At 40.8% G+C, this 52,219-nt stretch carries 47 protein-coding genes, 1 tRNA gene and 1 pseudogene; 32 read left to right on the top strand and 17 right to left on the bottom strand.

Annotated features, from left to right (window positions below):
* Positions 1 to 132: 132 nt before the first annotated feature.
* Positions 133 to 2,769, top strand: a complete 2,637-nt coding sequence (locus QZ488_RS06175) for a LuxR C-terminal-related transcriptional regulator (RefSeq protein ID WP_293746949.1) — start codon at positions 133 to 135, stop codon at positions 2,767 to 2,769.
* Between the two features lie 279 nt (positions 2,770 to 3,048).
* Here the strand turns inward: QZ488_RS06175 and QZ488_RS06170 are convergent, their stop codons facing one another.
* From QZ488_RS06170 to QZ488_RS06160, 3 genes are all read right to left on the bottom strand, one after another.
* Positions 3,049 to 3,645, bottom strand: a complete 597-nt coding sequence (locus QZ488_RS06170; protein WP_293746948.1) for an AraC family transcriptional regulator — start codon at positions 3,643 to 3,645, stop codon at positions 3,049 to 3,051.
* 545 nt (positions 3,646 to 4,190) lie between these two features.
* Positions 4,191 to 4,267: transfer RNA gene (locus QZ488_RS06165), tRNA-Pro, on the bottom strand.
* Positions 4,268 to 4,427: 160 nt separating this feature from the next.
* Positions 4,428 to 4,895 carry a YHS domain-containing (seleno)protein gene (locus QZ488_RS06160; RefSeq protein ID WP_293746946.1) on the bottom strand — a complete coding sequence of 156 codons (468 nt, stop codon included), beginning with the start codon at positions 4,893 to 4,895 and terminating at the stop codon, positions 4,428 to 4,430.
* 109 nt (positions 4,896 to 5,004) lie between these two features.
* On the opposite strand from QZ488_RS06160, the gene QZ488_RS06155 reads away from it, so the two are divergent.
* On the top strand, positions 5,005 to 5,904 hold the full coding sequence (locus QZ488_RS06155) for an AraC family transcriptional regulator (RefSeq protein ID WP_293746945.1): 900 nt from the start codon (positions 5,005 to 5,007) through the stop codon (positions 5,902 to 5,904).
* Between the two features lie 34 nt (positions 5,905 to 5,938).
* Here QZ488_RS06155 and QZ488_RS06150 read toward each other — a convergent pair whose 3' ends face one another.
* Positions 5,939 to 6,565 carry a flavin reductase family protein gene (locus QZ488_RS06150; RefSeq protein WP_293746944.1) on the bottom strand — a complete coding sequence of 209 codons (627 nt, stop codon included), beginning with the start codon at positions 6,563 to 6,565 and terminating at the stop codon, positions 5,939 to 5,941.
* A 26-nt stretch (positions 6,566 to 6,591) separates the two neighbouring features.
* Complete coding sequence (gene dcd, locus QZ488_RS06145; protein ID WP_293746943.1) at positions 6,592 to 7,182, bottom strand: dCTP deaminase; 591 nt, start codon at positions 7,180 to 7,182, stop codon at positions 6,592 to 6,594.
* 346 nt (positions 7,183 to 7,528) lie between these two features.
* On the opposite strand from dcd, the gene metG (QZ488_RS06140) reads away from it, so the two are divergent.
* Positions 7,529 to 9,559, top strand: coding sequence for a methionine--tRNA ligase (metG, locus tag QZ488_RS06140; RefSeq protein WP_293746941.1), 2,031 nt, complete (start codon positions 7,529 to 7,531; stop codon positions 9,557 to 9,559).
* A gap of 268 nt (positions 9,560 to 9,827) precedes the next feature.
* Here the strand turns inward: metG (QZ488_RS06140) and QZ488_RS06135 are convergent, their stop codons facing one another.
* Positions 9,828 to 12,350: a TonB-dependent receptor gene (locus QZ488_RS06135; protein WP_293746940.1), complete on the bottom strand. Its 2,523-nt coding sequence runs from the start codon at positions 12,348 to 12,350 to the stop codon at positions 9,828 to 9,830.
* A gap of 103 nt (positions 12,351 to 12,453) precedes the next feature.
* On the opposite strand from QZ488_RS06135, the gene QZ488_RS06130 reads away from it, so the two are divergent.
* The 6 genes from QZ488_RS06130 to QZ488_RS06105 all read left to right on the top strand — a co-directional run bounded on the left by QZ488_RS06130 (position 12,454) and on the right by QZ488_RS06105 (position 17,726).
* Positions 12,454 to 12,849, top strand: a complete 396-nt coding sequence (locus QZ488_RS06130; protein WP_293746938.1) for a MerC domain-containing protein — start codon at positions 12,454 to 12,456, stop codon at positions 12,847 to 12,849.
* A gap of 73 nt (positions 12,850 to 12,922) precedes the next feature.
* Positions 12,923 to 13,519 (top strand): DUF2796 domain-containing protein, encoded by a 597-nt coding sequence (locus QZ488_RS06125; protein ID WP_293746936.1) that lies wholly within the window; start codon positions 12,923 to 12,925, stop codon positions 13,517 to 13,519.
* Positions 13,520 to 13,527: 8 nt separating this feature from the next.
* Entirely contained in the window at positions 13,528 to 14,019 is a 492-nt protein-coding gene (locus QZ488_RS06120) for a Fur family transcriptional regulator (protein WP_293746935.1), read from the top strand.
* Between the two features lie 94 nt (positions 14,020 to 14,113).
* Positions 14,114 to 14,539, top strand: coding sequence for a MerC domain-containing protein (locus QZ488_RS06115; RefSeq protein ID WP_293746934.1), 426 nt, complete (start codon positions 14,114 to 14,116; stop codon positions 14,537 to 14,539).
* A 140-nt stretch (positions 14,540 to 14,679) separates the two neighbouring features.
* Entirely contained in the window at positions 14,680 to 16,311 is a 1,632-nt protein-coding gene (locus QZ488_RS06110) for an HAD family acid phosphatase (RefSeq protein ID WP_293746933.1), read from the top strand.
* Positions 16,312 to 16,349: 38 nt separating this feature from the next.
* Positions 16,350 to 17,726 (top strand): alkaline phosphatase PhoX, encoded by a 1,377-nt coding sequence (locus tag QZ488_RS06105; protein WP_293746931.1) that lies wholly within the window; start codon positions 16,350 to 16,352, stop codon positions 17,724 to 17,726.
* A gap of 12 nt (positions 17,727 to 17,738) precedes the next feature.
* Here the strand turns inward: QZ488_RS06105 and QZ488_RS06100 are convergent, their stop codons facing one another.
* A complete protein-coding gene (locus QZ488_RS06100; protein ID WP_293746930.1) occupies positions 17,739 to 18,389 on the bottom strand; it encodes a DUF3299 domain-containing protein in 651 nt (216 codons plus the stop codon).
* 76 nt (positions 18,390 to 18,465) lie between these two features.
* Here QZ488_RS06100 and QZ488_RS06095 point away from each other — a divergent pair, with 76 nt between their 5' ends.
* Positions 18,466 to 19,476, top strand: coding sequence for a GTP-binding protein (locus QZ488_RS06095; RefSeq protein ID WP_293746929.1), 1,011 nt, complete (start codon positions 18,466 to 18,468; stop codon positions 19,474 to 19,476).
* Positions 19,477 to 19,537: 61 nt separating this feature from the next.
* On the opposite strand, the gene QZ488_RS06090 is transcribed toward QZ488_RS06095, so the two are convergent.
* Together QZ488_RS06090 and QZ488_RS06085 are read right to left on the bottom strand one after the other, a co-directional pair.
* Entirely contained in the window at positions 19,538 to 20,008 is a 471-nt protein-coding gene (locus QZ488_RS06090; RefSeq protein WP_293746928.1) for a hypothetical protein, read from the bottom strand.
* 13 nt (positions 20,009 to 20,021) lie between these two features.
* Positions 20,022 to 20,606, bottom strand: a complete 585-nt coding sequence (locus QZ488_RS06085) for a DUF3299 domain-containing protein (RefSeq protein ID WP_293746927.1) — start codon at positions 20,604 to 20,606, stop codon at positions 20,022 to 20,024.
* An 81-nt stretch (positions 20,607 to 20,687) separates the two neighbouring features.
* On the opposite strand from QZ488_RS06085, the gene QZ488_RS06080 reads away from it, so the two are divergent.
* The 3 genes from QZ488_RS06080 to metG (QZ488_RS06070) are packed head-to-tail and all read left to right on the top strand — an operon-like array spanning position 20,688 to position 23,017.
* On the top strand, positions 20,688 to 21,416 hold the full coding sequence (locus QZ488_RS06080; protein WP_293746926.1) for an ABC transporter ATP-binding protein: 729 nt from the start codon (positions 20,688 to 20,690) through the stop codon (positions 21,414 to 21,416).
* Positions 21,410 to 22,648, top strand: a complete 1,239-nt coding sequence (locus QZ488_RS06075) for an ABC transporter permease (protein WP_293746925.1) — start codon at positions 21,410 to 21,412, stop codon at positions 22,646 to 22,648. The genes QZ488_RS06080 and QZ488_RS06075 overlap by 7 nt, the downstream gene beginning before the upstream one ends.
* 45 nt (positions 22,649 to 22,693) lie before the next feature.
* Positions 22,694 to 23,017, top strand: coding sequence for a methionine--tRNA ligase subunit beta (gene metG / locus QZ488_RS06070; RefSeq protein WP_293746924.1), 324 nt, complete (start codon positions 22,694 to 22,696; stop codon positions 23,015 to 23,017).
* A gap of 95 nt (positions 23,018 to 23,112) precedes the next feature.
* On the opposite strand, the gene QZ488_RS06065 is transcribed toward metG (QZ488_RS06070), so the two are convergent.
* On the bottom strand, positions 23,113 to 23,883 hold the full coding sequence (locus tag QZ488_RS06065) for a methyltransferase domain-containing protein (protein WP_293746923.1): 771 nt from the start codon (positions 23,881 to 23,883) through the stop codon (positions 23,113 to 23,115).
* A 64-nt stretch (positions 23,884 to 23,947) separates the two neighbouring features.
* Between QZ488_RS06065 and gloB the strand changes: the two genes are divergently transcribed.
* The 4 genes from gloB (at position 23,948) to QZ488_RS06045 (ending at position 28,004) form a co-directional block, all read left to right on the top strand.
* Positions 23,948 to 24,718, top strand: a complete 771-nt coding sequence (gene gloB, locus QZ488_RS06060; RefSeq protein WP_293746921.1) for a hydroxyacylglutathione hydrolase — start codon at positions 23,948 to 23,950, stop codon at positions 24,716 to 24,718.
* Between the two features lie 132 nt (positions 24,719 to 24,850).
* Positions 24,851 to 26,512, top strand: coding sequence for a LysM peptidoglycan-binding domain-containing protein (locus tag QZ488_RS06055; protein WP_293746919.1), 1,662 nt, complete (start codon positions 24,851 to 24,853; stop codon positions 26,510 to 26,512).
* A 24-nt stretch (positions 26,513 to 26,536) separates the two neighbouring features.
* On the top strand, positions 26,537 to 27,559 hold the full coding sequence (locus tag QZ488_RS06050; RefSeq protein WP_366508986.1) for an ion transporter: 1,023 nt from the start codon (positions 26,537 to 26,539) through the stop codon (positions 27,557 to 27,559).
* Positions 27,546 to 28,004 carry an isoprenylcysteine carboxylmethyltransferase family protein gene (locus QZ488_RS06045; RefSeq protein ID WP_293746917.1) on the top strand — a complete coding sequence of 153 codons (459 nt, stop codon included), beginning with the start codon at positions 27,546 to 27,548 and terminating at the stop codon, positions 28,002 to 28,004. Before QZ488_RS06050 ends, QZ488_RS06045 begins: the two co-directional genes overlap by 14 nt.
* A 93-nt stretch (positions 28,005 to 28,097) precedes the next feature.
* On the opposite strand, the gene cysS is transcribed toward QZ488_RS06045, so the two are convergent.
* Positions 28,098 to 29,477 carry a cysteine--tRNA ligase gene (gene cysS, locus QZ488_RS06040; RefSeq protein WP_293746916.1) on the bottom strand — a complete coding sequence of 460 codons (1,380 nt, stop codon included), beginning with the start codon at positions 29,475 to 29,477 and terminating at the stop codon, positions 28,098 to 28,100.
* A gap of 159 nt (positions 29,478 to 29,636) precedes the next feature.
* Here cysS and QZ488_RS06035 point away from each other — a divergent pair, with 159 nt between their 5' ends.
* Both QZ488_RS06035 and lpxH read left to right on the top strand, forming a co-directional pair.
* Complete coding sequence (locus QZ488_RS06035) at positions 29,637 to 30,131, top strand: peptidylprolyl isomerase (RefSeq protein WP_293746915.1); 495 nt, start codon at positions 29,637 to 29,639, stop codon at positions 30,129 to 30,131.
* Between the two features lie 89 nt (positions 30,132 to 30,220).
* The gene (gene lpxH, locus QZ488_RS06030; protein ID WP_293746951.1) at positions 30,221 to 30,946 is read left to right on the top strand and encodes a UDP-2,3-diacylglucosamine diphosphatase; all 726 of its coding nucleotides are present in this window, start codon (positions 30,221 to 30,223) and stop codon (positions 30,944 to 30,946) included.
* A 167-nt stretch (positions 30,947 to 31,113) separates the two neighbouring features.
* Here lpxH and QZ488_RS06025 read toward each other — a convergent pair whose 3' ends face one another.
* Positions 31,114 to 31,320: a cold shock domain-containing protein gene (locus QZ488_RS06025; RefSeq protein ID WP_007618104.1), complete on the bottom strand. Its 207-nt coding sequence runs from the start codon at positions 31,318 to 31,320 to the stop codon at positions 31,114 to 31,116.
* A 286-nt stretch (positions 31,321 to 31,606) separates the two neighbouring features.
* Here QZ488_RS06025 and QZ488_RS06020 point away from each other — a divergent pair, with 286 nt between their 5' ends.
* The 6 genes and pseudogenes from QZ488_RS06020 (at position 31,607) to QZ488_RS05995 (ending at position 40,035) form a co-directional block, all read left to right on the top strand.
* Positions 31,607 to 31,984, top strand: a complete 378-nt coding sequence (locus QZ488_RS06020) for a BlaI/MecI/CopY family transcriptional regulator (protein ID WP_293746914.1) — start codon at positions 31,607 to 31,609, stop codon at positions 31,982 to 31,984.
* Positions 31,977 to 33,212, top strand: coding sequence for a M56 family metallopeptidase (locus QZ488_RS06015; protein WP_293746913.1), 1,236 nt, complete (start codon positions 31,977 to 31,979; stop codon positions 33,210 to 33,212). Before QZ488_RS06020 ends, QZ488_RS06015 begins: the two co-directional genes overlap by 8 nt.
* A gap of 22 nt (positions 33,213 to 33,234) precedes the next feature.
* Positions 33,235 to 33,918: a hypothetical protein gene (locus QZ488_RS06010; RefSeq protein WP_293746912.1), complete on the top strand. Its 684-nt coding sequence runs from the start codon at positions 33,235 to 33,237 to the stop codon at positions 33,916 to 33,918.
* 221 nt (positions 33,919 to 34,139) lie between these two features.
* The gene (locus tag QZ488_RS06005; protein ID WP_293746911.1) at positions 34,140 to 35,546 is read left to right on the top strand and encodes an efflux transporter outer membrane subunit; all 1,407 of its coding nucleotides are present in this window, start codon (positions 34,140 to 34,142) and stop codon (positions 35,544 to 35,546) included.
* Positions 35,539 to 36,852 (top strand): efflux RND transporter periplasmic adaptor subunit, encoded by a 1,314-nt coding sequence (locus tag QZ488_RS06000; RefSeq protein ID WP_293746910.1) that lies wholly within the window; start codon positions 35,539 to 35,541, stop codon positions 36,850 to 36,852. Before QZ488_RS06005 ends, QZ488_RS06000 begins: the two co-directional genes overlap by 8 nt.
* Before the next feature lie 49 nt (positions 36,853 to 36,901).
* A pseudogene (locus QZ488_RS05995) lies at positions 36,902 to 40,035 on the top strand (efflux RND transporter permease subunit).
* Between the two features lie 103 nt (positions 40,036 to 40,138).
* Here the strand turns inward: QZ488_RS05995 and QZ488_RS05990 are convergent.
* The gene (locus QZ488_RS05990; RefSeq protein ID WP_293746909.1) at positions 40,139 to 42,166 is read right to left on the bottom strand and encodes an NADPH-dependent 2,4-dienoyl-CoA reductase; all 2,028 of its coding nucleotides are present in this window, start codon (positions 42,164 to 42,166) and stop codon (positions 40,139 to 40,141) included.
* A gap of 159 nt (positions 42,167 to 42,325) precedes the next feature.
* Here QZ488_RS05990 and sppA point away from each other — a divergent pair, with 159 nt between their 5' ends.
* Both sppA and QZ488_RS05980 read left to right on the top strand, forming a co-directional pair.
* Complete coding sequence (sppA, locus tag QZ488_RS05985) at positions 42,326 to 44,185, top strand: signal peptide peptidase SppA (RefSeq protein WP_293746908.1); 1,860 nt, start codon at positions 42,326 to 42,328, stop codon at positions 44,183 to 44,185.
* Positions 44,186 to 44,324: 139 nt separating this feature from the next.
* Positions 44,325 to 44,732, top strand: coding sequence for a hypothetical protein (locus QZ488_RS05980; protein ID WP_293746907.1), 408 nt, complete (start codon positions 44,325 to 44,327; stop codon positions 44,730 to 44,732).
* A gap of 24 nt (positions 44,733 to 44,756) precedes the next feature.
* On the opposite strand, the gene QZ488_RS05975 is transcribed toward QZ488_RS05980, so the two are convergent.
* Positions 44,757 to 45,248, bottom strand: coding sequence for an acyl-CoA thioesterase (locus QZ488_RS05975; protein ID WP_293746906.1), 492 nt, complete (start codon positions 45,246 to 45,248; stop codon positions 44,757 to 44,759).
* Positions 45,249 to 45,333: 85 nt separating this feature from the next.
* Between QZ488_RS05975 and QZ488_RS05970 the strand changes: the two genes are divergently transcribed.
* Positions 45,334 to 45,825: a SprT family zinc-dependent metalloprotease gene (locus QZ488_RS05970; RefSeq protein ID WP_293746904.1), complete on the top strand. Its 492-nt coding sequence runs from the start codon at positions 45,334 to 45,336 to the stop codon at positions 45,823 to 45,825.
* Between the two features lie 7 nt (positions 45,826 to 45,832).
* Here QZ488_RS05970 and QZ488_RS05965 read toward each other — a convergent pair whose 3' ends face one another.
* The gene (locus QZ488_RS05965) at positions 45,833 to 46,186 is read right to left on the bottom strand and encodes a PQQ-binding-like beta-propeller repeat protein (RefSeq protein WP_293746902.1); all 354 of its coding nucleotides are present in this window, start codon (positions 46,184 to 46,186) and stop codon (positions 45,833 to 45,835) included.
* Between the two features lie 31 nt (positions 46,187 to 46,217).
* Positions 46,218 to 46,664 carry a terminus macrodomain insulation protein YfbV gene (gene yfbV / locus QZ488_RS05960; protein WP_293746901.1) on the bottom strand — a complete coding sequence of 149 codons (447 nt, stop codon included), beginning with the start codon at positions 46,662 to 46,664 and terminating at the stop codon, positions 46,218 to 46,220.
* Positions 46,665 to 47,062: 398 nt separating this feature from the next.
* On the opposite strand from yfbV, the gene trxB reads away from it, so the two are divergent.
* The 4 genes from trxB (at position 47,063) to infA (ending at position 49,821) form a co-directional block, all read left to right on the top strand.
* Positions 47,063 to 48,016, top strand: a complete 954-nt coding sequence (gene trxB, locus QZ488_RS05955) for a thioredoxin-disulfide reductase (RefSeq protein ID WP_293746900.1) — start codon at positions 47,063 to 47,065, stop codon at positions 48,014 to 48,016.
* An 80-nt stretch (positions 48,017 to 48,096) separates the two neighbouring features.
* On the top strand, positions 48,097 to 48,810 hold the full coding sequence (gene aat / locus QZ488_RS05950; RefSeq protein ID WP_293746898.1) for a leucyl/phenylalanyl-tRNA--protein transferase: 714 nt from the start codon (positions 48,097 to 48,099) through the stop codon (positions 48,808 to 48,810).
* Positions 48,811 to 48,819: 9 nt separating this feature from the next.
* Positions 48,820 to 49,518, top strand: a complete 699-nt coding sequence (locus QZ488_RS05945) for an arginyltransferase (RefSeq protein WP_293746950.1) — start codon at positions 48,820 to 48,822, stop codon at positions 49,516 to 49,518.
* An 84-nt stretch (positions 49,519 to 49,602) separates the two neighbouring features.
* A complete protein-coding gene (infA, locus tag QZ488_RS05940) occupies positions 49,603 to 49,821 on the top strand; it encodes a translation initiation factor IF-1 (protein WP_007618153.1) in 219 nt (72 codons plus the stop codon).
* 121 nt (positions 49,822 to 49,942) lie between these two features.
* Here the strand turns inward: infA and clpA are convergent, their stop codons facing one another.
* Positions 49,943 to 52,219, bottom strand: a complete 2,277-nt coding sequence (gene clpA, locus QZ488_RS05935) for an ATP-dependent Clp protease ATP-binding subunit ClpA (RefSeq protein WP_293746897.1) — start codon at positions 52,217 to 52,219, stop codon at positions 49,943 to 49,945.

Below are 52,219 nucleotides of genomic sequence, written 5' to 3'. Positions count from 1 at the left end.
AACAGTATGTTTAGTGTTCAACAACAGTTAATACAAACATAGCCATTAAAAATAATAATTAAAAATATGAACTTAAACGACAATTATATGTTGGAAACCAAGATAAGCCCGCCCGTTCCCTGGGGGACGAATTTGCTTGAGCGTCAGCGATTAATAGAGCTATACCAGCAAAATCATGACAAGAAACTTGTACTTCTGACCGCTTCGGCAGGATATGGAAAATCAACGTTAATGTCTCAATGGCATCAATATCTGCAACAACAAAATATCAACTCTGCCTGGCTCACTCTTGATGATGATGATAACGACTCTGGACGACTTTTTTATTATTTACATCACCTATTGAACAAAAACAGCAACGAGTACCATCCCCTAAAAGATTTGCGTAAAGTGACTAACTGGCACGCTGGGATTCTATCAAACCTACTATCAAATAAAGGAGCACCCAGTGTATTATTTATTGATGAATTTGAGGTTATAACAAACCCTGAATCGATGCGTTTATTGTCTATGTTACAACAACGAATACCACAGGGAAAACAACTAGTCATCGCAAGCCGCACTAAGCCAGATTGGGGCTTAACAAAATTAAAGCTGAACAACGATATATTTGAACTTAGTGATCTTGAATTAAAATTCAGCACCACTGAGGCAACTCAGCTTGGTGAATTAAAATTATCCGGGTCGTTCAATGAATCAATTGCTATAAAACTTATTGAAAAAACTGAAGGATGGATTGCCGGAATTCGTTTGGCGATGCTTTGTTTTCCTCGCATTGAAGATGCCCATGATTGGGTTGAAAATATTACAGGCGAAGTCGATGAAATTACCAATTTCCTAGCCGAGGAAGTATTTCGTCATTTAGGAACGGAGCAGCAGTTGTTTTTGTTAAAAATAGCCATATTAGATCGCTGTAATAACTCGTTATGTGAAGCGTTAACCGGTGAGCCAGGCGCACAAACTCAACTAGAAAGTTTTTGTGAAAAAGGCTTATTTATGCAACCTCTTGATATGCAACGTCATTGGTTTAGACTCCATAAGTTGTTTCGTCAATTTTTACTTAAAAAACTTAAACAGTTAATTCCACAAAAAGTGGCTAAATTACACCATCAAGCTGCGGTTTGGTTCAATGAAAAAAATTATCAACTCGAGGCGATTCATCATGCTGTTGCGGCAAGTAATCCAGTTTTGGCTGCAAATATATTAGAGCAATCAAGTCAAGATTTGGTTAACCAAGGACAGCTTAAAACATTAACGGCTTTAGCCGCTCAAATATCTAAATTGCACACCATTGAAACGCCAATGTTATTGACCAGTTTGTGCTGGTCACATATTTTTCTCCACGAAATGGATGCTGCTCAAGAACGGTTACAACAGCTTCGTGAGATTGTAAATACAAAAAACTGTAGTAAACAATTTATTTCGACCTTAACGACATTCGAGTGCTTGTTCTTAGTGATCAAAGATAAAATTCCACGAGCCGCCGAGTTGGCAGAGCAACAGCTGCCAAATTTATGTGAAAAGAGCCACTTCGAACGAGGCGTGCTAGCCAACATTATCAGCTACGCAAAAATGTGCTTCAATCAAATTGAAGTCGCTCATCAATATCAATTAAAGGCTCGCGCCGCCCACTTAAAATCAGGTAGTTGCTTCGGTCTGGCATACGCCGACATGATGGGAGCAATGCAAGCAAAACATCAAGGAAAACTGCTCCAAGCAAAAGAACGTTTTTACGATATTGGTTTGGGAGAAGACTATAGGCGTTATGATGATCCTCAGGCCGCTTGCGAGGTTGCTAAATCTGTTACCAATGGCTTTGAAGTAGAGCTGTTGTATGAGCTAAATTTACTTGATCAAGCTCAGGTATTGCTCGATAAATATTTTTCCAATGCGGCGAACAATACTGCACCCGATATGGTGATAGCCGCTTATATAACGCAAGCAAGAATCGCCTTTGTTACAGGACACTTTCACCAGGCTTATGGTTTCTTGGAAGATGGCGAAGTCGCCGCTTTAAGTTGGCCTATGCCAAGAATGCTCAGAGATGTTCGCTGGGAAAGGGTACGGTTTGCACTATGCAAAGGTGAAATTGATTCTGCTAAGGTATTTGCTGAGAAAACCAATATTGACGGAACATTTGTGTCTCCTGATGGCTATTTAAACGCTGCTGAACACAACAATGCACCCAATATAAACGCATTGCGAATAGCTATTTATACTGACGATATAAGTAACGCCATCTCACAATTGACCATATTGATAGATCTGGCGAAAAATAGGCCATGTCGCCTGCTTATCCTATTAAACCTTAATGCATTAGCTCACTATAAAACAGGCCAGCATGATCAGGGGCTCGCAATATTGGCCGATGCCATTGATCTTGCCGCTGAAATGGGAGCCGTTCGCAGCATAATTGACGAAGGTAGTGAGCTTATTAAAATGCTATCAACATTATATCAACAATGGCTAGATAACCCAAAGGTTGCTAATAAAAAGCGTAAAGATTATTGCTATTTATTACTTGAGGCATCTGGAGTAAATGTTCGCACAGATCCGAAAATTCAAGTTATTAATGACGAGCTATCAGAGCGTGAACTAGAGATTATTACCCTGGTAGGTGAAGGGCTTAAAAATGATCAGATTGCCGAAAAAATATTTCTATCAGTTAATACGGTAAAATGGCATCTACGCCGGGCCTATGAAAAACTTGGTGTGCGCTCAAGAACAGAAGCACTGGCAGAAGGACGTCGTTTAGGTTTAATAGAATAGTTTTTAAAACTTAAAATTTTAGCTACTTGTTTTATTCGCTTATAAAGGCATGACTGAGCGACGTATTCACCGGTGAATAAAATGTATGGCAAACCCACCACGACTTTATAATCGCCTCAATTTGCTAGACGTTCCGTTTGTGGGTTTGCTAGGCATTAAAATTACAGCCTTGATAGATTGCAGCAAAGTTAAATAACTTGGCACCGATTGAGTTTGAAAGTGCAAGGAGAAAGCGAGTGGCCTGACTTGTTCAGAGCAAGGCAATTAAATGCATAACAGTCAGACAAAAAATTGACGATAATTTCTTGGCGAACTTCCGGTCCATTGCTTAAAAACTATTGAAAATGCCGAAGCTTCTGTATATCCCAATATATTTGCGATATTTTCTATCGATGTATTTGTTTCGGTAATCAAATGAATGGCTTTATCTCGTAAATGTTGAGCTTTTAATTTCATAAAACTACTTTGTTCAGCAGACAAATCTCGCCTTAATGTTCTCACACTTCTATTCATTTGTTTGGCTATCGATACCATGCAAATATCAGACGATAGCTCTATCAGTCTTAAACAGTCATTTGAAACTGAGCGATTTCCCCATTCAAATTCAGCGCGTTTAAACCAATATTCAGGTAGTTGTTCTATGTACCCCTTCAATTCTATTGACGAACGCTGACATGGTAAGTCTAGGTATTGAAGTGGAAAGACTATTTTAGCCGTTTTGGCATTAAAATTTATATTATTCGTTGAAAACATCAATGGGTATTCTTCCCTATGAGCCGCTTTATCATAGGGTAGACAAACGTGGTCAAGAGGTATTTCTTTACCGGCCAGCCAACTCGGAAATCGATGCCAAACTAACATAACTAATTCAGTCAATAAACGTTGGTCTCTTTATTTAACGGCTGAACCTAAAAATGTATGCATACTTGATTTTGTTCAATGGTTAATTTCAATGACAGTTGTGTTGTCATTGCTTTTAACGCCAGCTCAGTATTTTTATAAACGTCAAGTAGGTTACTGCTTCAGTGAGCCGCATTACTCGCTAACAGCGAGAAGCTTCCCAAAGGCAGAGGTTTCTCTGACCCCCCTAAAAACTCATCTTTATTTTTTTTGAAATAGCTTTTATTAACTGACTAAATTGTAATAGCGTTATTCGGTTACGTGGATTTTCGAATAAAGAGGCATTCATGCCCGCCGATAATAATAGCGTTTCAATTTCATCGTTATCATTGCTAAAAATTACTCATCACCCATAGTAATCCAAGCTGACATTTACAGTCATTTGACAATATTTACATGGGCTTTGTTAACAGATATTTTTTCATCTTATAATTTCACATAATTAAGGAATGTAATCAAAATGATGTTTGGAAATAGAAGAGTATTGTTTAATGAGACAAATGGGAGTTTAAAGAATTAATTGGTCGGTGTGATAGGATTCGAACCTACGACCCCTTCACCCCCAGCGAAGTGCGCTACCAAGCTGCGCTACACACCGACCGAAGCTGGGCAGTTTACGGAATTATTTTTTGTTTGCAACGGATAATAGTGCGTAAATGGGCGTTTGCTTAAATGTTAAACAAATTTTTGTCTCGAATACCCGTTATTTAAAACATCTATAAAAAAGCCTCGTTATCACGAGGCTAACTAAACCTAGTCTATAAGGTGCTGCCGTCTTTAAACTCAATTACTGGCCATTCGTCATTAGCTTGGCTAATGTGCTTAGGAATACTCTTGCTCCAAGCCTCTTTAACCGATAGGTTTTTATTTACATATAACACCCCATCAACCACTTCAAACGCCTTGCCATCGATTTCGAATTTTTTACCAAAGGTAGTGCCATACGCACAAAATCCGCCGTAGGCAGGCGCATACTTAGAAGGAGCAGCAGCAAAGGTATCTCTGTTTTGTGCAGAGCTAAAACGGTATATAGCGTCGTTATAAATGGTTGTGTATTGAGCACTTCCTACTACCGCTTTATTCTGAGTAAAATAGGCAACCGCATCATGACCTGCCAAGATAACGCTATTGTTGTCTGTTTCTGTATCAAAACCAGCGAAGGTAAATGAAGACACACTCATCGCTGCTACTGCAAATAATGTTTTGAGATTTACTAACTTTTTCATAATTTATTCCTGTGTTAAAAAATGTAGGCTTACTAAGGTGCAGCAAATATTAGGGACTATCTGGTAAGCTGCATATATCTCAAGCAATAAGGTTTATGTCTAATCGTATATGGATGTCTTAAATCAGCTATTTTCTACCTTTAAGGTTTCTTCAGAAGTTTTTCATAACGGTCAATACTGTGGAAATTGGGCTGTAGATACGTCTGGTTTGCAATATATGAATTTTCATATTGTTAGCCATGGTGAGTGTTATTTAACGGTAGGCGATAATCCCACGGTATATAACCTTGAAGAAGGTGACATGGTGTTGTTCCCAAAAGACATCAAACACTGCATGACTAACGACAACACGTTCAGCCAAACCAATAATGCCAATACACCTATCGATTTTAGTAATGGCAAACTGGCCGATGCTACAGGACTAATTTGTGGATACTTTGCCCACAGTCATCCAATGTTTAGTAACATAACCCAGTTTTTACCTAACGTTATACTACTCAAAAAAATCACAAAAACTGAGACTCCCAGTAGTTTGTCTTATCTTATCGCTGCGCTATTGCAAGAGTCACTTTCGGCAAAACCGGGGGCTAAATTAGTCATGAATAAAATGGCTGAGGCATTATTGGCCATTATATTTAGGCAACATTTACCTGCTGATAAAGGCATAGTTGCCGCCTTGCTACATCCCAAATTAGGCCCAGCTATTCAAGCAATTCATGCCAGTCCTGCGAAAACTTGGACGGTGGATGCAATGGCAGAAATTGCCTTTTTGTCGCGAGCGGGTTTTAGCAACTTATTTAAATCAGTGTTAAACCAAACACCCATAGACTACGTTACCCAATGGCGAATGTGTGTTGCTTATAGAATGTTGGCAGATGAAAAAAGCACAACCCTAGAAACAGCAATAGCCGTTGGCTACGACAACGAATCATCATTTTCTAAGGCGTTTAAACGTATTTTGGGGGTCAATCCTGGTAGTGTTAGAACCGACTCAAAAGCTTTGATTTAACTAAACTGAACATCGACAAGATGTGTAACTGGTGTCAATCCTGTCTTGGTCGAAACAACTCAAATTTTTGCAGTTCACCAACAGAAAAATAATCCGCTGGCCCACCACCGCGCATAACCGGCTCCATGGCAGCTGTATCGTAAATGCCTTGATTGATTGCTGACTTGTCGATGTGTACACCGACTACTTCGCCTAAAACCATCCAAGTTTGGCATTTATCACCACTGGCAGATTGAAGTTGGATCACTTGTGAGGTTTTACATTCCATCACCACAGGGCTTTGTGCCACATGGGGTACGTCGATTATCTTTGAGCGCCCTTTGACAAGATTAGCCAGCTCGAACTCGTCAACATCTGCATCTACCGCTGCGCTGGTTTGATTCATTGAATCTGCCAGAGAACGTGTAACAAGGTTCCAGCAAAACTGTCCGGTTTCAGCTGCATTTTTCACACTGTCTTTGTAACCAATACTGGAAAAACCAATGATAGGTGGGTGATAGTTAAAGGCATTAAAAAAACTATAAGGGGCTAGATTAACCTGCCCAGTTGCACTTTTGGTTGATATCCAGCCTATAGGACGCGGAGCAATAATGGCATTAAAGGGGTCGTGAGGTAATTGATGACCGTCCTTTGGTTGGTAAAAATGAGCATTATTTGGCACAAAATCTCCTACTTAAATATTAATAACTAAGATTTATCATCAGCACTGATACGACTAGCGTCAGCGCCATCCTGACCTTTGTATTTTGCGTCACTACGTGAATTGTAAGGTTTTTCGGCATGACCCGACATCACTTCAAAACTGACCGCGCCGATTTTCATCATGGGTTTTAAGGCTAGAGGTAATTTACCACCGTTAAAAAACTCTAATACTATATTACCTTCCCAACCCGGGTCGATTCTATGGGCTGTCACATGTACCATTAAGCCAAGACGGGCTAGTGATGAACGACCATCCAACCAACCCACTACATTAGCCGGTAAGGTAATTGATTCATGGGTGACCGCTAGTGCTAGTTCACCTGGATGCAAGAAAAAAGACTTGCCTTCTTCAAGCACGATTTCATCACTCATCACAGAATTGAGCGCCGCTTGCATGGACTCTTTTGAACCACTTAAATCAATGTATGGCGCCTGATGATCTTCAAATACACGGAATTTATTGCCTAAACGGATATCCACTGTGACACCGCTGATTTCTTCATAACTTGGCTCGGGAGATATCTTAATTTTTCCGTCTTGGATGTATTGATAGATATCTTTGTCACATAAACGCATAGGAATTAGCTCGTTAATTATTGAGTTTTATACTAGTCCGAAGACCATTATTTTTCAGTGCTGAAAGCTTACGCTATTTGCACGCTTTGTAAGTAACAATATTTTGCCGTTTATAAGGCAAATTGTCGATAGGTCATATTTATTGAATAGCCTTACCTATATTCAAGATAAAAGGCGAACTCACGGATTTTAAATTGGTTACTTAAACATTTTTCCTGTTCTTAATGCCAAATAACATGTGAAGGCTTAACTTTGTTTAACTGAAACCGAATTTCGTAATGCAATGAGGGCGTATTTTCGCTACTATTTGCGGCCTTTTTTAGAAATCGATTAAACATAAGTCACCATGCCCGAACAAACTCGCAAAATTCTCGTTACCAGTGCCCTTCCCTATGCCAATGGTTCTATTCATTTAGGCCACCTTTTAGAGCATATTCAAACCGATATCTGGACTAGATTTCAGCGAATGCGCGGTCATAGCTGTTACAGCGTATGTGCCGACGATGCTCACGGCACGCCAGTTATGCTCAAAGCTCAACAGCTTGGTATTACACCTGAACAAATGGTGGCACAAACCCGTGATGAACATCATCAGGATCTTATCGACTTTGGGGTAAATTATGACAACTATCATGTCACTCATTCAGACGAAAACAAAGAATTATGCGAGTTGGTGTATAACCGATTAAACGATGCAGGCTTTATTAGCAAACGTGTTATCAGTCAGTTGTACGACCCTGAAAAAGAAATGTTTCTACCTGACCGTTTTGTTCAAGGTACCTGCCCAAAGTGTGACGCAGAAGATCAAAATGGCGACAGTTGTGATGTGTGTAGTGCAACTTACGATCCCACTGAATTAAAAAACCCTCGTTCTGTGGTATCAGGCGCAGAGCCCGTATTACGCGATTCTGAGCATTACTTTTTTGATTTACCGCAGTTTCAAGACATGTTGCAAGATTGGTTGCAAAGTGGCGCAATTCAGCCAGAAATTGCCAACAAATTAAAAGAATGGTTTGAAGAAGGCATGCAGCAATGGGATATCAGCCGTGATGCGCCTTATTTTGGTTTTGAAATTCCTAATGCACCAGGCAAGTTCTTTTATGTATGGGTAGATGCCCCAGTCGGTTATATGGCCAGCTTTAAAAACCTGTGTGATAAAACAGACGGCTTAAACTTTGACGAGTATTGGAATAAAGATTCGGATGCCGAGCTTTACCATTTTATTGGTAAAGACATTACTTATTTCCACTGTTTATTCTGGCCAGCCATGCTTGAAGGCGCTGGGTTTAGAAAACCAACGGGTGTTAACGTACATGGTTTTGTTACGGTTAACGGTGCAAAAATGTCTAAATCAAAAGGGACCTTTATTAAAGGGCGTACTTATTTAGATCACCTTAATCCTGAATATTTGCGTTATTACTTTGCTTCAAAACTAAGTGATGCGGTGTCGGATATTGACCTTAACTTTGAAGACTTCGCACAAAAAGTCAATTCAGACTTAGTTGGCAAAGTGGTGAATATAGCTAGCCGCTGTGCGAGCTTTATTACTAAACGTTTTGACGGAAAGTTATCGAATAATGTGCTGGAACCAGAACTGGTTGCAGAATTTCATCAAGCACAAGCTAGTATCGCTGAGGCTTTTGAAAAACGTCAGTATCACAAGGCGGTGCGTGAAATCATGGCATTGGCCGACAAAGCCAACCAATTTATTGATACAAACGCCCCTTGGGTAACCATTAAAGACGAAAGCAAACAGCAATTTACCCATGACGTATGTTCGTTAGGTATTAACCTTTTCCGTATCTTAGTGGTCTATTTAAAACCTGTTGTACCGATCTTGGCCAGCCAATCTGAAACCTTCCTTAACGACGAACTCAATTGGGAAAGCTCACAAAGTGTCTTAACCGATCACCCAATCAATAAATTTAAAGCCCTGATGCAAAGGGTAGATATGGATAAAGTAAACGCCATGATTGAAGATTCAAAAGAAAACTTAGAGCCAACCGTACAACTTGATCCAAATAGCCCACTAGCAAAAGACCCTATTGCTGAAACGATCAGCTTTGAAGACTTTGCAAAAATTGATTTGCGTATTGCGCGTATTGCTAAAGCAGAACACGTAGAAAAAGCCGACAAACTGTTACGCTTAGAATTGGATTTAGGCGGCGAAACACGTCAAGTGTTTGCCGGTATTAAATCGGCCTATAAGCCTGAAGACATTGAAGGTAAATTAACGGTAATGGTTGCCAACTTAGCGCCGCGAAAAATGCGTTTTGGGATGTCTGAAGGAATGGTACTAGCAGCTGGACCTGGTGGTGAAGAACTTTGGATATTGCAACCTCATGAAGGTGCACAGCCGGGAATGAAGGTTAAGTAATAGAAAGCAAGTGAGACTCATAGTAGGAATAGGCAAGAGCTTACTATGATGCGAACTTGCTCCATTACTTATATATCTTAATAAAGTCTTCCACGTCAATGTGGCTAATAAAAAGTGTAGTGTGACCACTTGGGTAATATCGAAATTACCACCAAATTGTCTTCTTGGGAGCTTTTCAGCGTCACAAAAGCTTAGATAATAAAAAGCGTCTACATCTATTAAGGATGCAGACGCTTGCGCTGTATAAACACACTTTAGTTTAAGAAAGCTAGAAGTACCCTTTCACCCCAAGGCTAACATTTCTGCCAGGCCTTGGCGCTAAGTTTTTCAGATAGGAAGTATGCACACGTGCCTCTGTATCGGTTAGATTATTTCCTTTAAAGTAGACTGCCATATTATAGGCCGGTATGTCGTAAGACACATTTAAATCAAGCATGGTGTAACCGTTGGTTGAAGACTCATATTCCGCAGTATGCTCTTGCGATTGATAACGAGTGATGTTCAAGTGCCCGCTCAACTGCGTGTTTTTATAACTCAGCTTAGTGCCAAAACGCATTGGCGACGTTTGTGGAAGATTACCACCATCTTTGAGTCTGGCTCGGACAAAATCAGCAAATACTTCAGTTTTAAACGTGCTGTTCACTTGCCATGCAATTTGTGCTTCAAAGCCATTTAACACTACATCTTGTTGATTGAACACGAACAAGGGTAATTCATTTTCTTCGTCATCTGAGTGTTCGTCATCTGAGTGTTCTTCATCCGAATGTTCCTCTTCATCAGATTCTCCATGATCATGGGCTTCAACATGCACCACTAAACCACTGTCCTGCTGATACAAGTAGTTATCGATACTGTTATAGAAAACATTAAATATGAAGCCAACATCACCTTCTGTTTTACGGAAAGTCAGATCAATATTATTCGAGGTTTCAAGTTCGATTGTCATATTCGACAATTCAATGTGGGTTTCGTCGTCCTCTTCATGCAGTTCAAACAAAGCGCCTACTTCGTAAGTACCAGTACCTATGTGCGGACCAAACGAAAACAACTCTGCCGCTGAGGGTGCGCGCTCAGAACGGGAGACAGAAATACCAACATTGTACTCGGGAGCAAAACTCCAGACTGCACCAGCGGATAATGATATAGGCGTATAACTTTCATTAAACGCAAACGATGCGCCGCCATGTTCATCATCATGATCGTCATCGTGTTCATCATGCTCGCCTTCATGTTCGTCATCGTGCTCGTCTTCATGCTCTCCTTCAGCGTGCAACTCAATACTGGATAGCAGAACTTCATCGGCTTCCAAGGTTACCCGCTCAATACGTCCACCTAATTGCAATAAAACGTCACCGAAATGGCGCTCTTCCATTAAAGCTAACGCCAGCATGCTAGTGTCTGATGGAGGAGTGAAAGCTTCTTCGCCTACGGCTGAAGATTCACTGTGTTTGTAATGCAAGCTTAATCCGCCTCGCCACTCTTGAAAAGGTCGGTGCAGAGCGTCTATTCGAAATTCCTGCGTTTGGTTTTCAAATACAGTACCCGCTTGTCCTTCTTCAATTTCGGCGTGTTCGTAGTCTGTTAAACCGGCTCGTAATTTAATTTGATTGATAAAACTATTTTGCAGATCAAATTCACTTAAAAGCTGTACCCGCGTTTGTTTAAGATCGGCAAAAACATTCTCCTGTGAATGCTCTTCATCGTGCTCTTCCTCATGGTCTTCATCTTCGTGGTCTTCATCTGCGTGTCCTTCTTCGCCATGTGAATGGCCGGGAATACCGTATTGCCGATCAAGTTTTTCAACCGATAAACCCACAAAGCCATTCTCAAATAAGTAACTACCGCCAAAAGTGAAGCCGTATGACTCTTCGGAACTGTTTTCAACGGTATACTTACCACCGTGTTCTTCGTGCTCGTCGTGATCATCTTCATGAGATTCGGCTTCGACAGGTATTTCATAGTCGTCTGAGTCGCGTACAAAACCATCTGCATAAAATGCAAAGTTATCGGTGCCAGTAGTCAGATTAAATGATGCAAGTTTTTGGTCATCGACTGTGCTGGTTTGAACTAACCATTCGCCTCGTGTTTCGCTGTCAGTTGGTACACGGTTATCCACCACATTGACTACACCGCCAATGGCACCACTGCCATAAAATAAGGTGGCTGGACCGCGTAAAACCTCTATCCGTGTAGCAGTGGATGCTTCACTAGCGACGGCATGATCCGGGCCAATGCGTGATGCGTCGCTCACATCAAGACCATTTTGTGTAATCAATACTCTAGGCCCACTTAGCCCTCGAATTATTGGCGTACTGGATACTTTGGCATGAAAGCTAGAATGCACACCTACCAAACTATTCAAGGTTTCACCGATAGTCGCACTTTGCTCTCGACGCAATGCTTCTCCAGACAACACACTTACCGGCAAAGCAGATTCCATTGAGGATAAATGCAGTGGCGTCGATACAACATCTACCACTTCAATGGGAGAATTTTTTAACATGAATGAGATATTTTTCGTGCCAGCACTAGGTACATCAATATCTTGATGCAGGTGGGCAAAACCCGCTGCTGTAATATGCAGTTCGTTAACACCCGGACTCAATCCTTCAAACACAAAACGGCCACTTGTATCAACAATGGCCTCTATGCTGGAGCCTTCTAGCTTTACTTTTGCGCCTGCAATCGGCTCTCCAAAACTATTTTTTACTACTCCCTCTATGGATTGCGCAAACGCACTAGCCGGCAGCAGTGCAGCAACAATGACCGCTAATGATGAAACTTTAAACATTTTCCTACTCCACATTTGTTATGTTATAACATTTTACTTTAATCAATGTTATGTTATATTATAACAATAAGCTAATCAACCGCAGGGTTTGAAAGATTTGAAAATGACAAAGCTGCAAATGCTAAGTGATAAATTGGCGATAGGTTTTTCTATGGTATGTGTGGTGCATTGCTTGGTATTACCAATACTGCTTATATTACTGCCACCTTTTTCTGGATTATTTGCTTTAGATGACGAAATGTTTCACCAGTGGATGTTATACGCAGTTCTGCCTATCAGCATTGCGGCATTAATGATGGGCTACTTACATCACCGCAGTTATAAGGTTTTTCTAGTGGGCTCTATAGGACTCACGTTGATTATTATATCGACCACCTTAGGCCATGGTGTATTAGGCGAGGCAGGCGAAGTTGTTTTATCAATACTGGGCTCTATGATTATCGCTTATGGGCACTTTCGGAACTACCAATTAAGCCGCGTTAAACATGAAACTCAGTAAAATGTGCAGAAATGAAAGCTTAATCAATGCTGTCCTAAACACACTAATTATAACGTTGAAAAGGAGTAGTAACGTGACAACAATACGAACGAGTGTCGGTGTTTTTTCAAGCATCTTTGTGGTTTCTTGTCTATCTCTGGCCCGTGCTCAACATGCAAATTTAAGTGCACATGTGCATGGTGCGTCTGAACTTAATATCGTCATTGGAGGAAACAAACTCGAAATACAATTACGATCGCCGGCAATCAATATCCTTGGCTTTGAACATAAAGCGAGCACAGAGCAGCAAATTAGAAAAGTGAAACAATCAGAAGTAAAGTTGAATGACCACAACGCACTTTTTTCATTTTCTTCAGGAGGCTGCAGACTTACTCAAGCTAAGATAGACCTATCAGATTTAATCGAACACAAAACAACAGAAAAAGACGCTCACGATCACCACAAAAACGACCTTGACCATAGTCAGGAGCAGGAGGATGAGCATGGCGACCACAGTGAAATCGTCGCGCATTATTATTACGACTGTGAAGACATGGATGAGTTGTCGTCAATTTCCCTTGGTTTTTTTGATGTATTTCCTGCTATGCAGCAGATCAAGAGCATGTTGATAACAACATCTGGGCAAGGTGCGGCATCCCTTACCCGCAGCAATAAAACGATTACATTTTAGGTATCTTTATGAATAAGCTGGATGCAACCATTAACCAAGCAGAGCGACAATGTAAAGTTCATGGCACACGTTTGACCAATAAGCGAAAGCAGGTTTTGGCTGGTCTTTTAAAGTCTGCCAAAGCACTTTCTGCCTATGAACTGGTTGATTTTTGCAAAAAGGAATTTGGCGAAACAATACCTGCCATGACGGTCTATCGAATATTAGAATTTCTTGAGGAAGAAAATCTGGCGCACAAGTTAAAGATAGTGAACAAGTATGTTGCCTGTTCACACATTTCTTGTGGTCATAACCATCAACCGCAATTTTTAATTTGTACCCAATGTCAAAAAGTAGAAGAGATCAACGTTGACTATTCCATTATTCAAGCACTCGAAAACTATGTAATTAAAGCTGGGTTTCAGGTGGTTAACTCGAAATTTGAAATGGATTGTGTGTGTGATAAATGCAAAGAAGGTGCAATCAAACCAGCTGATATAAGGCGCAAGCTAGAAGTATAAATTAGCTTAGAAGAACAATCTTACTATGACAAACAACCATAACACTTAAACAAATGACCAGAGGAATAAAGATGTTAACCAGAGATACCCATTTATGAGTTCAAAGAAATTTTTTGCCGATAAACTTGCCATAGGTTTGTCGTTAACCTGTGCTATTCACTGCGTAACTTTGCCATTTTTATTGATTGTATTACCCAACTTTGCTGCGTTAAATTTGGATAATGAGGCGTTTCATGTATGGATGGTTGTTGCCGTTATCCCTACTAGTATCTATGCACTTTTTATGGGATGCAAGCAGCATAAAAGATACGAATTACTAAAATATGGATTCATTGGGTTAACCTTATTGGTTTTAGCAGTAGCGATGGGAGAAGAGGTAATCGGTGAGCTATGGGAGAAGCTACTCACTGTGGCTGGGGCCATGTTTGTTGCATACGGACATTATCGTAATTTTCAGTTGTGCCAAAATCAACAAAACTGTCAATGTGATGACCCAGAACATGATAATTCTCGTGTCTAACGCCTAACATTAACGGTGTATAAACACTTATTTAAGCTAATGCAAAGTGCTTGCAAACCCAGACGATCGTATTTGCATATCTTTGACTAAAATTTGTATTTATCACAGAAAATAACCAAGCTTGCACGGGAACAAAGATCATGAAAAACCTTTTAAGTATGGCGCTAGTCGTTTTGACTTGCACTGCTTGTTCGGCAACAAACAATAGCTATCTCACCGCAAAATCAGTCCCGTCGGTTAAGCCGATTACTGTTGATGAAATGACCTTAGCCACCTGGAATATTGAGCACCTTAGCTTTGCTGCCAAACTGGGTTGCAACCCCCGTAGTCAAGACGAAATTAATGCAATGAAAGCCTACGTAGACAGATTAGATGTTGATATTTTCGCTCTACAAGAGGTCGCTTCAAAACAAGCAATACAGCAAATTTTTGCCGCTGATGAATGGCAAATTATTGTATCTGATAGAGCGCCGAGTCGGACGTACACTTGCCGAGGCAGTGATAACCTGTCTACTCAACAAAAAGTGGCTTTTGCGGTTCGCAAACATATACCTATCTCAGCTAGCAAAAACTACGCTGATTTGGCGATAGACAGAGAAGGGTTACGTTATGGCTTGTCTGTGACTGTACCCACACCTAAGGGCGAGACAGAAATTCTTAATCTGCATCTTAAGAGCGGCTGCTTTGTGGATAACTATAGCCGAGCTGATTCAGAGGCCTGTCAGGTATTTGCCAAACAGGCACCGATTTTAGATGCATGGGTAGAAGCAAAAGAACGCGACCAACAGCCCTACATAATGCTTGGTGACTTCAACCATCGCTTAAGTGCACCTTATAATCAGCTTACCCAAGAGCTATTTGTTAATACCAATGGCAGCGCCTCTACGTTGTTTAACACCACAGCCAATTTGATAGGTTGCCATCCTTACTATCCGGCTCCTATCGACCATATTTTGGCGGGTGGTTTCCAGTCACCTTATGTCACGCTTCACTCGCAAACGCACAAGTTTGACAATATGAAAGTTGATGACATGTTGAGTGATCATTGTGCGGTCACTCTGTCGATTAGCTCACAACCTTTACCGCTTTCGCCAGCAGTAAGATGGTTAACCACCAGCAAAGAATACCAATTTCTCACTCAGGATATTTATCAACAAGCTAGCAGCACACTAGTACAACTATCCCCACAAAAAGATAGCTGGGTGGTGGTAATGGATGTAGACGAAACCATTCTAGATAATAGCCCTTATCAGGTATCGCTGGATAAAACGGGGGCTAGCTATATCCCTAAGACGTGGGAAAATTGGGTAAAACAAGCCTCAGCTGGTTTAGTTCCGGGCACTGCTGCCTTTATCCAAACAGTATTAGATAAGGGTGGCAAGTTGGCCCTTATCACCAACCGAGAAAAAGAGGTTGAGTCATACACATGGCAGAATTTACGCGTCTTGGGTTTACCACTTACCCCGAGCAATACCTGCTTGTTAGGTAGAGCCGAAGCAGATAAGCGTGCTATTGACGGCAAAGCTATGATAAATGACAAAGACTTACGCCGCCAACAAGTCGAGATGGGCAATGCACCTTGTTACCGCCCCAAAACATCATCTACAGGCACACAAGAATGGTCGCAATCGCAGCAAATATTGATGCACGTGGGCGATAATATTAAGGACTTTCCAAGCATTACTCAAGAAGATGCCGATATCGCTGATTTGTTGTTGCAGCAACCACGTACATTTATTTTATTGCCTAACCCCATGTATGGGTCGTGGTAACTAATTCTCTGGATTAAGATCTGGATTAGGAGAAGGTGATGCTTAATAGACGACAATTTAATCAAGGTTTAGTGGCCATGGCGTTTGGAGGCTTAGCATCACACCTGCATGCCTCACAATCTAGCTTGCAAACAACTGCTATGGCTCAAAATTCCGCATATGGGAAACTGATACCTGATCCTAATGCGTTATTAGACTTACCCTGTGGTTTTAATTATCAGGTTATCTCGCGTCTAGGAGACAAAATGCAGGATGACTTGGATGTGCCTGATCGTGCTGATGGTATGGGTTGTTTTTATCTTGATGATAAACGAGTGGTGTTAATCAGAAATCACGAAATCGCAGCCAATAAACTGATTAAAAAACATCATGGTGACAAGCAAGCTATAATGCTTGAGTTAGCCTATGACAACCTTGAGAATACTTATCCGTTGCCCGGCGGTACCAGCTCCATTGTTTACAATCTGCAGTCGAGACGTGTTGAACAGCAGTTTATGTCGCTAATCGGCACGATCCGCAACTGTTCTGGTGGTGTTACGCCTTGGGAAACATGGCTGACGTGCGAAGAGTCAGTGGATAAAGCAGACAAGATGATCAGTAAAGACCATGGATATGTGTTTGAAGTTCCCGCCAATGCCACCAAGATGGTGAATGCCATCCCTATTAAATCGATGGGCAGATTTAACCATGAAGCCGCTTGTGTTGACCCACGAACAGGCATTGTTTATATGACCGAAGATAGAAACGATAGCCTGATTTATCGTTATATCCCCAATCAAAAAGCTAATTTACAGGCAGGTGGTCGTTTGCAAGCATTGGTGATAACACAACAACCTAAATTCGATACACGTAACTGGCATTCAGAATCTATGCTATTAAACCAAGAAATGGCCGTTGAATGGATTGAGTTGGATCATCCTGAAAGTCCAGATGATGACCTGCGGTTACGAGGTTTTAACGCAGGAGCAGCGCTGTTTGCAAGAGGCGAAGGCATACATTGGGGTGATAACGAACTATATTTTTGTTGCACTAATGGCGGTGCAAAAAAATTGGGACAAATTATGCGTTACGTACCTTCTTTAGTCGAAGGTAGTCCAAGTGAAAACAAGCGTCCGGGCAAACTGAGTTTATTTGTTGAAAGTGCATATCCACAAGCTATGAATTTTGCAGATAATGTTACCGTAGCGCCTAATGGCCACTTAATTGTGTGTGAAGACCAATATACTGATCACAAAGAAAATCATATCAAAGGTGTAACACCAGATGGAAAAACCTATGATTTAGCCCGCGTAAAATTGCAAACCGAACCTGCCGGTGCTTGTTTTTCGCCAGATGGGCGTACCTTGTTTGTTAACTTATATTCCCCGACTACTACTGTTGCCATAACCGGCCCTTGGGATAAATTTATAAGTTAACTTCAAGAAAAACTAATGCATACGGAAGTTATCTGGCTGGTCATAAAACCTTTCTACCGTCAATAAATCCAAGCTGTATGCTGAGGTGCCTAATGGGTCTTCATACAAGCCTTTTTTGAGAATGCCCGAAATTGTGTATGGCATTTGAAAATCGGATGCTGGCATGCCATTAGGAATGGTCACATAAATCAGTTGATTAGGTGGTGGCGGAGGGTAATGGAGACAGGCTCCAAAATAAGGAACTAAAAAAAAGCTAGTCATATTTATATTCTCTTGCACATCGATAGGCACTATAAACCCTGATATCGATATCGCTTTGTCGAGAAAGTTTTCAACGATATTAGTTGACTGCAACGTCGCTTGATAGGTTCGATCTGTAGTCGCTTGCAGAGACAACAGCACTTGATCCGTTAAGTCAGTTGGCAAGTTTTGCTGGTAACGACTTAATATTTGCTTTTCCTCTGCGGGTAACAGTTCACTCCATCCAATGGACATGGGCGGTACAGCAGAAAAACCTTGGGTATTGGTAGCGTTATTTGCTTCATAAAGTGGAGGTTCATCAATAACAATACGTTCTATACAGCGCAAAATCGTTTTTGAGTGCTGCCCTGCCCACACACCACATAGCAGAAATATAATTAGAATAATAAGGGACTTAATCATGGGTCTCAGAACAGTAATGATATAACATAACAATACTAAAGAATCCTGACAGCATACATCAATTAATTGGAAACCCATGGAAAAATTGACCTCACAAACACTGCCAATACCCACTAACATAATTACGGGCTTTTTGGGTGCAGGAAAAACCACGCTTATCCAACATTTATTAACACTCAAACCTGCCAACGAAAGATGGGCTATTTTAGTCAATGAGTTTGGTGAAATTGGCATTGATGGTGCATTTTTTAAAGGCCGTCCAGAAAACAATATTTATGTACGAGAAGTGCCCGGCGGTTGTATGTGTTGTACATCAGGTTTGCCCATGCAAATCGCGCTAAATCAATTAGTATCTTATGCCAAGCCCCATCGGCTGATCATTGAGCCGACTGGCTTAGGTCATCCAAAAGAAGTGTTGGCCAGTTTACAGCAAGCTCATTATCAAGATACATTCTCTATCAACAGCACACTCACGCTGGTTGATGCTCGCTTGGTCACAAAGGAACGTTATAGCCAACATCAAACTTTTAGGGAGCAGTTGGAAATTGCTGATCATATTGTGGCAACTAAAGCGGACCTTTATGAGGAGAATGATCAGGCCAATCTAACCGAGTATCTTAATCAATTAGATTTAGCCGCAACACCACTGACCGTTTTGGATAACAACAAAATTCCATTATCCATGCTGTCTTCTAAAACGAAGTTTAAGCTGCCTGAGACTAGCCATCATGAGCACGGCGCCAGTGCTGAATTAATGGATATAGAAGAAGAGTTATCAAACCATAGCACAGTAAAAGTGAGTAATGCTAAAGATGACTTCTATTCTTGTGGCTGGGCATTTCGCCCCGACAAAGTGTTCGATTTCAGGCAAGTAATGAATGAACTAACGACCTTGGATGTATATCGATTAAAAGCCGTGATGATAACCGACAAAGGCATTTTTACCTTTAATAAGCTCGATGAAGTGCTAAGTTGTAACGAACTAGATGAAAGTATGGACTCACGACTTGAGGTCATCACCACAGGACAAATAGCACTTAACCAAATCGTCGATATCTTGGAAAATACACTTTTTGCAGAGAAGTAAGTGTTCAAAACCCATAGCATTTTTTTCAAAACACACTTTGGGGTATCAATCTGCGAGTCGATTAGATTGAGCGCACTGTAATATGGCGTTCTTCATCGACTGAACTTGCATCACTTAATCCGGTAATGTGCACTTTAATATGCTGATCGCCAATTTCCTTAGGAGTGAAGTGTAACTTATAAACCCCACTGGATTTCGTCAATATAACCTCTGAATCTTTAAACAAATCGATATCTTTATCGCTACTAAACTGAAGTTTGACGTTTATAAATGAGCTGGGTACTTGATATGAGATTGCCAATACTGAGGGCGAACCATTAGGTACAGATAAAAAACGGTCGTGAGTAATATTTAATTTTGCAGTGCTATGTTGATTTCTATCCATTTCATTGCGATCAAGCATTGAAAAACGTGGGCCAAATGGGCTAAATCCATAGCCACCTGAGCCATGTAAATCACAAGCGAATGCTGGCGATAACATGGCCTGAATGCACACCATAGCTATGATAAAAAAGCGTCGTTTAATCGTCATTTAAATTCTCCAATTACGGTTCTTGATATGGAATAACTTGATGTAGTGTCATTGAATAGGCCGATAAGCCGGTTTCTGTTTCGATGATTTTAAGTGCCAAACGGCCTTCGAACCAAAACGGGTCGTATAAATTTTCTAGCTCAATTCCTTCATTCACAACAACATGAATAATTTGGTTAGGTGGTGGAGGTGGCATATGTAAACATGCACCAAAATACGGGACAATAAAAAATTCCGTCACCATTCTTTCATTTGCGCTCTCAAGAGGTACTATAAAGCCAGGTATACGAATGGACTTTCCATCATATTCGCTGACCACTGTGGTAGACACAAGCGCTTCTTGGAATCGTTTACCTTGGGCATCTAATTTCGTGTTTTTTTGCAATAAATTCACCGAATCTTGATCCGAGCCATCTGCGATATCGTTAAGAAAATCAGGTGGATTAAGCAGCGCGTCCAGATCATCTTTTGGGATTAAGGCTACCCAGTCAATTGTTTGGAAGTTCTGATCTTTTTCTGGCAAGTTGGCGTTGGCCAAAGAGATAAGCAAGGGAAGCAATAAAAAACCCAGCCCTGCTTTGCCGATGTACGATTGCATAATCAAAATAAATTACTCAATATTTAAGTTGTGTAATGTTATAACATATCTATCATGGGTTAGCGAAGAAATGAACAGCATATGCAGTTAAACGAAAATTCCACGAGTGTGACGGGTAGAGTAACGTCTCAGCCACTGTCGATCGAAGTTGAAAATCTACAACATGGTTATACTAGAGGCAGTATCGATTTGAAAATTGAGAACTGGCAAATACAGCATGGGGATAATGTGTTTTTGCATGGTGAATCGGGGTCGGGTAAAACCACTTTGTTGAATTTGATTGCAGGTATTTTGACTCCCCAGACAGGCGAAGTGAGACTATTGGGCCAAACTTTTTCTGGCCTTTCTGCCCGTAAACGAGATCAATTTAGAGCCCGGCATATAGGCGTGGTTTTCCAGCAGTTTAATTTGATCCCCTACTTAACCGTGCTGCAAAATATTATGGTCGCCGGGTATTTTGCTAAAAAGTCTGACGATATTGAACGCCGTGCTACGCAATTACTAACAGAGTTAAAGCTACCCACGAGTATTTTACAGCAGCAAGCCAGTCAACTCAGTGTTGGGCAACAACAAAGAGTTGCGATAGCCCGGGCTTTGATTAATCAACCTGAATTATTAATTGTAGATGAACCAACTTCTGCACTTGACGCAGCAGCAAGAGATACCTTCATGCGTATCCTATTAGGCATTTGCCAGTCTAAGCTCACTACCCTACTTTTTGTTAGTCACGATATGAGCTTAAAGCGCTATTTTTCGTCCAGTATTGATATTCATTCACTGAAGCAGTCACAGGGGTCAACTGTATGTTGATGTCTTTGGCGGTAAGTAGCCTTAAAAATAGACGTAAATCGATTTTACTGACTTTTCTCAGTCTTCTGATCAGCATCAGTGTGTTGCTTGGTGTGGAGCACATAAGACAACAAGCAAAAGAGAGTTTTAGTCGCACTGTATCCGGTGTTGATTTAATAGTAGGGGCGCCTAGTGGGCAGCTTAATTTGTTGCTTTACTCCGTGTTTAGAATGGGCAGTCCCACTAACAATATCAATTATGAAAGCTTTCAAGTTCTGCAAAATAATCAACAGGTTGAGTGGGCTATCCCAATCTCATTAGGTGATTCACATCATGGTTTTAGAGTGATTGGCACTACCCAAGACTACTTTACTCACTTTAGATATGGCAAAAAACAATCGCTAGAATTTGTGCAGGGACAGGCTTTTTCTAGTCTTTTTGAGGTAGTGATAGGCATTGACGTGGCGAAAGAACACAACTACCAAGTGGGTGACGAAATAGTGGTCGCCCATGGTGTGGGTTCAGTCAGCTTTATGCATCATGACGACACACCTTTTGTAGTCAGTGGCATACTTAAACCAACAGGCACACCCGTTGACAAATCATTACATGTGACGTTAGAAGCGATTGAAGCCATTCATTTATCTCCGGCTAAGCTCAGGCAACTCATAAACGATGTCGATGCCATCGACTTGAGCCCAAACAATGTAACCGCGGTGATGTTAGGTTTAAAATCTAAGTTCGCTACTTTTACCTTGCAACGAAATATTAACAGTTATGCAGACGATCGGTTGATGGCTATCTTACCTGGCATTGCCATGTCAGAACTGTGGAGCATGATGGAAAATTTTGAAAACTTACTGCGGGTAATTAGTATCTTGGTGCTATTTGCCTCATTGTTTGGCTTGTCTACTATGCTGCTAGCATCGATGGATCAGAGAAAATCAGAAATTGCGGTGTTACGGGTACTGGGTGCAGGACCGGGCGTGATTTTTTCTTTGGTACTGATTGAAGCATTAATTTTAGTGAGTTTTGCTATCGTTGCATCGGTGATGACCATTAGCCTAGCCTTAGCCCTTTTGGGAGACTGGCTGGCATCAGAATATGGCCTTTTTCTCAGTGCTAACTTGTTGTCTATGGAAGCATTGACGGCAATTGGGATCGTCTTTATCGCGTCTATTATTACCTCGACTATTCCAGCTTTTGAAGCTTATAAAAATGCTCTGCATTCCACTTTATCCGCTAAAAATTAAAATGACGCTCAGCGTAGTTAAAGTTATAAAAGGCAAAACAGTTATGTGGTAATTAATAGAGAACTTGCAAAAATTGATTTGCGTATTGCGCGTATTGCTAAAGCAGAGCACGTAGAAAAAGCCGACAAACTGTTACGCTTAGAATTGGATTTAGGCGGCGAAACACGACAAGTGTTTGCCGATATTAAATCGGCCTATAAGCCTGAAGATATTGAAGGCAAATTAACGGTAATGGTTGCCAAGCTAGCACCGCGAAAAATGCGTTTTGGGATGTCTGAAGGAATGGTACTAGCAGCTGGACCTAGTGGTGAAGAACTTTGGATATTAAACCCAGATGAAGGCGCGCAACCGGGAATGAAAGTTAAGTAAATAAAGCTACCTTTTGTTTGAGGTTAACAATTCGTTGTTAGCCTCACAAAAAATTAAAACCTGTAAACCACTGTATTCACAGTGGTAATCACGCGCTATTTGTTTACTGGTTTCCAAGGTGCTTCAACTTGCATCGCACCGCTTCTAACACTTGCTCCTAAGGTGGAAAACTTAGGGTTGGCTTTCCACTTAGGTTTGATCATCGATAATGGAATAACTCTTTTTCTGGCGACGATAATATACATGCTGGTTAATAACGACAAATATTGGTGACACCAGCTATTCCATTTAGAGTCCCCCATCAGTTTTCGCTTTAGAAATAACTCATTAAACAATAAGTGTTTTACATCAACTATTTCAAATCCTAATAACTGCAGCCAATCTTTTACCCTAGCGCAGCTAAAAAAGCGGGCATCGTGTAAAATGTTGCCTTTGTTCATGGGTAGATATTTAAATAAGCCACATAGGCTAAACGGATTAAAACCAGTAATGACCAAATAACCATTGGGCATAATAGTTCTATCCACTTCTCTCAGTATTTGATGAGGATCTTTAGCAAAATCTAACTCGTGAGCCAACAAAAATGCATCAACACTGTTCTCACTTAATGGTAAATCTGTAGGCGTGCCAATTAGGTGGGTGTAAGTTTGCATATTGGAAGTGATATTCACTTGATGTGTTATCGGGCAAGTCGAACATTCAATTTGACTACTTAAATCGCCTAAACGCACTAAGTGATAACCAAAAAACTTGCTGCAAATTTCGGCTATTTCTTTTTCAATCAGAGACTTAAGCTCATCACCTAAAGGTAAATCTTGCCATAACTCTGGTTTGGTTGGATGGTTTTTGATTAACGCTGATTTCATAAAATTTATGGTACTCTAAAAGTATGAAACTGTTAATCCCCATGTTTATGACTGGAGACACAATATGTCTATAAACGTATTCCCCATCAAAGCATTTAATGATAATTATATTTGGTGTCTGCGTAACCAAACTCACTGCGTTGTGGTAGATCCCGGCGACGCAGCACCGGTTTTAGCTTATTGCCAAGACAACCAACTTATTCTTTCAGCGATTTTAATTACTCATCATCATTGGGACCATACAGGTGGCATTGATGCTTTGTTAGCAGCCTTCCCTGATATTCCAGTGTATGGCCCGCAAAACAAAAATATCCAACAAATTACCCATCGCTTATCCGATGGTGATGACATTGAGCTGGCGTTACTTGGCGTTAAATTCTCAGTTCTAGAAGTACCTGGGCATACCTTAGACCACATAGCCTACTATGGTGATACAGGTCTGTTTTGTGGGGATACATTATTTTCTGCTGGTTGTGGTCGCTTATTTGAAGGCACACCCGATCAAATGTTTCATTCGTTAGCTAAGTTAACGGCACTTCCAGCTGATACTGCTGTCTATTGTACCCACGAATACACTATGGCGAATATTGCATTTGCTGAGGCTGTAGAACCGAATAACCAAAAATTAACTGATTACAAAAATTGGGCAAACCAACAACGAGAGAGAAACAATCCAACTTTGCCATCTAATATTGAGAAGGAGATGGCGATAAATCCGTTTTTACGTTGTCATAGCACTGAGTTGGTGACAAATGTAAGCCATAATTTGGGAGCCACCTTGACATCTGAACAGGCCACCTTTGCTGCATTAAGAAGCTGGAAAGATAATTTTTAACGGGTAATGCTAATCCATATAGATATCTATATAGATTGGTATAAAATAAGCATTTAAGGCAACGTATACATGCCAAACCTGCTCATAAGATAAAAAAAAATCACAGCAGACAATAATAAAAAAGGAAATACATTGCGTTTACATACACTCCTATCACTCGCCTTAATTGGTACTTTGTCAGCCTGTAATGCGACAACACACAGTGATGGCCAAGCCAGTCAGCTTGAACAAGAACATCAAATCGCCGAGCAAATTTTAGTATCGTGTGAAGAATCTAAAGAGCAAGCAGAAGACCACTTTGATTGTGAGTCAGCCCAATCAGGCACCATACCTATTACTCACCCAGTTGAACCAATCGAAGTAGCCGTTGAAGTGCCAGAAAAAGTAGCCGAGGCGGCTGCTGAAGAGGAAATTAAAGATCTATGGCAAAGAGTTCGTAGCCAGCTTAGATTTACGTTTGACGATAACAAACGCATTGCTGCACAACGTAATTGGTACCTTAAACACCCTAGCTATATGAAACGCGTGGCAGTTAGGGCCAAACCTTTTTTGCACTTAATAGTCGAAAAAATTGAACAGCAAAATATGCCTATGGATCTAGTATTATTGCCCATAGTAGAAAGTGCTTTCGACCCATTTGCCTATTCTCATGGTCGTGCAGCTGGCATGTGGCAGTTTATCCCTTCTACTGGTAAACGTTTTGGCATGAAACAAACATGGTGGTACGACGGCCGCCGTGACGTAATGGCATCAACCCAAGGTGCCATCGATTACTTAAATTATTTAGTGAAAATGTTTGATGGTAATTGGTTACACGCATTAGCCGCCTACAACAGCGGAGAAGGACGTGTACAAAGAGCTATCAGAAAGAACAAGAAAAACGGTAAACAAACTGATTTTTGGCATTTGGATTTACCCAAAGAAACCCGCGCATACGTGCCGAAACTTCTGGCTCTTGCCGACATACTCGCTAACGGTGACAAGTATAATTTTGACTGGCCAGAAATTGATAATATCCCTTTGACTCAAGAAGTAGCAGTAGGCTCGCAAATCGATTTAGCCTTAGCCGCTGACATGGCCGGACTCACAGTCAAAGAGTTGCATGCTCTTAACCCTGGATACAATCGCTGGGCAACTGATCCAAATGGCCCCTATAATTTATTATTACCAATAGATAGAGTTGAAAACTTCACTGATGAACTTGCCAAAACAGACAGTTCACAGCGATTAAACTGGGTCAGACATCAAGTAAAAAGTGGTGATAGTTTATTAAAACTTGCCAAGAAGTATCACACTACTACCGATATCATAAGCCAAGTAAATGAACTAAAAAGCAACGTGATTATTGTCGGTAATCACCTGATCATTCCGGTGGCGCTAAAATCCTTAGATTCTTATTCTTTGTCGCAAGATCAACGCTTAGCCAAAACCCAGTCGAAAAAAAGTGGTGCATACAAACTTAATCATATTGTAAAAAGTGGTGATACGTTTTGGGATCTTAGTCGTGAGTACAAAGTCAATTTACGTCAATTGGCAAAGTGGAATGGCATGGCACCAACAGATACTCTACGCCCAGGCAAAAAGTTAGTTGTGTGGGTCAATAACGTACAACGCAAAGATGCAGTGATGCGCTCGCTAACTTACACAGTCCGTAACGGTGATTCACTTGCCCGTATTGCCGGGAAATTTAAGGTCAAAGTGACAGATTTACAGAAATGGAATCAAAGTAAACTGAAAAAATATTTACAGCCTGGACAAAAATTGAAAATTTTTGTTGATGTAACCCGTACTTAATAGATAAAAACGGCTGCTTTATTAATGCTTAATTTCAGTTATTCCAAACTTAAATCCAGCCATGAAGGCCCATGGATAATGGTCGACCTGATAATGCTAGGTTTACTATTCATCAATTTGGTCTGGCTGTTATTTGATGGTTTATTTGCTACTCAAGCATTTAAAGCCGTCTTATCTAGTCTAAGTCCAAATATAGTGCAGGGTTATGCTCCGATTCATGAAAACTTTGTATTGTATGACCTAGCCTTTGTTGTTGTTTTTCTAACTGAGTTTTGTGTTCGTTGGGTGGCAGCACTAGTCCGCAAGACATATATGCGCTGGTATTTTTTTCCCTTTATTCATTGGTACGATTTAATCGGTTGTATTCCTTTGGGCGGAGCAAGAATATTCCGGTTTTTACGGATTATTTCAATTTTTTATCGATTGCAAAAATATGAAATTATCGATTTACGCAATACGGCTATTTATCGGTTTATCCTATTTTATTACGACGTATTTGTTGAAGAGCTCAGTGATAGAATTGTGGTTAAAGTGTTATCTGATGCGCAAAAAGATATCGCTGCCGGCTCTCCATTAATAGAAGATATTAGTCAACAGGTCTTGGCTACTCGTTTGCCAATTTTGACTCAGTGGTTATCGTCGATAATGGTGCATATTGGTGAGTCAATCGAACACAACGCTCATGGTGAATCAGTACGCAGTCATGTCCAGAAAAGTGTAGGTAAAGCAGTACGCAGTAACTCTCAGGTTTCCACTTTAAAATTGGTACCCGTGTTAGGTAGCACAATTGAAAAAACACTCGAGCAATCGGTCACTGATATTGTGACACAATCGATTATTAACCTACTAAAAGACATCACACCAGAAAAAATAGATGATTTTGTCGAGCATGGCTTGGGCCGTTTTTCCAGTGAAGACCACATGTTAGATCAAGAAGTGTTATTGATAGTTAACGAGTGTTTAGAGCTAGTTAAACAACATGTGTCACAGCAACGCTGGAAAGATTCATTTAACGCACAAGATATACCCGCAGATGAAATCCCTTGAGCTGAAAGTCCATCCCCCCATAGTGTTAGCCCTTTGCCTTGGTTTGGTATACGGACTAAGCCACTATTTGCCAATATTAGCCATACCAACCCTATTGTCTGACCTGTATTTGTATATTGGGCTAACTGGGGTATTAGTCGCGTTGGCGGGTATCTGGGAGTTTCGAAAAGCCAAAACAACTATCAATCCTACTAAGCCAGAAAAAACCAGTCACTTGGTGTTGAGTGGTATCTATCGGGTGACGAGAAACCCTATGTATTTGGGTATGCTGTGTATCATTATTGCGGCGATTTTTAAATTTGCTAACTTCTACGGTGTTATCGCCCTTCCCTGTTTTATGCTTTACATCACACAATTTCAAATAAAACCTGAAGAACGCATTATCGAAGGTATTTTTGGTGAGCAGTACGTGTTGTACAAAAAGAAGGTTAGGCGCTGGCTATAACTGGATAGCTTTCAAGTCAGCAACCAATAAACCAGAATAAGGCAATGAGAGAGCCTCATTGCCAATACTGTATAGACTACACCTCTAACTATTCTAACTTCTGCGCCAAGTAGTGCCGTTTTCTCCATCTTCTAATACCACTTTTAAGGCATTCAACGCATCTCGAGCTGCATCAGCAGCAGCCCAGTCTTTATTAGCTCGCGCATCGTTACGGGCTTTGATCAAGGCTTCTATTTCGGCCACATCATCTTGCTCGCCACTTGCAGAGCCTTGCAAAAACTCATTCGGTGATTGTTGTAAAATGCCCAAAATGTCTGCCAGTTTTATCATTACACCGGCTAAATCAGACGCCTGTTGTCCTGCAGATTTATTGATTTCTTTGGCTAAATCAAATAACACTGCAAAGGCTTCGGGTGTATTAAAATCATCATCCATTGCTTGGTTGAAACGAGTTTGATAATCCCCCATTGTAATATCTACGTCCATATTGGGCGTAATGTCGCGTAAGGCGGTATATAAACGCTCCAAAGAAGCACGGGCTTGTTGGATAAAACTATCTGAATAACTTAACTGGCTACGGTACTGAGCGGACATCAAGAAATAACGCACAGTTTCGGCATCGTACACATCTAATACATCGCGCAAGGTAAAGAAATTGCCTAAAGACTTAGACATTTTTTCTTGATTCACCTGCACCATACCTGTGTGCATCCAATAATTCACATAAGGCGTGTCGAAAGCACAGCAGGACTGAGCCACTTCGTTTTCATGGTGAGGAAAGATCAAATCAGAACCGCCACCATGGATATCGAAATGTTCACCCAAATGTTTGTGGTTCATCGCTGAACATTCAATATGCCAACCAGGACGACCATTACCCCAAGGAGATGACCAAAATGGTTCACCCGGTTTAACTGATTTCCACAACACAAAATCTAATGGGTCACGTTTTTCATCGACTACTTCAACTCGGGCGCCAGAGTTAAGCTGATCTAGGTCTTGTCGTCCCAACTTTCCGTAATCGGCATAGGTACTCACTTCAAACAACACGTCACCACTTGGCGCTTGATAAGCATACCCTTTATCAATAAGGCGCTGAATCACGTTAATAATTTCAGGGATGTGGGTGGTAACGCGAGGCTCTACATCAGGCTCAATCAAACCTATAGCAGCAAAATCTTGGTGCATACGGTTTATGGTTTTTTCAGTAAATTGTTCTGCTGTTAAACCTTGCTCATTCGCTCTTGAGATGATTTTATCGTCTACATCTGTAATGTTGCGAACATACTTCACTTCAAGTCCACGAGAGCGCATATAGCGAACCATTAAATCAAAACTCAAGTAAGTACGGGCATGTCCAACATGGCATACGTCATAGACTGTAATACCGCATACATACAACCCCACCTTACCTGCTTGCAATGGTTTAAATTGCTCTTTCTGTCGGGTTAGAGTGTTGTATATATGTAACATTGAATCAAAATCCTCTGATGAGTGAATACAAAAAAAGGGATTCTATCACCCAGAAACCTGTGCTGCATCTGCCAATCGCCCTTAAAGCCTTAAAAAACCTTCAGTTTTAAGCTAGAATGCGCGTGTTATTTTTTATTTTGCTAATTGAGGATCTATTTCATGGTTAAAATCCATACCAATTATGGCGTTATCACTCTGACTTTGTTTGCCGACAAAGCACCTCTTACTGTTGCCAACTTTTTGGACTACGTGAAAGAAGGTTTTTACGACAACACCATTTTTCACCGGGTGATTGACGGTTTTATGATCCAAGGCGGCGGATTTGAACCGGGCATGGAACAAAAAGAATGCAAAGATACTATCCCAAACGAAGCAAATAATGGATTAGCCAACAACCTTGGCACAGTAGCTATGGCTCGCACCAATGAACCACATTCAGCTACCGCTCAGTTTTTTATTAATGTAGGCGACAACAGTTTCTTAAACTTCCGCAGCGAAAGCGGTGATGGTTGGGGTTACTGCGTATTTGCTGAAGTGTCTGATGGCATGGATGTCGTTGAAAAAATTAGAAGTGTTGCTACTGGAAATTCTGGCTATCATCAAGACGTGCCTGAAGAAGATGTTGTTATTCAAAAAGCTGAAATAGTCGAATAACAAGCAAAAGGCTAGAGAGTCGAATTTATCAAACAACTCAACTCTCTTGCCACTTCTTATCAACATCCAACATTCTGTCTCATTAAATGATCCCTTTTACTTACTTTATTTCCGACCTACATTTATCCGCACAAAGAGATGATATTAATCAATGTCTGTTTACGTTTTTGCGTGATCAAGCACCTCAAGCTGATGCTTTATACGTATTGGGCGATTTGTTTGAAATATGGATTGGTGATGATGATGAAAATTGTTTTACCTTAAGCATAGCGAAGGCATTTAAAACCTTAAGGGAATCTGGCGTGCCGGTATATTTTATACATGGCAATCGAGACTTTTTAATCCGACAGCGCTTTGCTAAAAAAGCCGGCTTCACACTATTACCAGAACAAGTGGTCATTGATTTATACGGTGTACCCACCCTTATAATGCATGGCGATGAACTTTGCACCAAGGACACTGACTATCAAGCTTTTCGTAAAAAGGCACGCAGTTGGTGGTGGCCAAAAATCATATTGAGTATGCCTTTATCGACTCGTCGAAAGCTCGCTCAAAAAGGTCGAGCCACGAGCAAACAAAAACAGTCCATGCTGAGTGATGAGATTATGGATGTCACGCCTCAAGAAGTGACCAATCAGATGCAACAGTTTTCGGTTAAAAGGCTCATTCACGGGCACACCCATAGGCCAGCCATTCATGATCTAATACTAAATGATCAACCAGCTCAGCGTATCGTTCTAGGTGATTGGTATGAGCAAGGAAGTATTCTCAAAGTGTCTGAAGATGGTATCGATTTAACATCAATGAATTTGTAGTTTTTAAATTTTAATATCGATAACTCAAAGAAATCATTGAGATAGATAAAATATACTGGAATGTAACGAACTAGAGAGGGGAATCAAATAGCGAGGATCTTAACAAAATGTTTGTTAAGATCCGGTTCAAGCTACGAACCTAAATCGCTAGTTTTAAAAGTGGTTTCTTATAAAGGAACTACTTTATTTGCGCATGGGCCTTTTTGACCTTCGCCAACTTCAAACTCAACAGCTTGGCCGTCAGTCAAAGTAGCGTAACCGCCACCAGCTTGAATTTCTGAATGGTGAACAAATAAGTCTTTGCTTCCGTCTTCTGGAGCTATAAAACCGAAACCTTTATCTGCATTGAACCACTTTACTGTACCTTTACTCATTTTGAACTCTCTTCTTATAGTGAAAAATTTAATACTGACTGCGTTATCACCATCACGCAAACAGATATAGAATATCGAGGCGTAGCTTAACAGCTTAGTTACAAAATGTCGGAATAATTTGAACTTTAATGACTAAATAATTGATTAAGTCCAAATATCCACACAATAAAGTACTAAAAACCCCTTAAAACTCATAATAAATACTTGCCAACTAAGATTACACATGTAATCCTACAGCCAAGACTACAAATGTAATCAACAAAACACCTTACTTAAGACATAAACTATGACAACAGACATCACTAAAACAGAATATGAAGTGCTAGATGCATTATGGGAACACTACCCCGCCTCAGCCAATGACATTATCCAGCGTTTAAACCAAAACAAACAATGGCATGACAAAACGGTTAAAACCTTACTGAGTAGATTAGTCAAAAAACAGGTTATCGATTTTGATAAACAACAACGTAGTTACCTGTATTTTCCACTAGTTGAACGCAGCACCTATACCCAAAAAGAAAGTAAAAGTTTAGTCAGCCGTTTGTTTGGAGGAAAAGTAGCGCCATTGGTTGCGGGTTTTGCAAATTCAGATTCATTGTCCAAAGAAGATGTGGCTGAACTTAAGTCTCTAATCAAAAAATGGGAGCAAGATAATGACTAACTGGTTAATGGAACAACAACTTGTTATCAGTTTATTACTGTTAACCTTAATTACTCTAGAAGCAAAGGCGATGAAAAGCTTAGGAGCCAACGTAATATATGCCCTTTGGCTTCTGGTCCCGTTATTATTGATTACCAACAACCTGCCGCAAGATGTCATTAGAGTAGATGACAAATCTATCTACCGTTATATTGTGGAAATAGGCGGTAAATCAAACACAGTCCATATTAGTTTTAACTGGGCTTTGGTATGGCTTTCAGGTTGTCTAGGTATATTGGCTCTTGGCGCTTTTGCACAGTGGAAGATTTATCGCTTAGCCCATTTCGAATCTAACAGCATTAAGCTTAATGTTGCTTTACCCAAGTCCTTAAAAGTAGTTAGCAACAAACAACTCTCCAGCCCAATATTGAGCGGAATTTTAAAACCTACATTGCTTGTTCCCGTTGGTTTCCAAAGTCAGTTTAGCGCTCGTCAACAACACTTAATGATACGCCACGAATTAGTGCATTTTCACCGTGGTGATAACCTTTACAACCTGCTTGCTTTAATATTTTTGGCGGTATTTTGGTTCAACCCTTTATCTTGGATGGCTTACCGTGCTTTTAGGCGTAGCCAAGAAATCGCTTGCGACGCTGCTGTACTAAAACAGTCGACTACCGAAGATCAAATCAACTACAGCAAAGCACTAGTGCAATGCGCAGAACGTTCACTTCACAGCTTTTCTATTTATTCACCCTATGGAGAAAAACACACCATGTTTAAACGTATCAAAAACATTCAAAACCCAGCTAAAATAAAACCTGCATTGATAGGGCTTACAATCGCCCTAAGCAGCACCCTAGTAGCTGGCGTTGCTTTAGCTAATTTAGCTGAAACTGCACACTCAGTAGACAAATCATCAATGGCTGCACCAGTAATTAGAATTGAACCAAAATACCCCATTGAAGCGGCACGAAATAATCAAGAGGGAGCAGTAATATTACAGTTTGATATTGCCAAAGATGGCTCAACCGACAATATTCAAGTGATCGAATCATTTCCTCAGCAAGTGTTCGATAAAGTATCAATTGCCGCCCTAAAACAATGGACCTACAAACCTAGAATTCAAGGAGGCCAAGCACAAAGACAAACAGGTTTAACGGTACAATTAGATTATAGAATGAATCCACCTCATTCGGCACAGACTGCAAAAACCTCTACTCTAGAAAAAATCAAAGTCCAACATTAAGTAAATTAAGGCCCCGCGTATTTTGAAATACTTGATACTCGTGGCCTTGTTTCTTAGCGGATGCAGCCAAACCACAGTCCATCTTTATTCCCGTTATTTATCAGATGCACAAATTAAAGAAATAAATAAGGAATTAGTTGAGGCTGATTTCACCGTTAAGGTTAACCAGTTAACATTCCCTGCGTCCATTACGCAATCATCATTAACCTATTCACCAATTATTAACGACCGAAACGCAGTAAACAAAGTCATCAATGCAATGAGTAATATTGCTTGGGACATACACCATACCAGTATGTTATTTACTGATAACCATTGGTACAAAGAAGATTCAATTGCTTTAATGCTGGTGCCGTCAGGGGTTGAACCGCAGGCACAAACACATCAACAAGACTGGGCGAATGTGTATACAAGTCAAAATTGTGAGCTGGATTTAACCATTCACCTTAAACAAAAAGGGCAATATAAGATTTTAAATGCCCAAAATTTACCGATCAATCATGACTACGCGACAGGTAAATGGAACATCAGTGTTTTCCCCTATCTAGAACTTCGAGCCAAAAACTCTGATTGGGGTTTCTTCTTTGAATTATCAAACAAAGTGAAAACCGACCAAATAGGTGAGGTGCATCTATCAGAGTTAACCCCAATGAATAATTACCTTGTTTTGGCGGGTTGTACATTTGTGCATGGAATACGTTTATAAAATCATGCATTTCTGCTCCATTTATAAGATACCTCTCTTTACATTGGCTCGGTTTGACAATCAAAAAAGTATTCTTCAGTTAAAAACAGTCAATAAATTACGACGACCCACCAAAAAAACAGGTTGAACGAAAGCGAGTGTAAAAGTTTCGTAAAGCGCAATTTTAGGGATATACAATCATTTATTCTGTAGGTCTATTTTTCTAATGGTTTAAATATTCAGTGAAGTTAACTCCATCATTATTCGTTGTGGTTTGGCTTAGTGGGTGTGTTAAAACTAGCCAAGTGGACAACGAAATCCGCAATGCTGGCGTGCCGCAAAACTGGCAAGTCAGTGAAAAAACAATGCCGGCTACTGACAACTGGTTTGCGCAATTTAGCCAGCCTAAGTTAAGTCGCTTAGTTAATGAAGCGCTAGACAACAACCAATCCCTTCGCCAGAAAGCCTACGACGTAAAAATATTAGAACAAAAACTCGTGCAAGCGGACGCAAACTTTTGGCCAGATCTTGACCTTGGCCTGAACACAGGTAGATCCAAGTCAATAAGTGGTAGCGTCAGCAATAGCAGCTCAATCGAACTCGAGGCAAGTTATGAGCTCGATATTTGGGGCAAACTCTCAGCCGCTCAACAACAAGCGAATTTAGACTATTTTGCAGCCAAAGCTCAATACCAACAAGATAAACAAACACTAGTAGCAAACGTGGTGAGCAGTTGGTTTGATTGGATTGCGGCAAAACAGCTTACTAATTTATTTGAACAAAGAGTGAATAATGCAAAACAAAACTTAGACATTATAGAGTCAGGTTATCAACAAGGTCTAAACGCTGCTTTAGATGTTTATTTATCACGGAATGAACTTAACAGCGAATTATCAAACTATGCAGAGCAGCAAGATAAACACTTACAATCGGTTAGAAACATAGAACGTTTGTTAGGCCGTTATCCGGATGCAAGTTTAACCTCAACACAACTGACATTACCTTTGCTTACTACTGATATTCCATTAGGCATGCCGTTAGATATTATTAGTAGAAAACCAGAATTGTTAGCCAGTTGGTATCAAGTATTAGCCAAAGATGCGGGGGTGGCATTTGCTCATAAACAGCGCTTCCCTAGCATAAACTTACGAGCGTCTATCTCTAATAATGCAGATGAGTTAACAAACCTATTATCAGGTTCATCTCTCGCATGGTCATTGTTAGGGGGGTTAACGGCGCCATTGTTTCGAGCTGGAGACCTAAAAGCCAATGAAGAAATTGCTCGCTTGCAACTAAAGCAACAAGAGCAAATTTACCTCGATACTTTATACAATGCATTTTCTAATGTGGAAAATGCCATCACCGCAGAAAGCAGTTTAAAAAAGCGTTATCAATCTACGTTAGCCGCCCAACAAAACGCAGAAGCGGCCGAAACTTTAGCTTTTGAACAATATCAACGGGGACTGGTTACTTATACAACGGTGCTTGAAGCGCAGGGGCGTTCTTTCAACGCTCAAAGCGCATTGATCCAAATTAAAAATCAGTTACTTGCCAATCGTATTAATTTACACCTTGCCTTAGGTGGTGATTTTTCTAACGACAAAAATATACAAGATAACAAACAAGAGGATGTGTTACCCAATGAGTAAGGTCAAAAAGTGGCTAATTCCACTGGCTATATTAGCCATTACACTAATTGCTTCCAAAGTTATCCTTAATAACCCACCAGAAAGTAGTCGCGGTGGCCCATCAAGTGCGTCACAACTAACGGTTGAAGTACAACAACTAAAACCGCAGCGTTTTACCGTAGTGGTCGACACCTTTGGTACCGTACAACCCAAAACCCAAAGTGCTTTAGTGGCACAAGTATCTGGGCAAATTAACTATGTGAGTCCTCAATTTAGAAACGGAGGATTTTTTAGCAAAGGCGACGTATTACTTAAACTTGACCAACGAGATTATGTTGCGGGTGTGAAAATTGCGGAATCAGATTTACTCTCAGCTGAACAAACATTGTTAGAAGAACAAGCGAATGCAACACAAGCGGCAAATGACTGGAAAAGATTAGGAAATGGTCAAGCACCTAGCGACCTGGTGTTACGTAAACCTCAGTTAGCAGCCGCTCAAGCAAGATTGTTATCAGCAGAAGCGAGCCTCACTCGCGCCAATCTTGCATTAGAACGCACCGAAATAACGGCACCTTATGACGGCAGAATACTCAAACAATTAGTCGACTTTGGTCAAGTATTGGCAGCGAATAGTCAAACGGCGGAAATTTATTCAACTGATTCAGTGGAAATTCGCTTACCTATTAATAACAGTGATATTGATTTGGTCAATTTTCCAGAAGAATTTCGTACCAATAATAGTTTACAGCCGCTTATCGAGGCGCGTTTCACCTCTAGTTTAAGCAAAAGCCAAACATGGCTTGGCAACATCATTCGAACTGAAGGGGCGATTAGCAGCGACTCACAACAACTCTATATTGTGGCGAAAATTGAAGACCCTTATAACCCACAGTTACATCCTGGTGCTTCCATAAAAATAGGCCAATATGTTACCGCTGAAGTGCAAGGTAAAACCTTGGATGATGCAATAGTGATTAACAATAGTACGATTTATCAAGGTAGTTACGTTTATATAGTTGTGGATGGATTGTTAAAAAGAAGGGATATCAATATTCGCTGGCAGAATAGTCAAAATAGCATCATAGACAACGGCCTCAATGCAGGTGAATTATTAGTTACCACACCGTTAGGGCAAGTCAGCTCTGGCACCCGCGTCAGTATTGCTGGCGAAAACAGACCGCAAAATCAGCGTCAACGGTCACCAGAGCGAGATGCCAAGTTACAACAAATGGCCAAGAAAATGGGCCTGACCGTGGACGAGTTACGTGCCAAGCGAAAAGCTGACAGAGCCGGTTCTACTGCTGCTAACGTGGAAAATAACGAATAATAATGACTCATTTCAATCCTACCTCATCTATTAAGACTGGAGAACTGACATGATTGCTTGGTTTGCCCGAAATCACGTCGCAGCAAATTTGCTGATGATAACAATATTATTTGCAGGTTTTTATAGCCTAGCCAGTCGTATTCCTTTAGAAGTGTTTCCATCATTCGAAACAGACCGTATCAATGTTTCTGTAACCTTACGCGGCGCGACTCCTGAAGACACCGAGTTAGGCGTGGCAATTCTAATTGAAGAAGCAGTACAAGATCTTGAAGGCATAGAACAAATTACCAGTGTGTCATCTGAAGGCTCAGCTAGTGTGAGTATTGAAGTGGACTCTGATTACGATGCCAGAGAAATGTTGGCAGATATTAAGTCTAGAGTGGATGCGATCAACACCTTCCCCGGCGATGCAGAAAACCCTGTTGTGTCTCTAGCGCAGCGTAAACGTGAAGTGATTGCTGTTTCCATAGCGGGCATTTACGGTGAAAAAGAAATCAACGAATTTGCCGAACAAGTGCGTGATGATTTATTACGGATCCCTGGCATCACTCAAGTTGAATTAGCTGGCGTACGTAACTATGAAATAGCCTTAGAGATCCCGCAAGATAGATTACGTCAATATGGTTTAACCTTGGCACAAGTGTCTGCAGCGGTGGCTAACTCAAGTAGCGATATTTCTGCCGGTAACATTAAAACCGATGGTGGCGATGTGTTAATCCGTTCTAAAGGCCAAGCCTATCGTAAAGATGAATTCGCCGACATCCCAATTAAAACCAACAGCGACGGGTCTATCTTACGCTTAAAAGACATTGCAGATATCCAAGATGGTTTTGAAGAAACTCCCATACGTACTCGCTTCAACGGTAAACAAGCAGCCTTTATTGATGTTTATAGAATAGGCCAACAAAGTGCGGTTGAAGTAGCGGATAAAGTGAAGCAATACATAGAAGACAAACAAGCTCTGCTGCCAGAAGGTTACGAATTAAGTTATTGGGATGATGACTCACAAATCGTTAAAAACCGTATCGCCACCTTAGGTGGCAGCGCGCTGCAAGGTGGCATATTAGTGCTACTGTTACTCACGTTATTTTTACGCCCTGCCATTGCATTTTGGGTATTTATTGGCATCCCAGTGTCTTTTATGGGGGCATTCTTAGCAATGCCATTTTTTGGTGTATCTCTGAATATTATGAGTTTATTTGGTTTTATATTGGTACTCGGCATAGTGGTCGACGATGCCATAGTCACCGGGGAAAACATCTATACCCATCTGCGAACGGCGGAGTCAGGTGAAGAAGCAGCAATTAAAGGCACACAAGAAGTAGCAACACCTGTCACCTTTGGAATTTTAACCACTATTGCCGCCTTTATACCTTTTGCATTTATTGAAGGAAATCGCGGTGCGCTGTTCTCACAAATTCCGGTAGTTGTTATTCCGGTATTATTGTTTTCGTTGATTGAATCAAAATTTGTTTTACCTTCTCACCTTAAACGCATCAAACTGCGTAATGCTAAGTCAGACAAAGGTAACCGTTTCGAACAATGGCAGGAACGTTTCGCAGATGGATTTGAGCGTGCGATATTACGTTATTATCAGCCACTTTTGGCTTTCAGCTTACGCCACAAATTCGCTACGCTCGCCGTATTTATCGGTACATTCTCGATTATAATGGCTCTATTGGTGAGCGGTTGGACCAAGTTTATCTTTTTCCCTCGTGTACCCAGTGAAACCGTTAGAGCCAGTTTAACTATGAGCACCGGCACCACTTTTGAGGTGACGAATAAATACATTATTGAAATGGCTGAACAGGCTGAAGTATTACGAGAAAAATACACTGACGAGGAAAGTGGCGAAAGTGTGATCATTAACATTTTAGCCTCTACTGGGGGAAGAGGAGGCGCGTCAAACTCTGGTTCAGTGCGCTTTGAGATCATTCCACCTGAACAAAGAGAGTCAACCATCACGTCGCGAGAATTAGTCAGTGAATGGCGGGCCTTAATCGGTCCAATACCCGGCGCAGAAAGTGTTACTTATCGCGCTGAGATTGGTCGTTCATCTGATCCTATAGACATACAGCTCAGTGGCAATTCACAAAGTACATTGCAAGAAATTGCCGATAAAATAAAACAACGCCTAACCACCTACCCCACTGTTTTCGAAATTGCAGACAGTTTGTCAGACGGTAAAGAAGAATTACAGATTGAACTGACCAACCAAGGTAAAGCATTAGGCTTAACCCGAGTCAGTATCTCAAACCAAGTGCGTAATGCATTTTTTGGTAGCCAAGTACAACGCATTCAACGGGGACGAGACGATGTAAGAGTTATGGTGCGATTGCCCATTGATGAAAGGCGTTCGTTATCTGATTTACAAAATATCTTGATAGCCACACCATCTGGCGGTGCGGTGCCGTGCCCTTGTCCCACATTGCCACATTAAAACCAGGAAAAAGCCCATCGAGAATTAGGCGTATTGATAGATTCCGAACCGTTAACGTGACCGCTGATGTGGAAAAAAACAAAACCAACATGACAGTGCTACAAGCTGATTTAAATCAATATGTGCAAGAAATTGTCAACCAATATCCGGGAGTCACCTTTAAAATGGAAGGCGAAGCTCGTGAGCAAAGAGAATCTTTCTCATCTCTCGGAATAGGCTTATTAATGGTGTTTTTTGCGATTTATGGACTGTTGGCTATCCCCTTTAAAGATTACGTGCAACCTATTATTGTAATGAGTGTTATTCCATTTAGCATGATTGGAGCGGTGATGGGTCATTGGTTAATGGGCATGGAACTCACCATCATGAGTATCTTGGGTATGTTGGCATTAGTCGGTGTGGTGGTGAATGATTCTTTAGTACTAGTGGATTTCATCAACAAAAAACGCCTAGAAGGGGTCACATTAATGGAAGCGGTAATCATCGCAGGCGCATCTCGTTTCAGGCCAATAATGCTTACTAGCCTGACTACGTTTATTGGGCTAACGCCGCTATTATTTGAAAAATCGACTCAGGCACAGTTCTTAATCCCTATGGCAGTATCACTGGGTTTTGGGATCTTATTTGCTACCTTTATTACGCTTATTCTGGTGCCAATCAACTGCATGTTAGTTGAAAAACTAAAAGGTAATTCAGCAGATAGCCGCCAAGTAACCCACTTACCTGAGGTACAACCTATCTGAGTTTGTGAAACAAAACACAAAGCAAAAAAAAAGGAGTGCCTAAGCACTCCTTTTTATTTCTGTATTGGCCAATAAGAGACACAAATACCTGTTTAGAAGTTGTTTAGATAACAGCGGCCAACTCTGCGCCCTGCCTGATGGCCCGTTTTGCATCGAGTTCACTCGCTACATCTGCACCACCAATTAAATGTGTTTTGATGCTTTTATCCTCTAAACCTTGTTGCAAGGCTCTCAGAGGCTCTTGACCAGCACATAAAATAATATTATCCACATCCAATATTTGTGGTTTATCGTTTATTTCAATATGTAGACCTAGGTCATCCACCTTCAAATAATTCACTCCGCCCATCATTTGTACCTGTTTCCTTTGCAGAGCAGCACGATGTATCCAACCAGTGGTTTTACCTAAACCTTTGCCAACTTTACTGGTTTTGCGTTGTAGTAAAAATATCTGTCTGGTTGGCGGTGAATCTTTTGCTTGTGTTAATGCGCCAGCTTGCGCATATGTTTTATCAATGCCCCAATTTTCAAGCCACTTATCTGGCTCGGTAGTCAATGAATGTTCTTCAACTAAAAACTCAGCTACATCAAAACCAATTCCCCCCGCCCCTATAATCGCTACCTTTTTACCGACCGCTTTGTTGTCTCTAAGCACATCAAGATAATTCATGACTTTAGCATGCTGTATGCCTTCAATATTGACATCTCTTGGTTTGATCCCTGTAGCAAGTACTACTTGTTCAAACTCTGCATCTGCTAACGACTCAGCACTTTGCTCGCTGTCTAAATGTAGGTGCACACCGGTCACTTCTAATCTCTTATTGAAATATCGCAAGGTTTCGAAAAATTCTTCTTTTCCGGGTATACGTTTAGCGTAGTTAAACTGGCCGCCAATTTCGCTGCTTTTTTCGAACAAGTGCACTTCATGCCCTCGTTCAGATGCATAACAACTAAAAGCTAGACCAGCCGGCCCTGCGCCGACCACAGCCAATTTTTTCTTGTGTGTGGTTAAGGGAAAATTGAGTTCGGTTTCATAACCGGCTCGGGGGTTAACTAAACAAGTAGCCCGCTTGCGGGCAAACCCATGATCCAAACAGGCTTGGTTACAAGCAATACAGGTATTGATTTCGTCACCACGGCCTTGCTGTGCTTTGCGTACAAAGTTTTCATCGGCCAAAAATGGCCTAGCCATAGAGACCATATCAGCTTGGCCACTGGCCAGTATTTTTTCCGCAATTTCGGGGGTATTGATCCTATTGGTCGCGATCAGCGGCACACTGACCTCACTTTTCATACGTTCGGTTATCCAAGTAAATGCGCCTCTTGGTACCATAGTTCCAATGGTCGGTACGCGAGCTTCATGCCAGCCAATGCCGGTATTGATTAATGTGGCACCACAGCTCTCAATTAACTTTGCAAGGGCAACTACTTCATCCCAATTGCTGCCACCTTCTACTAGGTCCAACATAGACAAACGAAATATAATGATAAAGTCAGTGCCAACTTTTTGCCTAACCGCATTGACGATTTCAACCGCAATCCGCGAGCGATTTTCAAAACTCCCACCCCATTCGTCATCTCGTTGATTAGTCCGAGGGCATAAAAACTGATTAATAAAATAACCCTCTGACCCCATAATTTCTACACCATCATATCCAGCCTGCTTGGCCATAGCGGCGCAATTAGCGTAATCATTAATGGTGCTAACAATGCCTCTTTTTGAAATTGCTTTAGGTTTAAAAGGATTAATAGGTGATTTAATGGCCGACGGTGCAACCACAAAAGGATGGTAGCCATAACGACCAGAGTGTAATATTTGTAGGCAAATTTTACCTTGGTGTTGATGCACAGCTTCGGTAATGACTTGATGTTCTTTAGCGTGTTTTTTATTGCTCATTCGGGCTGCAAAGGGCAATAACCACCCTTGTCGATTAGGACTCACACCACCAGTAACAATCAGCCCTACCCCTCCAGCGGCACGTTCTGCATAAAATGCGGCTAATTTCTCTAGGCCATGTTTTTCTTCTTCCAAACCAAGGTGCATAGAGCCCATTAACACGCGGTTAGGCAACTCAGTAAAACCAAGATTAAGGGGGGCAAATATATGAGGATAATGGGTGTTTGTTGTCATATCTAAAATGGCCTAATGTTTTGCTGGACTTGAGCAAGTCTATCGCAAATTATTTACTACGAAATGTAAAAGTTACAAAGAATTACATTTGAGAATGTTCACCACGTACTTTTTTCGATAGGATGCCGTATTATTTTGTAACTAGTGTGTATACCTATTATGTCTTCAGGAAACAGTTGGACTAAGTCGTTGTTTGTCGGTTTATGGACCACCCTTAATTTTAGTCGAAAGTTATTTTTAAACATCATTTTCATCGTTATCTTTATTGCCTTTATCTCGGTATTTTTAAAAGATGATAATAAAATTACAGTACCAACTGGTTCAGCGTTAGTGCTGAAATTAAGCGGTAACTTGGTTATAGAGAAGGAAGCTGTCGACCCCTTCACAGAATTTATGGAAGAAGCCTTTGAGCAAGAAGACGATAATCCAGAAATCTTATTGCAAGACGTTTTACTGACAATAGAAAACGCCAAACAAGATCGCAGAATAAAAGCCTTAGTTTTAGACTTGCATGGATTAGGCAGTGCTGGTTTAGATAAGTTAGAACAAATTGCTGTGGCATTGGAAGGCTTTAAAGAAAGCGAAAAACCGATTTATGCGATTGGCGATTACTATAGCCAAAACCAATATTATTTAGCCAGTCGTGCTGATCACCTCTACCTCAACCCTATGGGTTTTATGATGTTTGAAGGTTATGGTCGTTTTGGAATGTATTTCAAATCCGCTATCGAAAAACTAAAAGCAGAAACTCACGTATTCAAAGTAGGTACCTATAAATCAGCAGTAGAACCCTACATTCGTGACGACATGTCAGACGCCGCAAAAGAGGCAAACAAAGCTTGGTTAACGGCTATGTGGACACAATACAAAACCAGTGTGGCTAATGCGCGTGGATTGAATGCCACTGAGTTTGACGAAGAGTTAGACGTATTCCTAGAGAAATTCGAACAAGTTGGTGGAGACTTTGCAAAATACGCATTGGATTTTGGTTGGGTAGATGCGCTTAAAACCCGCGAACAAGCTCTACAAGAAATTATTGCTGTAGTAGGTAAAAACGATAGTGGCATGGGATTTAATTCCATCAGTTATAAAAGTTACTTAAAGGTAATCAAACCTGTAGTACCGAATATGTCTAACAACCTAGATAAGGTCGCTATAGTCGTAGCCAAAGGCACTATTTTAAACGGTACCAAAAAACCAGGCCAAATCGGCGGCGACAGTACTGCTAAGTTACTTCGCAAAGCTAGATACGACGATAGCGTTAAGTCAGTCGTATTGTATGTTGACTCACCTGGTGGCAGTGCCTTTGCTTCAGAAATTATTCGTCAAGAAGTTGAAAACTTACAAGCTGTCGGCAAACCAGTTGTGGCTGTAATGAGTACCTATGCGGCATCTGGTGGATATTGGATTTCTGCCGGCGCAGACAAAATACTAGCGGCACCTAGTACTATCACAGGTTCAATTGGTATATTTGGCATGTTCTTGACCTTTGAAAACACCTTGGATTATTTAGGTGTGCATTCAGACGGCGTCGGTACAACCGAATTTGCTGGTATGGGCATCACTAAAACCCTTAACCCTAAAGTCGCCGCTATTATGCAAAGAGGTATCGAACACGGTTACGACCAATTCATCTCATTAGTGGCTGATAAGCGTGAAATGAGTAAAGAACAAGTAGACCAAATTGCCCAAGGACGTGTGTGGATTGGAGATACAGCCCTAGAGTTAGGTTTAGTAGATGAACTAGGTTATTTAGAAGACGGGGTGAAAGCTGCTGCTGAATTAGCTAATTTAGAAACCTACGATACTCAATACATCCAAAGAAGCATGTCTAAAAGTGAGCTGTTCTGGAAAGAGTTGTTCCAAAGCGTTTCTGTGTCATTTGATGGCGCTTTCGAAATGGAAAAATCCAGTACTATCTTAAGCCTTGTTAAAGAATTAACAGCTGACATTGAAGCTGTAGCTAAACTGAATGACCCTAAAGGTGTTTATGCATACTGCTTAGCTTGCGAATTATAGTCATAGATATTTATTCATTGCTAAGAAACGTTGCGCAAGATTAATAAAATACTTTAATTTACTACAAATGAGATTTTGCTAGAAAGCTTAAAAAGGACGTTGGGTTTTCTAGTAAAAATTAAATAATCGAGGAATGTTAATGAAGCATTGGTCTAAACCCGTTATTCTCAGCGTTGCTCTATTGTTAAATAGCTGTACAACATTATTAGGTGTAACTGGAGCTAATGATGGAAGGATAGTAGAGGAAAAATGGGTAGAATATGATGTCACTCACCCAGGTTTGTCTATTACCATTATCGAAGCTTATTCATCAGACTTAATGCATATATCGACAGTCGGTAAAAGCTCACCTTCCCCATTAAGACATACTGTTATTTTTGGTACAAATTCGAATCCGCATAAACTGGAAATCATAGGTAAATACCAAAAAGACTTATACCTAGATGGACAACATTATGGTTCAATTTGGTCTGGAAGTATTACCATTAAAGAGGGTATATTAAGCATAGATAATAAGCTTGTATCGCCAAAGAAACCCTCAGCATAACGGTAGTAAGAAACTACAAATTAACTACTCATCTTCACTCAAAGCCACTAATAACTCCTTATCTAAACTTTGCGCTGACTCCTTAGCCTGAATAGCATATTTTTCTAACGCAAAATCTAACTTTGATTGAGGCAACCAAGTGGGTACTTCGACCGGGTAGCCTGCTTCATCACTGGCCACAAAAACTATAATACAGTGTCCAGTTTCAACCATTTTACTTTGTTTTGGATCACCCGCCACAATCCGAATATAAATATGCATGCTTGTTTTACCGGTATACACAATTTGCGCAGTCAAGGTAACCATCTGGCCTACTAAAATCGGTCGAATAAATCGAATACCACCAATAGATACCGTCACGCAATAATGTGCACTCCATTGAGCGGCACAGGCATAACCGGCCTGATCCATCCATTTCATCACAATACCACCATGTACTTTACCGCCAAAATTAACATCGGTAGGCTCGGCTAAAAAACGAAAGTCTAATGAACGGCGTTGCTGTTGGTCTTGCATTGATAGTCTCAAAAGGATTGGCTTTAACTAATTATTGGTTAAAATGACCCCATTGTCAGTAACTCATCTTATATGCAGAGCTTTTTTGTCATTTAATCCCCAACAATTAGTCATTCAAAAAGTTGAACAATGTATTGTTCATGCCTCTGCATACTTTGGCAGAAATTTTGTATTACCCAAAATAAGCTTTAATCAAAGGGGCAAAATTGCGGGTTGTGCTCGGTTACAAATTAATGAGTTACGTTTTAATCCTGTACTGCTGTGTGACAATGTGGACGCATTTATAGAGGAAGTTGTGCCCCATGAAGTATGTCATTTATTAGCTTATACACTTTTTGGAAAAGTTCGCCCTCACGGCAAAGAATGGCAGGGTTTAATGCTTGAATTATTTGAGTTAAAAGGACAAACCTATCATCAGATGGATGTCAGCAAAGTAAAAGGTAAAAGCTTCAAGTATCAATGTGAATGTGGGCCAATAGAATTAAGTATAAGAAGACACAATAAAGTGGTTAGGGGAGTACAAACTTATATTTGTAGAAAATGTAAAAGCCCCCTAAGAACCGAGCTATGCCTTTGACTTTTGGCTAGTCGCCACTTCCTGAGGAACCTGAGCTTGTTGTGGCTACTATTGTGCTTGACGCTGCAGCTTGTTGAGAAGCGACTTGGTTGGAAATTGCGGCTGCCGAGCTTTGACTTTCACTGGCAATGATACATGCACCAAAACCGTAACCACTTAAACCGTTTTCCCACATGATTTCACCAGTTCCGGCGTTTAAGCAAAACAAGTGCCCGCCAGAATAAGCAAAAACCTGATTTTCTTCATAATAGACATTCGTCACGCTACTAGATGACTTTAACTTAGTCGACCAAAGAATATCGCCTGTTGCTTTGTCTAAACAAACGGCTTTACCTTGTATTCCAATAAAAAGCCTTTGCATACACCTTACTCCCTGTTTATGCGTGTAGGGTTTAAAACCAACGTTTAGTAAATGCTTTATCTAATTCATCAAATGCTGTTTTTAATAATCTCGCCAACTCATTATACTTAGGTTGTTGTTTCGCAGACCTAAGGTCACAACCTTGCATTTGCATTTTATGGTGAATGTCTAAATACCAACTTTTTAAGGCAGGTGGCAAATTTTGATTTGAACGATGTCCTAACCACATTAAACCTTGCATAGGTAGAGATAAAAAGAACGCACCAATAGCTAATGCTTGAGGCAATCGTTCAATTCCTTGCAAATTAATTAATGCAGCAACGGTTAAAACAGCCAGAGCAGGCATCACTTTTATCGAAAAATTGGTTGCTGAAATAACCCGGCACTCAGGAAACATGCCATACAACTGTTGTTGCATAGGCCAAGTCTGCATATACTGCTGACCGTCTTTCACCATTGCTGTGATAGTTTGTGCCAACTTGGGTACTCCATAATAAAGCTCGAGTCTATTCTAGCGGCTAAGTCACACATTAGCTAACACCCTAAAGTTATATAAAATCAACAATCGATACCCAAAGATTTCTCATGACGTTATTATGTTGGTCTGTTCCTGACAAAAAATAGCGGTTAAAGCCAACAATATTTGTTTTGCCCAATCCGAATACCAGTAATCAAATGAACAGAGTTCGTGAATCCCAATGCTATCTTCAACAGCATTGGGGATAAGTTACAGGGAACGGGGAAATACGTTGATTAAATTTAGTTACCCTTTACATGTTGAAAGTGCCAGACATGCCCACATGTCTAGCCAGCATAAGACTAATGAAATTTGGGTCATCGAAGATGGCGCTTAAAATAGAATATTTGGAGAGTCAAATGTCTGAAGCAAGACACGTAAAACTACTAATCTTGGGCTCTGGTCCAGCTGGTTACGCCGCTGCTGTGTACGCTGCACGTGCAAACCTCAACCCTGTATTGTTGACCGGTATTCAGCAAGGTGGGCAGTTAACCACTACCACTGAAGTAGAAAACTGGCCTGGCGATCCTGAAGGATTAACCGGTCCTGCTTTAATGGATCGTATGCAAAAGCATGCCGAAAAGTTTGATACTGAAATTATTTTTGACCATATCAATAAAACTGATTTATCAAAGCGACCTTTCACATTAACTGGCGACCAAGGTACTTATACTTGTGACTCCTTGATTATCTGTACTGGTGCCTCAGCTAAATATCTTGGTATGGAATCAGAAACTGCCTTTATGGGTAAAGGTGTATCAGCCTGTGCAACCTGTGACGGGTTCTTCTATCGCAATCAAAAGGTTGCCGTTGTAGGCGGCGGTAATACAGCCGTTGAAGAAGCTCTGTATTTATCGAATATTGCCTCTGAAGTGCATGTTATTCATAGACGTGACTCATTCCGTAGTGAAAAAATACTCGCTGACCGTTTAATGGAAAAAGCTAAAAATGGTAATGTTACTTTGCATCTAGACCGTCAATTAGACGAAGTTTTAGGTGATCAGATGGGCGTGACCGGTATTCGCATCAAACACACAGACTCCGACGCAACAGAAGATTTAGATTTGATGGGGGTATTTATTGCAATAGGCCACCAGCCCAATACTGGCATCTTTGAAGGTGAGTTAGAGATGAAAGACGGCTATATCAAAGTGCAAAGTGGCACTGAAGGTAATGCCACCCAAACCAGCGTTGAGGGTGTTTTCGCCGCAGGTGATGTAAGCGATCATATTTATCGTCAAGCGATTACCTCAGCCGGAACAGGCTGTATGGCAGCATTGGATGCTGAGAAATTCTTAGACGCTCAAGAGTAATAAATTAATAACCTACAAAGGCCTCGACTTGAGGCCTTTTTTTATTCACTCTTTATATAACAATCAACAACGATATTCTCATGCTGACGCTGACTAAGCTCGACCAACAACTAATATTCCCCCCCGTAGACATGGCTCATACCGATCCTAATGGCTTGTTGGCATTTGGAGGAGACTTATGTGCCGAACGTTTGTTATTGGCTTATTCATCTGGAATATTTCCATGGTTCAGCCAAGATGAACCTATTATGTGGTGGTCGCCAAATCCACGAGGCATATTGCCGTTAGATAGCTTCAACTGCAGTAAAAGCCTGAAAAAATTCGCCCGTAACTGCGACTATCGCTTCACCATCAATACCGCCTTTGACCAAGTCATTGACATTTGTGCCAGCATCCCCAGAAACGATTCTGGTACGTGGATAACGGATGACATGATTAACGCCTATAAAAACCTGCACCAGCTTGGGCATGCTCACTCTGTCGAAGTGTGGAGCGAAAATAGTTTAGTGGGTGGACTATACGGCGTAGCAGTGGGCAAAGTATTTTGCGGGGAGTCTATGTTCCACAAAGCAACCAACGCATCTAAATTAGCCATGCTGTCTTTAGTTGAACTACTTAAATCACAAGGGGCCGAATTTATCGACTGTCAGATGCAAAACCCTCATCTCGCCAGTTTAGGCTGTATTGAAATATCAAGAACGAGGTTTTTAAGTATGTTATCTCAGCAAAGCCAGCAATCACTTGATAAAGCCGTTTGGCAGCCACAAATACTTAACTTGCATAAGTACATATAACCTATGGGCATGAAATTCGGCATTACCCCCCCTTTTACTTGTAGCTATTTACCAGAGCAAGACGAACAGTTATTGGTTTTCATCAGTGATACTCAACCTACTTTACTTGAGTACGATTTATTAATTGGTGCCGGATTCAGGCGCAGCGGTACTCAAATCTATCGACCTCACTGCGGCTCGTGTAACGCTTGTGAGTCAATTCGTTTACCAGTTGACCTATTTGTACCATCTAAGAGTCAAAAGCGCATAATGAAGCGCAACCAAGACCTAACAATACGTATTAGTCACGATGACAAACCAGAATATTATCCGCTGTATGAATCCTACATCAATCAACGTCATGACGATGGCAGTATGTACCCGGCAACGTTAGAACAGTATCAAGGGTTTATATTAAGCCCTTGGAACAACGCATTATTTATTGAAATACTCGAAAATGAGCAGCTTATTGGTGTTGCCGTCACCGACAACCTTGTAGCGTCGTTGTCTGCTTTATATACTTTTTTTAAACCTAAAGAACAACAACGTTCGTTAGGCACCTTTGCTATTTTGCAACAAATTGAACTTGCCAAGTCGCTAAATAAACCATTCCTGTATTTGGGATATCAAATAGATACCTGTCAGAAAATGAGCTATAAACAGAATTTTTTGCCCCATGAGCGCTTTTTTGACGATAAATGGCAACTAATTACAAAAAAAGCAGGGTAAAGCTTTACACTCGCCACCTTATTGGGCAAAATCTGCGCGGCATTTTTAGACACTTATTTTATTGATTAGAGGTAACAGAGTTAGATGGCGAAAGAAGATTGTATTGAAATGGAAGGCACTGTGTTGGATACCCTTCCAAATACTATGTTTCGTGTTGAATTGGAGAATGGTCATGTTGTGACTGCCCATATCTCAGGTAAGATGCGTAAAAACTATATTCGTATTTTAACCGGCGACAAGGTAACAGTAGAACTTACGCCTTATGACCTTTCTAAAGGTCGTATCATCTACCGCGCAAGATAATAAATTATCATTTTACTTTTGGGCTAATCAGGTCAATCCTCTAGCCCAATTCTAGATTGTAAAGATACAAAAAAAACCGATATTGAAAAATATCGGTTTTTTTATATCTGTTTAACGAATATTAAGAATTAAGCGCTGCAGGTTTTTCTTTGCTGTCAGAGAATATCTCGAAACTTAACGCTTCATTTTTCAGCGCTATCTTCACACTTCCGCCTTGAGTCAAACGTCCAAACAATAATTCGTGAGCTAATTCTTTCTTAACATGCTGTTGGATAACACGTGCCATAGGACGTGCGCCCATGTTTTTATCGTACCCCTTATCACCCAGCCAATCACGCGCTTGATTAGAGACTTCTAGTGACACACCTTTATTATCAAGTTGAACTTGTAACTCAACGATAAATTTATCCACCACTTGTAAAATAACGTCTCTATCAAGGTGATTAAACCAAACAGTTGCATCCAATCTATTTCTGAATTCAGGTGTGAATATTTTTTTGATTTCAGACATGGCATCATGACTATGATCTTGCTGTTTAAAACCAATAGATGTACGAATGGTTTCTTGCACACCCGCGTTAGTAGTCATTATTAGCACAACATTTCTAAAGTCTACTTTTCGGCCGTTATTATCCGTTAAGGTGCCGTGATCCATTACTTGTAATAATATGTTGTAGATATCACTGTGAGCTTTTTCTACTTCATCTAACAAAATTACTGAATAAGGATTTTTAATCACCGCGTCGGTTAATAAACCTCCTTGATCGAAGCCCACATAGCCTGGAGGAGCACCAATCAAACGACTTACCGCATGACGTTCCATATATTCAGACATATCAAATCGTAACAACTCAACCCCCATAACTTTGGCAAGCTGAGCGGTGACTTCTGTTTTACCCACACCAGTAGGACCTGCAAACAAGAAGTTACCAATAGGTTTGGTTTCATTACCCAAACCTGAACGAGACAAACGTATAGCATCCGTTAAGGTATCTATGGCTTCGTCTTGACCAAATACCACTAATTTTAAATCACGGTCTAAATGCTTCAGTACTTGTTTGTCAGAAGCCGAAACAGACTTTTCTGGAATACGTGCAATTTTAGAAATGATATGTTCAATGTCACTTACACCAATCGTCTTTTTACGTTTAGAAGCCGGCAACAAACGTTGACTCGCGCCCGCTTCATCTATGACATCGATAGCTTTATCGGGCAAATGACGTTCATTAATATACTTAGCGGATAATTCAGCTGCTGCACGAATAGCTTTATGGGTAAAACGCACGCTATGATGTTCTTCGTAACGAGATTTTAATCCCATCAGAATTTTGGTTGTATCGCCTACAGTCGGCTCAATCACATCTACTTTTTGAAAACGACGGGCTAAGGCGCGATCTTTTTCGAAAATACCTTGGTATTCTTGATAGGTAGTGGATCCCATACAGCGTAATTCTCCACTACTTAATTTTGGTTTAAGCAAGTTAGAAGCATCCATCACTCCCCCCGAAGCTGCACCCGCGCCTATAATAGTATGGATTTCATCAATAAATAAAATCGCGTCTGGACATTCAGCCAACTCTTTCAAAATACCTTTAAGGCGTTTCTCAAAGTCTCCGCGGTATTTAGTACCTGCCAACAACGCACCCATATCCAAAGAATAAACTGTGGCTTGTGAAATCACTTCTGGCACTTCATTGTTGACTATTCGATAAGCTAAACCTTCAGCAATAGCCGTTTTACCTACCCCGGCCTCACCCACCAACAATGGATTATTCTTACGACGACGACATAAAATTTGAATACTGCGCTCTAATTCGCTATCGCGGCCAATAAGCGGATCAATTTTGCCGTCTTTGGCACTTTGGTTGAGGTTAGTGGAATACTTATCCAGCATTGACTCAGCTTCTTCTTGCTCGCTGGTTTCACCATCACTTTCGCTGTGCGTTGGAGATTCATCATCAATTTTAGACACACCGTGAGAAATATAATTCACTACATCTAAACGTGTCACATCAGATTTTTTCAATATATAAACAGCTTGAGACTCTTGCTCACTGAAAATGGCTACCAATACATTGGCACCATTGACTTCTTCTTTGCCCGATGACTGAACGTGAAAAACAGCTCGTTGCAATACACGTTGAAAACCAAGTGTAGGCTGAGTTTCGCGTTCATTACCCTGTTCGTCTAATAACAAAGGAGTAGTATCTTTAACAAAATCAGTCAGTTCTTGTTTAATTGACTCAATATTGGCACCACAGGCCTTCAATGCATCTTTAGCTGCATTATTATCAAGCAAGGCAAGTAAGAGATGCTCTACTGTCATAAATTCATGACGATGCTCTCTGGCAAAAATGAACGCTTCGTTTAGCGTCTGCTCTAAATCTTTATTTAACAT

Source organism: uncultured Paraglaciecola sp., from assembly GCF_913020055.1.
Classification (GTDB): Bacteria; Pseudomonadota; Gammaproteobacteria; order Enterobacterales; family Alteromonadaceae; genus Paraglaciecola.
Note: the sequence above shows the minus strand (reverse complement) of the source record. Positions and strands in the feature narration are given on the sequence as shown.

Excerpts from the sequence above, each read along its gene's own strand:
- QZ488_RS06160 (WP_293746946.1), bottom strand. The coding sequence starts at position 4,895 with ATGAAAAAGTTAGTAAATCTCAAAACATTATTTGCAGTAGCAGCGATG.
- QZ488_RS06155 (WP_293746945.1), top strand. The coding sequence starts at position 5,005 with ATGGATGTCTTAAATCAGCTATTTTCTACCTTTAAGGTTTCTTCAGAA.
- dcd (WP_293746943.1), bottom strand. The coding sequence starts at position 7,182 with ATGCGTTTATGTGACAAAGATATCTATCAATACATCCAAGACGGAAAA.
- metG (WP_293746941.1), top strand. The coding sequence starts at position 7,529 with ATGCCCGAACAAACTCGCAAAATTCTCGTTACCAGTGCCCTTCCCTAT.
- QZ488_RS06135 (WP_293746940.1), bottom strand. The coding sequence starts at position 12,350 with ATGTTTAAAGTTTCATCATTAGCGGTCATTGTTGCTGCACTGCTGCCG.
- QZ488_RS06130 (WP_293746938.1), top strand. The coding sequence starts at position 12,454 with ATGACAAAGCTGCAAATGCTAAGTGATAAATTGGCGATAGGTTTTTCT.
- QZ488_RS06120 (WP_293746935.1), top strand. The coding sequence starts at position 13,528 with ATGAATAAGCTGGATGCAACCATTAACCAAGCAGAGCGACAATGTAAA.
- QZ488_RS06115 (WP_293746934.1), top strand. The coding sequence starts at position 14,114 with ATGAGTTCAAAGAAATTTTTTGCCGATAAACTTGCCATAGGTTTGTCG.
- QZ488_RS06110 (WP_293746933.1), top strand. The coding sequence starts at position 14,680 with ATGAAAAACCTTTTAAGTATGGCGCTAGTCGTTTTGACTTGCACTGCT.
- QZ488_RS06105 (WP_293746931.1), top strand. The coding sequence starts at position 16,350 with ATGCTTAATAGACGACAATTTAATCAAGGTTTAGTGGCCATGGCGTTT.
- QZ488_RS06100 (WP_293746930.1), bottom strand. The coding sequence starts at position 18,389 with ATGATTAAGTCCCTTATTATTCTAATTATATTTCTGCTATGTGGTGTG.
- QZ488_RS06095 (WP_293746929.1), top strand. The coding sequence starts at position 18,466 with ATGGAAAAATTGACCTCACAAACACTGCCAATACCCACTAACATAATT.
- QZ488_RS06090 (WP_293746928.1), bottom strand. The coding sequence starts at position 20,008 with ATGACGATTAAACGACGCTTTTTTATCATAGCTATGGTGTGCATTCAG.
- QZ488_RS06085 (WP_293746927.1), bottom strand. The coding sequence starts at position 20,606 with ATGCAATCGTACATCGGCAAAGCAGGGCTGGGTTTTTTATTGCTTCCC.
- QZ488_RS06080 (WP_293746926.1), top strand. The coding sequence starts at position 20,688 with ATGCAGTTAAACGAAAATTCCACGAGTGTGACGGGTAGAGTAACGTCT.
- QZ488_RS06075 (WP_293746925.1), top strand. The coding sequence starts at position 21,410 with ATGTTGATGTCTTTGGCGGTAAGTAGCCTTAAAAATAGACGTAAATCG.
- QZ488_RS06065 (WP_293746923.1), bottom strand. The coding sequence starts at position 23,883 with ATGAAATCAGCGTTAATCAAAAACCATCCAACCAAACCAGAGTTATGG.
- gloB (WP_293746921.1), top strand. The coding sequence starts at position 23,948 with ATGTCTATAAACGTATTCCCCATCAAAGCATTTAATGATAATTATATT.
- QZ488_RS06050 (WP_366508986.1), top strand. The coding sequence starts at position 26,537 with ATGCTTAATTTCAGTTATTCCAAACTTAAATCCAGCCATGAAGGCCCA.
- QZ488_RS06045 (WP_293746917.1), top strand. The coding sequence starts at position 27,546 with ATGAAATCCCTTGAGCTGAAAGTCCATCCCCCCATAGTGTTAGCCCTT.
- cysS (WP_293746916.1), bottom strand. The coding sequence starts at position 29,477 with ATGTTACATATATACAACACTCTAACCCGACAGAAAGAGCAATTTAAA.
- QZ488_RS06035 (WP_293746915.1), top strand. The coding sequence starts at position 29,637 with ATGGTTAAAATCCATACCAATTATGGCGTTATCACTCTGACTTTGTTT.
- QZ488_RS06025 (WP_007618104.1), bottom strand. The coding sequence starts at position 31,320 with ATGAGTAAAGGTACAGTAAAGTGGTTCAATGCAGATAAAGGTTTCGGT.
- QZ488_RS06020 (WP_293746914.1), top strand. The coding sequence starts at position 31,607 with ATGACAACAGACATCACTAAAACAGAATATGAAGTGCTAGATGCATTA.
- QZ488_RS06015 (WP_293746913.1), top strand. The coding sequence starts at position 31,977 with ATGACTAACTGGTTAATGGAACAACAACTTGTTATCAGTTTATTACTG.
- QZ488_RS06000 (WP_293746910.1), top strand. The coding sequence starts at position 35,539 with ATGAGTAAGGTCAAAAAGTGGCTAATTCCACTGGCTATATTAGCCATT.
- QZ488_RS05990 (WP_293746909.1), bottom strand. The coding sequence starts at position 42,166 with ATGACAACAAACACCCATTATCCTCATATATTTGCCCCCCTTAATCTT.
- sppA (WP_293746908.1), top strand. The coding sequence starts at position 42,326 with ATGTCTTCAGGAAACAGTTGGACTAAGTCGTTGTTTGTCGGTTTATGG.
- QZ488_RS05980 (WP_293746907.1), top strand. The coding sequence starts at position 44,325 with ATGAAGCATTGGTCTAAACCCGTTATTCTCAGCGTTGCTCTATTGTTA.
- QZ488_RS05975 (WP_293746906.1), bottom strand. The coding sequence starts at position 45,248 with ATGCAAGACCAACAGCAACGCCGTTCATTAGACTTTCGTTTTTTAGCC.
- QZ488_RS05965 (WP_293746902.1), bottom strand. The coding sequence starts at position 46,186 with ATGCAAAGGCTTTTTATTGGAATACAAGGTAAAGCCGTTTGTTTAGAC.
- trxB (WP_293746900.1), top strand. The coding sequence starts at position 47,063 with ATGTCTGAAGCAAGACACGTAAAACTACTAATCTTGGGCTCTGGTCCA.
- aat (WP_293746898.1), top strand. The coding sequence starts at position 48,097 with ATGCTGACGCTGACTAAGCTCGACCAACAACTAATATTCCCCCCCGTA.
- QZ488_RS05945 (WP_293746950.1), top strand. The coding sequence starts at position 48,820 with ATGAAATTCGGCATTACCCCCCCTTTTACTTGTAGCTATTTACCAGAG.
- infA (WP_007618153.1), top strand. The coding sequence starts at position 49,603 with ATGGCGAAAGAAGATTGTATTGAAATGGAAGGCACTGTGTTGGATACC.
- clpA (WP_293746897.1), bottom strand. The coding sequence starts at position 52,219 with ATGTTAAATAAAGATTTAGAGCAGACGCTAAACGAAGCGTTCATTTTT.